The 52798-nt window shown below is 39.9% G+C and carries 53 protein-coding genes; 52 read left to right on the plus strand and 1 reads right to left on the minus strand.

Features of this window, described 5'->3' with window-relative positions:
- Positions 1-282: 282 nt before the first annotated feature.
- The 10 genes from RTR43_RS20460 to rsmI all read left to right on the plus strand — a co-directional run bounded on the left by RTR43_RS20460 (position 283) and on the right by rsmI (position 7706).
- A complete protein-coding gene (locus tag RTR43_RS20460) occupies positions 283-486 on the plus strand; it encodes a sigma factor G inhibitor Gin (protein WP_396954604.1) in 204 nt (67 codons plus the stop codon).
- Positions 487-571: 85 nt separating this feature from the next.
- Positions 572-2011, plus strand: a complete 1440-nt coding sequence (locus RTR43_RS20465; RefSeq protein ID WP_312474536.1) for an aminotransferase class I/II-fold pyridoxal phosphate-dependent enzyme — start codon at positions 572-574, stop codon at positions 2009-2011.
- A gap of 27 nt (positions 2012-2038) precedes the next feature.
- On the plus strand, positions 2039-2674 hold the full coding sequence (tmk, locus tag RTR43_RS20470; protein ID WP_312474538.1) for a dTMP kinase: 636 nt from the start codon (positions 2039-2041) through the stop codon (positions 2672-2674).
- Between the two features lie 325 nt (positions 2675-2999).
- Entirely contained in the window at positions 3000-3329 is a 330-nt protein-coding gene (locus RTR43_RS20475) for a cyclic-di-AMP receptor (RefSeq protein WP_248737345.1), read from the plus strand.
- Between the two features lie 42 nt (positions 3330-3371).
- Positions 3372-4379, plus strand: a complete 1008-nt coding sequence (gene holB, locus RTR43_RS20480; protein ID WP_312474540.1) for a DNA polymerase III subunit delta' — start codon at positions 3372-3374, stop codon at positions 4377-4379.
- Positions 4372-5199, plus strand: a complete 828-nt coding sequence (locus RTR43_RS20485) for a PSP1 domain-containing protein (RefSeq protein WP_312474542.1) — start codon at positions 4372-4374, stop codon at positions 5197-5199. The genes holB and RTR43_RS20485 overlap by 8 nt, the downstream gene beginning before the upstream one ends.
- Before the next feature lie 13 nt (positions 5200-5212).
- A complete protein-coding gene (gene yabA / locus RTR43_RS20490; RefSeq protein WP_248737348.1) occupies positions 5213-5584 on the plus strand; it encodes a DNA replication initiation control protein YabA in 372 nt (123 codons plus the stop codon).
- Between the two features lie 248 nt (positions 5585-5832).
- Positions 5833-6573 carry a tRNA1(Val) (adenine(37)-N6)-methyltransferase gene (locus RTR43_RS20495; RefSeq protein ID WP_312474545.1) on the plus strand — a complete coding sequence of 247 codons (741 nt, stop codon included), beginning with the start codon at positions 5833-5835 and terminating at the stop codon, positions 6571-6573.
- Positions 6563-6850 (plus strand): GIY-YIG nuclease family protein, encoded by a 288-nt coding sequence (locus RTR43_RS20500; RefSeq protein WP_312474547.1) that lies wholly within the window; start codon positions 6563-6565, stop codon positions 6848-6850. The genes RTR43_RS20495 and RTR43_RS20500 overlap by 11 nt, the downstream gene beginning before the upstream one ends.
- Complete coding sequence (gene rsmI, locus RTR43_RS20505) at positions 6828-7706, plus strand: 16S rRNA (cytidine(1402)-2'-O)-methyltransferase (protein ID WP_312474655.1); 879 nt, start codon at positions 6828-6830, stop codon at positions 7704-7706. The genes RTR43_RS20500 and rsmI overlap by 23 nt, the downstream gene beginning before the upstream one ends.
- Before the next feature lie 96 nt (positions 7707-7802).
- Here the strand turns inward: rsmI and RTR43_RS20510 are convergent, their stop codons facing one another.
- On the minus strand, positions 7803-8087 hold the full coding sequence (locus RTR43_RS20510) for a transition state genes transcriptional regulator AbrB (protein ID WP_312474549.1): 285 nt from the start codon (positions 8085-8087) through the stop codon (positions 7803-7805).
- A gap of 482 nt (positions 8088-8569) precedes the next feature.
- On the opposite strand from RTR43_RS20510, the gene metG reads away from it, so the two are divergent.
- The 42 genes from metG to lysS all read left to right on the plus strand — a co-directional run bounded on the left by metG (position 8570) and on the right by lysS (position 52495).
- The gene (metG, locus tag RTR43_RS20515) at positions 8570-10540 is read left to right on the plus strand and encodes a methionine--tRNA ligase (RefSeq protein ID WP_312474552.1); all 1971 of its coding nucleotides are present in this window, start codon (positions 8570-8572) and stop codon (positions 10538-10540) included.
- Between the two features lie 219 nt (positions 10541-10759).
- A complete protein-coding gene (locus tag RTR43_RS20520; RefSeq protein WP_312474555.1) occupies positions 10760-11530 on the plus strand; it encodes a TatD family hydrolase in 771 nt (256 codons plus the stop codon).
- 233 nt (positions 11531-11763) lie between these two features.
- The gene (locus RTR43_RS20525) at positions 11764-12945 is read left to right on the plus strand and encodes a ubiquitin-like domain-containing protein (protein WP_312474558.1); all 1182 of its coding nucleotides are present in this window, start codon (positions 11764-11766) and stop codon (positions 12943-12945) included.
- Positions 12946-13527: 582 nt separating this feature from the next.
- Positions 13528-14088 carry a ribonuclease M5 gene (rnmV, locus tag RTR43_RS20530; RefSeq protein WP_312474561.1) on the plus strand — a complete coding sequence of 187 codons (561 nt, stop codon included), beginning with the start codon at positions 13528-13530 and terminating at the stop codon, positions 14086-14088.
- Positions 14081-14959, plus strand: a complete 879-nt coding sequence (gene rsmA, locus RTR43_RS20535) for a 16S rRNA (adenine(1518)-N(6)/adenine(1519)-N(6))-dimethyltransferase RsmA (protein ID WP_312474563.1) — start codon at positions 14081-14083, stop codon at positions 14957-14959. Before rnmV ends, rsmA begins: the two co-directional genes overlap by 8 nt.
- A 114-nt stretch (positions 14960-15073) precedes the next feature.
- Positions 15074-15967: a sporulation peptidase YabG gene (gene yabG / locus RTR43_RS20540; protein WP_396954605.1), complete on the plus strand. Its 894-nt coding sequence runs from the start codon at positions 15074-15076 to the stop codon at positions 15965-15967.
- 205 nt (positions 15968-16172) lie between these two features.
- On the plus strand, positions 16173-16436 hold the full coding sequence (gene veg, locus RTR43_RS20545) for a biofilm formation stimulator Veg (protein WP_007084178.1): 264 nt from the start codon (positions 16173-16175) through the stop codon (positions 16434-16436).
- Positions 16437-16567: 131 nt separating this feature from the next.
- The gene (locus RTR43_RS20550) at positions 16568-16753 is read left to right on the plus strand and encodes a small, acid-soluble spore protein, alpha/beta type (protein WP_312474571.1); all 186 of its coding nucleotides are present in this window, start codon (positions 16568-16570) and stop codon (positions 16751-16753) included.
- A 251-nt stretch (positions 16754-17004) separates the two neighbouring features.
- Positions 17005-17874, plus strand: a complete 870-nt coding sequence (gene ispE / locus RTR43_RS20555; protein WP_312474573.1) for a 4-(cytidine 5'-diphospho)-2-C-methyl-D-erythritol kinase — start codon at positions 17005-17007, stop codon at positions 17872-17874.
- A 56-nt stretch (positions 17875-17930) separates the two neighbouring features.
- Positions 17931-18758: a pur operon repressor gene (gene purR, locus RTR43_RS20560; protein WP_312474576.1), complete on the plus strand. Its 828-nt coding sequence runs from the start codon at positions 17931-17933 to the stop codon at positions 18756-18758.
- Between the two features lies 1 nt (position 18759).
- On the plus strand, positions 18760-19134 hold the full coding sequence (locus RTR43_RS20565; protein WP_312474578.1) for a RidA family protein: 375 nt from the start codon (positions 18760-18762) through the stop codon (positions 19132-19134).
- A gap of 186 nt (positions 19135-19320) precedes the next feature.
- Complete coding sequence (gene spoVG / locus RTR43_RS20570; protein WP_003347151.1) at positions 19321-19611, plus strand: septation regulator SpoVG; 291 nt, start codon at positions 19321-19323, stop codon at positions 19609-19611.
- 221 nt (positions 19612-19832) lie between these two features.
- Positions 19833-21206 (plus strand): bifunctional UDP-N-acetylglucosamine diphosphorylase/glucosamine-1-phosphate N-acetyltransferase GlmU, encoded by a 1374-nt coding sequence (gene glmU, locus RTR43_RS20575; protein WP_312474582.1) that lies wholly within the window; start codon positions 19833-19835, stop codon positions 21204-21206.
- A gap of 23 nt (positions 21207-21229) precedes the next feature.
- A complete protein-coding gene (locus tag RTR43_RS20580) occupies positions 21230-22186 on the plus strand; it encodes a ribose-phosphate diphosphokinase (RefSeq protein WP_248737364.1) in 957 nt (318 codons plus the stop codon).
- 163 nt (positions 22187-22349) lie between these two features.
- A complete protein-coding gene (locus RTR43_RS20585; protein WP_312474587.1) occupies positions 22350-22985 on the plus strand; it encodes a 50S ribosomal protein L25/general stress protein Ctc in 636 nt (211 codons plus the stop codon).
- A 131-nt stretch (positions 22986-23116) separates the two neighbouring features.
- Positions 23117-23680: an aminoacyl-tRNA hydrolase gene (pth, locus tag RTR43_RS20590; protein ID WP_312474658.1), complete on the plus strand. Its 564-nt coding sequence runs from the start codon at positions 23117-23119 to the stop codon at positions 23678-23680.
- A gap of 149 nt (positions 23681-23829) precedes the next feature.
- Positions 23830-24060, plus strand: coding sequence for an anti-sigma-F factor Fin (gene fin, locus RTR43_RS20595; protein ID WP_248737366.1), 231 nt, complete (start codon positions 23830-23832; stop codon positions 24058-24060).
- Positions 24061-24337: 277 nt separating this feature from the next.
- Positions 24338-27880 carry a transcription-repair coupling factor gene (gene mfd / locus RTR43_RS20600; protein WP_312474590.1) on the plus strand — a complete coding sequence of 1181 codons (3543 nt, stop codon included), beginning with the start codon at positions 24338-24340 and terminating at the stop codon, positions 27878-27880.
- A 223-nt stretch (positions 27881-28103) separates the two neighbouring features.
- Positions 28104-28640, plus strand: coding sequence for a stage V sporulation protein T (gene spoVT, locus RTR43_RS20605; RefSeq protein WP_312474592.1), 537 nt, complete (start codon positions 28104-28106; stop codon positions 28638-28640).
- A gap of 142 nt (positions 28641-28782) precedes the next feature.
- Positions 28783-30414 carry a putative polysaccharide biosynthesis protein gene (locus RTR43_RS20610; RefSeq protein WP_312474595.1) on the plus strand — a complete coding sequence of 544 codons (1632 nt, stop codon included), beginning with the start codon at positions 28783-28785 and terminating at the stop codon, positions 30412-30414.
- A 3-nt stretch (positions 30415-30417) separates the two neighbouring features.
- On the plus strand, positions 30418-31887 hold the full coding sequence (gene yabN / locus RTR43_RS20615; RefSeq protein ID WP_312474597.1) for a bifunctional methyltransferase/pyrophosphohydrolase YabN: 1470 nt from the start codon (positions 30418-30420) through the stop codon (positions 31885-31887).
- A gap of 18 nt (positions 31888-31905) precedes the next feature.
- Positions 31906-32184 (plus strand): RNA-binding S4 domain-containing protein, encoded by a 279-nt coding sequence (locus tag RTR43_RS20620; RefSeq protein ID WP_248737369.1) that lies wholly within the window; start codon positions 31906-31908, stop codon positions 32182-32184.
- Between the two features lie 180 nt (positions 32185-32364).
- Positions 32365-32667 (plus strand): sporulation protein YabP, encoded by a 303-nt coding sequence (gene yabP, locus RTR43_RS20625; RefSeq protein ID WP_248737370.1) that lies wholly within the window; start codon positions 32365-32367, stop codon positions 32665-32667.
- The gene (gene yabQ / locus RTR43_RS20630; RefSeq protein ID WP_312474603.1) at positions 32664-33296 is read left to right on the plus strand and encodes a spore cortex biosynthesis protein YabQ; all 633 of its coding nucleotides are present in this window, start codon (positions 32664-32666) and stop codon (positions 33294-33296) included. The genes yabP and yabQ overlap by 4 nt, the downstream gene beginning before the upstream one ends.
- 15 nt (positions 33297-33311) lie before the next feature.
- Positions 33312-33695 carry an FtsB family cell division protein gene (locus RTR43_RS20635; protein WP_312474606.1) on the plus strand — a complete coding sequence of 128 codons (384 nt, stop codon included), beginning with the start codon at positions 33312-33314 and terminating at the stop codon, positions 33693-33695.
- Between the two features lie 95 nt (positions 33696-33790).
- Positions 33791-34228, plus strand: coding sequence for a S1 domain-containing RNA-binding protein (locus RTR43_RS20640; RefSeq protein WP_248737373.1), 438 nt, complete (start codon positions 33791-33793; stop codon positions 34226-34228).
- Positions 34229-34512: 284 nt separating this feature from the next.
- Entirely contained in the window at positions 34513-36987 is a 2475-nt protein-coding gene (gene spoIIE, locus RTR43_RS20645) for a stage II sporulation protein E (protein ID WP_312474609.1), read from the plus strand.
- Between the two features lie 93 nt (positions 36988-37080).
- Positions 37081-37818, plus strand: coding sequence for a vWA domain-containing protein (locus RTR43_RS20650; RefSeq protein WP_312474612.1), 738 nt, complete (start codon positions 37081-37083; stop codon positions 37816-37818).
- The gene (locus tag RTR43_RS20655) at positions 37787-38797 is read left to right on the plus strand and encodes a serine/threonine protein kinase (RefSeq protein ID WP_312474660.1); all 1011 of its coding nucleotides are present in this window, start codon (positions 37787-37789) and stop codon (positions 38795-38797) included. Before RTR43_RS20650 ends, RTR43_RS20655 begins: the two co-directional genes overlap by 32 nt.
- 232 nt (positions 38798-39029) lie before the next feature.
- Positions 39030-40415, plus strand: a complete 1386-nt coding sequence (gene tilS, locus RTR43_RS20660) for a tRNA lysidine(34) synthetase TilS (protein ID WP_312474615.1) — start codon at positions 39030-39032, stop codon at positions 40413-40415.
- A 25-nt stretch (positions 40416-40440) separates the two neighbouring features.
- Positions 40441-40986 (plus strand): hypoxanthine phosphoribosyltransferase, encoded by a 546-nt coding sequence (gene hpt, locus RTR43_RS20665; protein WP_483870157.1) that lies wholly within the window; start codon positions 40441-40443, stop codon positions 40984-40986.
- A 144-nt stretch (positions 40987-41130) separates the two neighbouring features.
- Positions 41131-43089, plus strand: a complete 1959-nt coding sequence (ftsH, locus tag RTR43_RS20670; RefSeq protein WP_312474624.1) for an ATP-dependent zinc metalloprotease FtsH — start codon at positions 41131-41133, stop codon at positions 43087-43089.
- Between the two features lie 108 nt (positions 43090-43197).
- Positions 43198-43965, plus strand: coding sequence for a type III pantothenate kinase (locus tag RTR43_RS20675; RefSeq protein ID WP_312474627.1), 768 nt, complete (start codon positions 43198-43200; stop codon positions 43963-43965).
- Between the two features lie 361 nt (positions 43966-44326).
- Entirely contained in the window at positions 44327-45205 is an 879-nt protein-coding gene (gene hslO / locus RTR43_RS20680) for an Hsp33 family molecular chaperone HslO (RefSeq protein ID WP_248737380.1), read from the plus strand.
- Positions 45206-45491: 286 nt separating this feature from the next.
- Positions 45492-46391 carry a peptidyl-prolyl cis-trans isomerase gene (locus RTR43_RS20685; RefSeq protein ID WP_312474632.1) on the plus strand — a complete coding sequence of 300 codons (900 nt, stop codon included), beginning with the start codon at positions 45492-45494 and terminating at the stop codon, positions 46389-46391.
- Between the two features lie 141 nt (positions 46392-46532).
- Positions 46533-47459 carry a cysteine synthase A gene (gene cysK, locus RTR43_RS20690; RefSeq protein WP_312474635.1) on the plus strand — a complete coding sequence of 309 codons (927 nt, stop codon included), beginning with the start codon at positions 46533-46535 and terminating at the stop codon, positions 47457-47459.
- Positions 47460-47568: 109 nt separating this feature from the next.
- The gene (gene folP / locus RTR43_RS20695; RefSeq protein ID WP_312474639.1) at positions 47569-48411 is read left to right on the plus strand and encodes a dihydropteroate synthase; all 843 of its coding nucleotides are present in this window, start codon (positions 47569-47571) and stop codon (positions 48409-48411) included.
- Complete coding sequence (gene folB / locus RTR43_RS20700) at positions 48404-48763, plus strand: dihydroneopterin aldolase (RefSeq protein ID WP_248737384.1); 360 nt, start codon at positions 48404-48406, stop codon at positions 48761-48763. The genes folP and folB overlap by 8 nt, the downstream gene beginning before the upstream one ends.
- Positions 48764-48765: 2 nt before the next feature.
- A complete protein-coding gene (gene folK, locus RTR43_RS20705; RefSeq protein WP_312474643.1) occupies positions 48766-49287 on the plus strand; it encodes a 2-amino-4-hydroxy-6-hydroxymethyldihydropteridine diphosphokinase in 522 nt (173 codons plus the stop codon).
- The gene (locus RTR43_RS20710) at positions 49239-49445 is read left to right on the plus strand and encodes a helix-turn-helix domain-containing protein (protein WP_248737386.1); all 207 of its coding nucleotides are present in this window, start codon (positions 49239-49241) and stop codon (positions 49443-49445) included. Before folK ends, RTR43_RS20710 begins: the two co-directional genes overlap by 49 nt.
- A 114-nt stretch (positions 49446-49559) precedes the next feature.
- Complete coding sequence (gene dusB / locus RTR43_RS20715; RefSeq protein ID WP_312474648.1) at positions 49560-50561, plus strand: tRNA dihydrouridine synthase DusB; 1002 nt, start codon at positions 49560-49562, stop codon at positions 50559-50561.
- Between the two features lie 449 nt (positions 50562-51010).
- Positions 51011-52495: a lysine--tRNA ligase gene (lysS, locus tag RTR43_RS20720; RefSeq protein WP_312474651.1), complete on the plus strand. Its 1485-nt coding sequence runs from the start codon at positions 51011-51013 to the stop codon at positions 52493-52495.
- The last annotated feature ends 303 nt before the right edge of the window (positions 52496-52798 follow it).

Here is a 52798-nt window from a genome sequence, read left to right on the forward strand (position 1 = left end):
AGCGCCGATGGTAGTTGGGGCAGGCGCCCCTGTGAGAGTAGGACGTTGCCAGGCATGTGTAAAGGACAATCCGAGAGGATTGTCCTTTTTTTCTTTTTTGCTGTAAGAAAATATTACAAAACAAAAAAGTACGAATTGTTTTGAAAGAATTCACTTATAGACATACACCCAATAGCTAACTGCAACATAATATATTACAGGATGGGATTGGAAAAAGAGTATTCGAAAAATTGTATACAAATTGGAGTTTGAGGGCAGAATGGGTGTATGGAGGTGGAGGAATTGAGTTCATTTTTAGCCCATAATCATTATGAAGAAACGTGCGTTATTTGTGAAAATTTAAAACCGAAAGGCATACATCTATATACTTCTTTTATTTGTACAGAATGTGAAAATGATTTAATTCAAACTGATACAAACAATCCAAAATATAAATACTTCCTGAAACAGCTGAAAAAAATTACAACCCCAGAAATTTTTTCGTAACAAAGTCCATAATGGGCTTTATTTTTTTGCTATGATAGGGGATTTCATTTAAAATTAATAAGACTCTTAGAAGGAAGTATAGAAAATGAATACTCAATTGGAAACACCCTTATATCAAGCTTTAATGGAACATGTAAATAAGAATCCAATTTCCTTTCATGTTCCTGGACATAAAAATGGCTCGATAAATCAGCCTCAAGCAAATACCTATTTCAAGCGAATTTTAAAAATTGATGCAACGGAGCTAACAGGTTTAGATGATTTGCATTCACCCGACGGAGCAATATTGAAAGCTGAAAGGCTTTTAGAACAATTATTTCAATCTAATAATAGTTTTTTTCTTGTCAATGGTTCAACTATAGGAAACCTGGCCATGATCATGGCGACCTGTGAGGAAGATAATATTGTCCTTGTTCAAAGGAATTGTCATAAATCAGTCTTAAATGCCCTTAGATTAGCTAAAGCAAAACCTGTTTTTATAGAGCCGGGATATAATCAGGATTGGAAAGTAGCCGGAGGCATCAACATTGAAACAGTCAAGGAAGCGCTTTTCCTTTATCCGGATGCAAAAGCGATTATTTTGACCTATCCTAACTACTATGGAATGGTTTATGATTTAAAAGGTATCATTAGGGAGGCTCATCTTCGTCATATCCCAGTACTAATTGATGAGGCACATGGACCGCATTTTATTGTCGGTGATCCTTTTCCAGCTTCAGCCACCCAAATGGGCGCGGATATCGTTGTTCAGTCCGCCCATAAGACACTCCCGGCGATGACAATGGGTTCTTTTTTACATGTTAACAGCGAGTTCATTAATGTAAATAGGGTAAAGGAATTTCTAGGAATGTTTCAATCAAGCAGCCCTTCTTATCCCATTATGGCGTCACTGGACATAGCAAGGAATTACTTAGCTACATATGACAGTGGGGATTTATCCTTTTTTTTGACTAAAACCAGGCGCTTTAGGGAGGAATTAAGTAAAATTCCAACTATTAAAGTGTTAGATTTTCCAAATAATCAAGGAGATCCTTTGAAAATTACTATCCAATCTAGATGTGGATTAAGTGGCTTTGATCTTCAAAATAGATTGGAAGAGGTATCTATCTATCCAGAATTGGCAGATCCATATAATGTGCTTTTGATTCTTCCCTTATTAAAAGAGGGGCAGAGTTATCCCTTTGAAGAAGCTGCTGCCAAAATAAACAAGGCTCTTCTAGGTTTCCCTATTCAGGAATGGAAGGAAGAATTTCATATTGATAATCAAAAAATATCTGAGTTAGCTATTCCCTATAAAGAAATGGATAGGTTTACCGAGAAATCAGTCCTAATTGTAGATGCATTGGACCAGGTTTGTGCGGAAACGATTATCCCCTACCCACCAGGAATTCCACTGCTTTTAAGGGGTGAAACCATAACATTAGACAAGCTCCATCAGCTAAATCAATTCATTGAATCCGGAGCAAGGTTTCAAGGTGGCTCCTCGTTAAAAAATGGCTTACTAAAGGTTTTTTGTACATCTTAAGTAGAAACAGTTGGAGGTTTTATTTCGATGAAGAACGGAACATTTATCACTTTTGAAGGGCCGGATGGTGCGGGAAAGACGACCATAATCAACATGGTGGCAGATCAGCTTACTAACGTCCTAGTCACTAGGGAGCCAGGCGGCATTGATATCGCCGAGCAAATAAGAAGAGTAATATTGGCTAAAGAGAACACGGCAATGGATCCGCGAACGGAAGCATTACTCTATGCTGCAGCACGAAGACAGCATTTGATGGAAAAAGTGAAGCCTGCGCTAGCAGAGGGGAAAGTCGTTCTCTGCGACCGATTTGTTGACAGCTCGCTTGCCTATCAGGGCTATGCACGAGGATTGGGAATAGATGAGGTATGGAAGATTAATCAATTTGCTATTGAACAAATGATGCCCGAGTTAACCATCTATTTTGATATTGAACCAGAGTTAGGATTAAAGCGGATTAACAAAAATAAAGGAAGAGAGATTAACCGGTTGGATTTAGAAAATCTTGAATTCCATCACAAGGTTAGACAAGGGTATCAGCAATTGATGGAACGTTTTCCAAATAGAATCGTTGCTATCGATGCTTCAGGTTCGGTGGATGAGGTATTTAAGAAAACCATCGAGCTTGTCGAAGCCAATTTAGCGGATAAAAAGCCTTCACTGTAAGGCTTTTTTTGAAAGATATAAAAGTATAAAATTTTGACTTCGAGAACTGTCCAGCTCCAGCGGCCAGCGGCTAGTGTACTTTGCGCTTCTCCCTACGATAAGTCAACTTCGGTTCTCCTAACGCTCACTGTGTTTCCAATACTCACTCGAAACGCTCCAGACCATACGCAGCGCAAAGGAAGCTTCCACTTTTCTTAATAGTAAGAAACGTATTATATGAAATTAATAATTCTTTCAGTCCTATTACAAATGTAAGAAGGGCGATAACCTGTTATAATATAGGAAGAGGTAACTAGAGTCGGAAAATTGGAGAGTGGGTGGTTTGATGAAACTCATCATAGCAGTTGTTCAAGATCAGGATAGTAATCGTTTATCAAAGGCGTTAGTAGAGAATAATTTTAGGGCGACAAAGTTAGCGAGTACAGGTGGGTTTTTGAAATCGGGGAACACCACCTTTATGATTGGAACTGAGGATATTCGCGTTGATCGAGCTCTTCAAATTATTAAGGATAACTGCAGGTCTAGGGACCAGCTGGTTTCACCAGTTTCTCCAATGGGGGGGAATGCAGACGCCTATGTACCATATCCTGTTGAAGTTGAGGTTGGCGGGGCAACAGTTTTCGTCCTTCCTATCGAGCAATACTTGCAATTTTAATGTACCTGTCGGTTTATTTTATAAAGTAAGCGAGTGATTAGCTTGGTAAAAACATGGGATCAGCTAGAAGAATTGCAGCCAGCCATACTCCGAATGATAAAAAACAGCATAGTGAAAAATCGAGTAGCCCATGCATACCTTTTTGAAGGCATGAGAGGGACAGGGAAAAGAGAGATAGGATTATTACTCACGAAGGCTCTTTTTTGTGAATCGATTATTGATGGCTTTAAACCTTGTGAGGATTGTCATAATTGCCGCCGCGTTAATAGCGGAAATCATCCTGATGTTCATATTGTTGAACCGGATGGGTTATCAATAAAAGTAGACCAAATAAGAAACCTACAAGCTGAGTTTTCGAAAAAGGGAGTAGAATCGTTAAAAAAAGTTTACCTGATATCCGGTGCAGATAAAATGAGTGTGAGTGCCTCCAATAGTTTGCTTAAGTTTCTTGAGGAACCGAGTGCAGAAACGGTGGCTTTTTTATTAACCGAACAGCCGCAGCAAATGTTGCCTACTATTTTATCGAGGTGCCAAATTTTAGCATTTCATCCATTATCGCCTCAAGCTATGATTAAACAGCTAGTGGAAAACGGCGTTGAATCAGTAAAGGCTCCATTACTTGCTCAGCTAACTAATAATCTCGATGAGGCACTGAAATTAAATGTCGATGAATGGTTTGCACAAGCTCAAAAAATAGTGTTAAAATTATATGAGGTGTTGGAGAAAAATTCTTTGGAGGCACTGGTAACACTTCAAAGTGAATGGTTTCAACATTTTAAAGAGAAAGAACAGATTCATCGTGGTTTAGATCTTTTACTTCTTATTTTTAAGGATTTACTATATATACATTTAGATAAGCAGGAGCAAATTGTTTTTAAAGGAGAAAGTGAACGGTTAAAACAATTCGCATTAAAAACTTCTGTACGGCGCTTATCGATTCAAATGTCAGCTATTCTTGGAGCAAAACGGAAGCTCGAGAAGAATATGAATCCTCAGCTGATGATGGAACAACTTGTGTTAAAATTGCAGGAGGGATCTTCATTTGTATGATGTTGTAGGAGTACGCTTTAAAAAAGCGGGAAAAATCTATTATTTTGACCCTGGAGACCTCTCATTTGAAAAGGATGACTTCGTGATTGTTGAAACAGTCCGCGGAGTGGAATATGGTAGGGCGGTAATTGCCCGTAAACAGGTTGAGGAGCATGATGTTGTCCTTCCATTAAAAAAAGTGGTCAGAATTGCGGACCAAAAGGACCGTATGATTGTTGAGGAAAATAAGCAGGCTGCGCAGGAAGCTTATGAGGTTTGTAATGAAAAAGTGACTGAGCATCAATTGGATATGAAACTGGTTGATGTTGAATATACATTTGATCGAAACAAGATCATATTCTACTTTACTGCAGATGGAAGAGTTGATTTCCGTGAGCTTGTGAAAGATTTAGCAGCAATTTTTCGGACACGGATTGAATTACGCCAGATAGGTGTCCGTGATGAAGCCAAGATGCTTGGCGGTATCGGCCCATGTGGCCGAATGCTGTGCTGTTCTACTTTTTTAGGTGATTTTGACCCTGTTTCCATTAAAATGGCGAAGGATCAAAATTTATCTTTAAATCCTACCAAAATATCTGGTTTATGTGGCAGACTGATGTGTTGTTTAAAATATGAAAATGATGAATATGAATCTGCGAAAGAGGCTCTGCCGGATTTAGGGGAAATCATTGAAACACCGCAGGGTACTGGGAAAGTAGTAGGATTAAATATATTAGAACGGGTACTTCAAGTGGAACTAAAGGAACAAGAACGGGTTCTGGAGTATACATTAGATGAAATCATTAAAGAAGGTGCCTTTTCTATACAATCCACAGATTAATGAGGTGGAAGACGTGGATAAAAAAGAAATATTTGAGTCGGTAAGTAATATGGAAACACAAATTGGCAGTCTATACCAGCAGCTTGGAGAATTAAAGCAGCATTTAGCCGAAATATTAGAAGAAAATCATTATTTAAAACTTGAGAATGAGCATCTAAGGCGCCGTTTAGATGTAACCACAGGAGAAGGAAAGAAAGAAACAGCTAATAAAAAGGGTACAACCCTTGCTGAGTCTCCTGGAATAAAGCCGTTTGATGTAGGGGAAGGATATGATAACCTCGCCCGTCTTTATCAAGAAGGGTTTCATATTTGCAATCTTCATTTCGGGAGCTTGCGGAAGGAAGGCGACTGTTTATTTTGTCTTTCTTTTCTTAATAAGAAATAACCTAGAGGAGGCTGAGAAAATCAGCCTCTCTTTTCTTACAAACCGCAAACAGCGTTTCCAACCGTTACTAACTTTGGAAATGCATTAATTTACAGCATTAACCTAACATAATTGGGCGGTGTGAGTAGAGCTTTAGTTTAATCTAATTCGCAGTGAAACTTGTTTATTTTTCACTTAGATTGGATAAATTGAATCATTTTTCGACGCTCCGCCCCTTTTCCATACATAAGAAGATAGGATGAATTTATGTGGTCATTTTGAAGGAAGATGAACGGTTGGATTATTTACTTGCTGAAAATTTAAGGATTATTCAGAGTCCTTCTGTTTTTGCCTTTTCTCTTGATGCTGTTCTCTTGGCAAGGTTTGTTTATGTTCCCATTCAGAAAGGGAACTTACTGGACCTTTGCAGCGGGAATGGCGTGATTCCTTTATTTTTAAGTGCAAGGACAAAGGGACACATTACTGGTGTCGAAATACAGGAGCGCCTTTATGATATGGCGGTTAGAAGCATCCAGTATAATGGTCTGCAAAATCGCCTCCAGATGATTCATGGTGATATTAAGGACATGGCGCAGCGGTTAGGCTATGGAAAGTTCGATGTCGTAACCTGCAATCCGCCCTATTTTACGACACCGTCAACGGGAGAAGTCAACCCAAATGAACATCTGGCGATTGCTCGCCATGAAATTCTTTGTACCTTGGAAGACGCTATCAAGGCTTCAAGTGACCTTGTCAGACAAGGCGGGAAGGTGGCATTTGTCCACCGCCCGGGCAGGTTTTTGGATATCATCACCTTGATGCGCCAATATAGACTTGAGCCAAAGCGGGTACAATTTGTTTACCCGAAAAAAGGCAAGGAAGCAAATACGCTATTAATTGAAGCGATAAAGGATGGCAGCCCGGATCTTAAGATTCTCCCGCCAATCATTGTGTATAATGATAACGATGAATATACAAAAGAAATAAGAGCGATTTTATATGGAGAATAGCGATCACTACTTTTATGTATTAACCTGTGCAGATGACAGTCTTTATGGCGGCTATACCAATAATCTGGAACGTCGGATTAGGATGCATAATGAGGGTAAAGGGGCAAAATACACAAGAGGGCGGGGACCGGTCAAGCTGACCTACTATAAAGGCTTTGAAAATAAAAGTGACGCCTTAAGGGCGGAATACCATTTTAAGAGTTTACCACGGAAGAAAAAGCTTGAGTTTTTATTAAGTGAAACGGGTGATGAAGATGTGGCAGCAGAAAAGCTTTGAGAACGAAGACCATAAAGGAATTCTTTACCTCGTTCCCACGCCGATTGGAAATCTAGAGGATATAAGCTTTCGGGCAATTAGAATCTTAAAAGAGGCGGACCTGATTGCCGCAGAAGATACACGGAATACGAAAAAGCTATGTAATTACTTTGAAATTGAAACCCCTATCGTCAGCTATCATGAGCACAATAAGGAATCAAGCGGGGAGAAACTTATTCATAAGGTGAAGGATGGCTTTAAGGTTGCTGTTGTTAGCGATGCAGGCATGCCAGCCATCTCTGATCCAGGCTATGAGCTTGTGGTTGCTGCAATTGAAGAAAAAGTACCCGTTGTACCACTGCCTGGGGCAAATGCGGCCCTTACCTCATTAATTGCCTCAGGCTTGGCCTGTCAGCCCTTTTATTTTTATGGGTTTTTAAATCGCAGCAAAAAGGATAAACGGGCGGAGTTAGAGGCTTTAAAGTGGCAAACGGCGACCATCATCTTTTATGAGTCTCCACATCGCCTTAAGGAAACATTGGCAGTTATGCAAGATGTTCTCGGAAATAGAAAGATTGCTTTATGCAGAGAGTTAACGAAAAAATATGAGGAATTTATTAGAGGAACCATTGAAGAAGTAATGGTCTGGGCTCATCAGGATGAAATTCGCGGTGAGTTTTGTATCATTATTGAAGGAACGAATGAGCAGCAGGAGGAAGAGCCTAGCTGGTGGAATCATTTATCACTTGAGGAGCATGTAAATCACTATATCTCTGATCAAAAGATGACTTCTAAAGAAGCCATTAAACTAACAGCAAAAGACAGAGGCCTTAATAAAAGAGAGGTATACCAGGCCTATCATGTCGAAAATGAATAATAAGAAATAATCCAGCACTTAAAAGTGCTGGATTATTTCTTACTATCAGACTTAAAATTATTGAACTTTGAAAAAGTACGCGTGCGCTTTTTTTTATTATTTAGCTAATTCAATGTTGCTTTGGATCTCTTGTATTAACAGTTCTGCACCTTCACGGCTTAAAATTAATTTGCCGCCAGCAAGAGCCATGTTATCATCAGATACTTCACCTGTTACTTGGCAAGTCATATTTGGCTTGTATTTTTTTAAGATAATGCGTTCATCATCTACGTAAATTTCAAGTGCATCCTTTTCAGCAATTCCTAGTGTACGTCTTAATTCAATCGGAATAACCACACGACCTAATTCATCAACTTTACGAACAATACCTGTAGATTTCATTCTATTCCTATCTCCTCTCACAAATGCAAAGATTATTTATCTATTTTTTATTCGTCATTATTCGACAAATTTTTCATAGCTTTATAATACAAGAAATTCCCATATCCGTCAATTATTTTATTTTAAAAAAAAACAAAATTTTTTTTGCCAGCAACCAACTACTGATTTAACAGAGATTACCAAAATATCCCTATGGTTAAAACGAAAGATTAGTAGTAACTTGTTGGAGAAAGTTTACTTTTTTAAAAAGAATATTCGACAAAATTCTACAATTATAAAATCTTCACGTCCATAGGTTTCGGAAACTACTCTTTTTTTATGGGTGTATTAGGAAATAATTTTTAAAAACTGGAATTGGATGAGTAACGGTTTCTTGCACAAAAGTTCATTTTTCGGTATATTTTGATGATAGAAGCGGGAAAAAGAGGCAATAATGGTTAAATGGGGATTTGTAAATTGCCTATTATTATGGAGGGATACAAATGGAGGAAAAATTAAAGACTTTTTATCTTACCACACCAATATACTATCCAAGCGGTAATTTACATATTGGACATGCATATACGACAGTTGCCGGTGATGCAATGGCGCGTTATAAGCGGATGCGCGGCTATGATGTGATGTATTTAACGGGTACGGATGAGCATGGGCAAAAAATTCAGCGTAAAGCGGAGGAAGCGGGGATTACACCGCAGCAATACGTTGATGAAATCGTTGATGGAATCAAAGAACTCTGGAAAAAGCTCGATATTTCCTATGATGATTTTATCCGGACAACCGAGGAAAGGCACAAACAAACAGTCGAAAAGATTTTTGCTAAACTGCTGGACCAAGGAGATATTTATCTTGATCAATATGAAGGCTGGTATTGTACACCATGTGAAGCCTTTTTTACAGACAGACAGTTAGTAGATGGAAATTGTCCAGACTGTGGTAGATCTGTTGAATTAGTAAAAGAAGAATCGTACTTTTTTAAAGTAAGCAAGTACGTAGACAGATTATTACAATACTACGAAGAGAATCCTGAATTCATTCAACCAGAGTCACGAAAAAATGAAATGATTAATAACTTTATTAAACCAGGTCTTGAGGACTTAGCGGTTTCAAGGACAACCTTTGACTGGGGCATCAAGGTTCCGAGGGATCCGAAGCATGTTATTTATGTTTGGATTGATGCATTGTCTAACTACATTACAGCCCTTGGCTATGGCACTGAAAATGATTCCAAGTATTTGAATTATTGGCCGGCAAATGTTCATCTTGTCGGGAAAGAAATAGTCCGTTTCCATACGATTTATTGGCCGATTATGTTAATGGCTCTTGATGTACCACTTCCAAAGAAAGTGTTTGCCCATGGTTGGCTGTTGATGAAGGACGGAAAAATGTCCAAATCAAAAGGAAATGTGGTCGACCCTGTTACACTAATAGACCGCTACGGCCTTGATGCACTAAGGTATTATTTATTGAGAGAAGTGCCTTTTGGTGCCGACGGTGTGTTTACACCTGAAGGATTCGTTGAAAGAATTAACTTTGACTTGGCAAATGATCTTGGAAATCTGCTTAATCGAACAGTCGCCATGATTGAAAAGTATTTTAACGGTGTCATTCCTGATTATTCTGGTTCCGTTAGCGAATTTGACGATTCATTGCTTCAGGTAAATCGTGACTTGATAACTAAATATGAGGAAGCAATGGAAAAAATGGAGTTTTCAGTTGCGTTAACTTCCATTTGGCAGTTAGTCAGCCGTACAAATAAATATATTGATGAGACACAACCATGGACGTTAGCGAAGGATGAGGGACGTAAAGAGGAGCTTGCTAGTGTAATGGTTCATTTGGCCGAATCATTACGGAGAATTGCTATTCTTCTACAGCCGTTTTTAACTCGTACACCTAATGGGATTTTCACCCAATTGGGTATTCTGGATGAAACGCTTAAGGCATGGGACAGCCTTGAAAACTTCGGCGTTATTCCAAGCAATACAAAGGTTGCAAAGGATGCACCTCTTTTCCCGAGACTGGAAATTGCCGATGAAGTAGCCTTTATTAAAACAAAAATGCAAGGCGGTGAGCCCTTGGCTACGACGCCAGCAGTAGAAGAGCAGAAAGAGGAAAAACCTGAAGCCATCGATGAAATTTCCATTGATGATTTTATGAAAATTGATTTGCGTGTCGCCGAAGTTATTCAAGCAGAGCCGATTAAGAAAGCAGATAAGCTTCTCAAGCTTCAGCTTGATCTTGGTTATGAAAAGCGTCAAGTCGTTTCCGGGATTGCCCAGTACTATAAGCCGGAAGAATTAGTGGGCCGTAAAGTCATTTGTATTACGAACTTAAAACCAGTAAAGCTTCGCGGTGAATTGTCACAAGGAATGATCTTAGCTGGTTCCAAAGACGGTGCATTATCTCTTGCAACCGTGGATCAAACTCTACCAAATGGCTCAAAGGTTAAATAAGTCTTTCTACAGTTTTAATTACAAGCTCCATCGCCCGGATCAAGGTGCTGGAGCTTTTCTTTTAAAAATTGTTTCACGTGTAACAATTTTCGCTATTTTTCTTTTATTTGCCTACTAATTGCAAGGTTTTGCTGAAAAATAGAATTTTTATTTTAAGTGAAAAATTGTTAGCGAAATTTGCGCTATCATGATGAAAAAAATGAAAAAAGGAGCTAAATTATGTTATTTGACACACATGTCCATTTAAATGATGAACAATATAACGAAGATTTGCAAGAAGTCATTTCCAGAGCTCAAAAGGAGGGCGTCACGAATATGGTCGTTGTCGGCTTTGATCGTCCGACGATTCAACGGGCAATGGAACTAGCCGAAAGCTATGACTTTATTTATGCCTGTGTGGGCTGGCATCCAGTTGATGCGATTGACATGACAGATGAGGACTTGTTATGGATTGAGGAATTATCAGCCCACCCTAAGGTAGTAGCTATAGGTGAAATGGGTTTGGATTATCACTGGGATAAGTCTCCAAAGGAAATTCAAAAGAAGGTATTTCGTAAGCAAATCCAGCTGGCCAAAAAAGTGAAGCTGCCAATCGTCATACACAATCGTGAGGCGACAGCAGATATCGTGGAAATATTAAAGGAAGAAGGGGCAGAGGAAGTAGGGGGAATTATGCATTGCTTTAGCGGTAGCCCTGAAGTGGCAAAGGAATGCGTAAATATGAACTTTTATATTTCTCTTGGCGGACCAGTAACCTTTAAAAATGCTAAAAAACCGAAAGAAGTAGCTGCTGAAATTCCATTAGATAAACTATTAATTGAAACAGATTGCCCTTATTTAGCACCACATCCATATCGTGGAAAACGGAATGAGCCAGGTTATGTAAAGCTGGTTGCAGAAGAAATTGCCGAAATAAAAGGGTTGACATTTGAAGAGGTAGCGGAAGTAACGACACGAAATGCTAAAAAAGTATTCGCCATAAAATGCTAAAAGAAATTGTCGAAGACGAGGGAAGCTTGTCTTAATTTTTTATGAAAACAAAAAGTTCTACATGTCTCCTTTTCAACATAGGATAACCGTGTCGAGAAGTTTTTCTTTGCAAATTTACCAGTAATGTGCATAATTAGAAATACCTTCACAGGAAATGCAAGGAATGACAGCAGGCAGCATGGTACTAATATTCTCTCCGAGAAAAGGAGGCGTTTTTCATCGTATTCAAAAACATGAAAAACCTGTTTTCTAAGTCTTTGAGTGGGAGGAATTTGATCATTGTTTTTGCTAGTTTCGTTGTTTTGCTAACAATTCTGGGAGTTCTTTTTTTTGAAGGCTCGAAGAATACGGTGGCAATTACACTTAATGACGAGCATATGGTCGTAAAAACGCATGCAGATACCATTAAAGAAATATTGGATGAACTGGATGTATCCCCCCGCTCACAAGACTACTTGTCTCCAAAGGCAAATACGAAGGTGAAGGACCACCTTAAAGTCGTTTGGAAGCAAGCAAACAAGGTTCACATTGTCAAAGACAACGAGAAGAAAACGATTTGGACTACAGCCGGTACTGTGGCTGAGCTCCTGACAGAGCAGAAAATTGTATTGAAGGAACAGGATCAGATTTCAGCTAGACCGCAAACGGCAATTAAAAACAAGATGAATATAGATATAAAAATTGCCTTTCCTCTTACGTTTGTGGACGGCGGTAAAGAGCAGCAAGTTTGGGCTACTTCGGCTACGGTCGCTGACTTTTTAACACAACAGGGTACAAAGTTAAATGAACTAGACCGAGTGGAACCATCATTAACAGAAACCATAGCGGAGAATGGTGTTATTAACATCATTCGAGTAGAAAAAGTCACCGATGTAGTGGAAGAACCTGTTCAATTTGCCGTGGTAACAAAAAAGGATGAAAGCTTAGAAAAAGGCAAGGAAAAAATCATTACCATGGGTAAACATGGGCGTGTATCTAAACAGTACGAAGTCCTGCTTGAAAATGGTAAAGAAATATCAAGAAAATTAATTAGTGAGCAGAATATTACCGAGAAACAGGATAAGGTTGTGGCTGTCGGAACGAAGGATTTGACCGTGCAGGTATCTCGTGGTGCTGCGGAAACGGGAACAGAATTTTACGTGACTGCAACCGCCTATACTGCATACTGCAATGGTTGTTCAGGAAGAACGGCAACAGGTCTTAACCTCAAGTCTAATCCGAACATGAAAGTAATTGCTGTTGACCCAAGGGTTATTCCTCTGGGTACAAAGGTGTATGTGGAGGGCTATGGATATGCTATAGCAGCTGACACTGGCGGAGCGATTAAAGGGAATATCATTGATTTATTCATGCCGTCCAAAACGGATGCTTATCGCTGGGGCCGTAAAAAGGTGAAAATAAAAATTTTACAGTAAGCTAGATTAATAACCCAATTTTTATTATTGAACTTTGAGAACTGCCCAGGTCCAGAGCCTAGACGACATCAGGCTTTCTCTACGATAAGTCAATATCGGAAAAGCTTGTGCTCTCCGTGTTTCCAATACACATTCGAAGCACTTTAGTCCATACGCCAAGCAAAGGAAGCTTTCGTTTTTCTTAAAAGATAAGAAAGTATAAAATTTTCGACTTTGAGAATTGTCCAGCTCCAGCGCCCTAGCGACTAGAGTGCTTCCCTCACCTCCCTACGATAAGTCAACATCGGTTCGCTAACGCTCACCGTGTTTCCTTTATCTCAGTCGGTTCAGTCCAGCCCTTACGTCGCTGACCAGGGCGCTTGCGCTTTTCTTAATGCAGAGGATTATCCTCTGCATTTTGCTTTTTCCGTAGATTTCTATATACTAACAACGGGTACATACTTCAATTTTGCTTAATTTATTTTTACTTAATTGTATGAATGCTTACGATAATATAGACGATGGACATTACAAAAATGTTTCAAATATTTTTCAAATATTTTTCATTATTTATTATTTTTATTACGGAGGATTTCACTTCATATGAAGATCAAGGAAATAATTGTCGTTGAGGGTAAAGATGATACAACAGCGATAAAAAGGTCTGTTGATGCTGATACCATTGAAACAAACGGGTCTGCTGTGAATGATGCAACCATTGAGAAAGTAAGAAAGGCTCAGGAAATACGTGGTGTGATCATTTTTACAGACCCTGATTTTCCTGGTGAAAAAATCAGAAAGACGATTGCTAATCGTGTTCCTGGGTGTAAGCATGCCTTTATACCAAAAGAAGAAGCCATTGCTAAAGGCGGCAGAGGTCTGGGTGTTGAACACGCCAGCCCTGAAGCGATTCGAGCCGCCCTAAAGGATGCTCAGCTGATGCATGAGTCAATAATAGAAGAAATCACTCAGGAAGATTTAATTACAGCTGGCCTGATCGGTGGCGAGGGTGCGAAAGAGCGAAGAATCATGCTTGGCAATCTGTTGAAAATTGGCTATACAAATGGTAAACAACTGCATAAGCGGCTAATGATGTTTCAAATAAGTAAACAAGAATTTGCAGAGGCACTTTCTGTTGTCATTCGGGAGGAACTAAATGAATAAAGATATCGCAACCCCTGTGAGAACAAGGGCTATTTTAGAGAAATACGGTTTTTCTTTTAAGAAAAGCCTTGGTCAAAATTTTTTAATTGATACCAATATTTTAAAAAAAATTGTCAGCTTTGCTAATTTGAATGAGAATTCCGGTGCCATTGAAATTGGGCCTGGGATTGGTGCCCTCACTGAACAGCTTGCCCGTACGAGTAAAAAGGTAGTTGCCTTTGAGATTGATCAGAGATTATTGCCAATTTTGAATGATACGCTTTCACCGTATTCAAACGTAACTATTATTCATAAAGACGTGTTAGAGGCGAACGTCCAAGAAGTGATGGATGAGGAACTTAAAGGGATCGAGGATGTCATGGTAGTAGCGAATTTACCCTATTACGTGACAACCCCTATCATTATGAAACTGTTGGAGGATAAGCTGCCCATTCGCGGTATCGTTTGTATGCTTCAAAAAGAGGTGGCAGATCGCATTTCTGCTAAGCCTGGTACGAAGGACTATGGCTCTCTTTCGATTGCTATTCAATATTACACAGAAGCGGAGACGGTCATGATTGTCCCGAAAACGGTGTTTGTCCCGCAGCCAAATGTCGATTCTGCTGTTATTAGATTGACAAAACGCGAGTATCCAGCTGTAACTGTAAAGGATGAGGGATTCTTCTTTCAAGTCACTAAAGCAAGTTTTGCGCAAAGAAGAAAAACACTGCTAAATAATTTAACTAGCCAACTTCCTGACGGGAAACAGAAGAAGGAAGAAATTCTCACGGCCTTAAGCCAAAGCGGGATTGACCCTTCAAGAAGAGGAGAAACGCTGTCCTTAGAAGAATTTGGCCGGTTAGCTGATGAATTATATCCCCACTTCCATTAAGGCCTTTTTGTAAAGGTCTTTTTTTCTTACCTTCTTTTCACACACAGACAAAGCCTCTCGCATAGCCTATGAGAGAACCTTTAACTGAAAGGCCTTTATGCTGGTCTTACTGGAGTGACGGCAGTGGATATAAAAGTAAACGATATTGTCGGAAGAACATCATATAACTGTGATATTCTATTTCGCGTCATCGATATTCGAATAATAAACGACCAGAAATTTGCAATTCTATATGGAGAGGATTTCCGCCTTGTCGCGGATGCACCTTATTCTGATTTGGTTGTGATCACCCAAAATGAACGAGTAAAGCTGAGGCAAGAATACAGAACACTTGAAGAACAGTCATTAAGACTTTTTACACAGGATGTTGATTTATTAAAATCCAGGCAGGAGTATGAAGCCACTGGAGGATATGTAAAACCAAGTAATTATTTCCAAATACCAGGGAAGGTCCTTCATTTAGATGGGGATCCAGCTTATTTGAAAAAATGTATGACGCTATATGAAAAAATTGGCATCCCCGTTTTGGGCATCCACTGTAATGAAAAGGAAATGCCTAATAAGATAGGAGAAATGATTGATCACTATCGGCCGGATATTCTTGTTATCACCGGACATGATGCCTATTCAAAGGCGAAAGGGAAGATGACAGATATAAACGCCTATCGCCATTCGAAACATTTCGTTCAAACCGTCAGGGAGGCAAGGAGAAAAATTCCTCATTTAGATCAACTGGTTATCTTTGCAGGAGCCTGCCAATCGCACTTTGAATCCCTCATTCATGCAGGAGCAAACTTTGCCAGTTCCCCATCACGGATTAATATTCATGCCCTCGACCCAGTCTATATTGTGGCAAAAATCAGCTTTACCCCGTTTATGGAGAGAATTAACGTTTGGGATGTGTTACGGAATACCCTAACAGGAGATAAAGGGCTAGGGGGGATTGAAACAAAAGGCGTGTTACGAACTGGCATGCCTTATCGGCCAATCCAGGAACATGAAGAATAAGCCTTTAGTAAAAAAGGGCTTATTTTTTATTTTTTGGTGGGATACATATTCCCCTTCCAATATGGTAACGATAGAAATGTTGAAATTTGGATGAAAAAGTAGAATAAAAAATATTGACAATCTTTTTGTCGGACTGATATAATTTATGTTTTTGTTTGACAAAACTATGTCAGCGTGTTATACTTTACATAGTGAGGTGGACCGAATGCCAAAAACCTTAGCCGATATTAAAAAGGCTCTCGACACAAATTTAGGGAAAAGGTTGTTGCTGAAAGCAAACGGAGGACGTAGGAAAACAATCGAACGTTCCGGTGTTTTAGCGGAAACTTACCCATCTGTTTTTGTTATTGAGTTAGATCAAGATGAAAATTCATTCGAACGTGTTTCTTACAGCTACGCAGATGTATTAACAGAAACAGTTCAAATTACATTCTATGATGATGCAGCAGGACATGTGGCTTTAAGCTAGTATATAAGCAATGACAGGCAGTAAACATAACGTTTACTGCTTTTTGCTATCTTAAAAGGATTATTTCTCTATTATGAAAATCCGTTTTTACCTCATACTAAGAATACTGTGGTAAGAAAGGGGCTGTTTAGATGGGTAGAAGAAGAGGAATCATGTCTGAAAGGTTTAAAGAGGAGCTTGCAAAAGAACTTGGCTTTTACGATGTGGTTCAAAAAGAGGGATGGGGCGGCATCAAGGCAAGGGATGCAGGGAATATGGTGAAGCGTGCTATTGAACTTGCGGAAGAGCAACTGGTCAATCAGAAGCCGAAGTCTTAAGTCCTAAAGAAGGGCACTACCAATTTAAATTTAAACAAATCTTTACCACAGTCAGGCCAGCTTGGGGATTCCTATCCCTGCTGGCCTTTTTATTTAACTCCATCTCCAAAATTTTGCTTTTTTCTAAACAAAACTAATGATAAAATATTAAATTTGTTAGGATATATAATATCTCACGTCTTACATTAATCGTTTTGTGGTAAAATAGGACAAAATGTGGAATTTGGAATTAACTAAAGTAGGTGGACGTAGTGAAGCTTTTAGTCAAGGCACCGGCCAAGATAAATTTAGCATTAGATGTTTTACATAAACGTTCCGATGGCTTCCATGAGGTGGAAATGATTATGACCACGATTGATTTGGCAGACCGGGTGGAACTAACCTTATTAAATCACGATAAAATACATATTCTCTCCCATAATCGCTACGTACCGGATGATCAGCGAAACTTAGCCTATCAAGCGGCACAGCTTTTAAAAGATCGGTTTCAAGTTAAAAAAGGCGTAATGATTGCCATTGAAAAAACGATTCCCGTTGCCGCGGGGCTTGCTGGAGGGAGCAGTGATGCTGCCGCCACCTTAAGAGGGCTAAATAAACTCTGGGACCTTGGTTTAACTTTAGATGAATTAGCAGAGCTTGGCTCGGAAATCGGATCGGATGTTTCTTTTTGCGTTTATGGAGGCACTGCATTGGCGAAGGGAAGAGGAGAAATCATCACTGAACTTCCTGCACCGCCAACATGCTGGGTTATCCTTGCAAAACCATTCATCGGAGTATCAACAGCAGAGGTTTATCGTCGACTTGATATAAAGGGAATGAACCATCCTGACATTAATGGAATGATTGGGGCTATTAACAATCACGACTATCAAAAGGTATGCGGGAAGGTCGGGAACGTCTTAGAGGATGTTACCTTAAGCCTTCATCCTGAAGTGGCGCAAATAAAGGAGCAAATGAAGCGTTTTGGAGCAGATGCAGTTTTAATGAGCGGCAGCGGCCCAACTGTTTTTGGGATCGTTCAGCATGATTCCAGAATGCACCGCATCTATAATGGACTAAGAGGATTCTGTGATCAGGTATTTGCTGTCCGGATGCTCGGAGAACGACATACACTTGATTGAAAACGAACAATAATGCTATTATTAAATAAGAATATTCGGTTTTTTGGAGGCTGGTTATGAAGTTTCGCCGCAGTGAACGTTTGATTGATATGACTAATTATTTATTGGACCATCCTCGCCAGTTAGTACCACTTACGTTTTTTGCTGAGCGTTATTCGTCTGCCAAGTCTTCTATCAGTGAAGACTTAGCTATTGTAAAGGAAACCTTTGAACAAAGAGGAATAGGCACATTGCAAACAGTACCAGGGGCTGCCGGCGGTGTTAAATTTTTTGTTAAGGTGAGTCAAGAAGAGGCAAAACCTTTTGTCGATGAATTGTGTGAATTAATTGCCAATGCGGATAGGCTGTTACCTGGAGGCTATTTATATTTAACTGATATTTTGGGCGACCCACAAGTTGTGCAAAAGGCCGGGCGCATCATTGCTTCCGCCTATGCCGACGCTAAAATTGATGTGGTGATGACCGTTGCTACTAAAGGGATACCCCTTGCCTATGCGGTCGCGAGTCAGCTGAATGTCCCTGTTGTAATTGTCCGAAGGGATAATAAAGTCACGGAGGGGCCGACAGTAAGTATCAATTATGTTTCCGGTTCAACAAAAAGAATTCAAACAATGGTTCTTTCGAAAAAGAGTATGAAACAGAATTCTCGCGTTTTGATTGTTGATGATTTTATGAAGGCTGGCGGAACGGTAATGGGAATGATCAGTATGCTGGAGGAATTTAATTCACATCTCGCGGGGATTGCCGTTTTAGTAGAGGCTGAAAAAATCCAAGAACGATTAGTGGATGAATATTTATCTCTCGTTCAATTGTCAGACGTGGACGTGAAAGAGAAGAAGATTAAGGTGGAATCGGGAAATTATCTCAACAAATGGAGGGGGTAACATGAAAGCCATTCAAACGAATCAAGCACCGGCTGCTATTGGGCCTTATTCGCAAGGAATTGTAGTTAATAACCTATTTTATAGTTCTGGACAAATTCCGTTAACAGCTGAAGGAACCATGGTTACAGGAGATATTAAAGTCCAGACCCAACAGGTGTTTCAAAATTTGCAAGCTGTGCTTAGTGAAGCGGGTGCTGCCTTTGAAACAGTCATAAAGGCAACTGTGTTTATTAAAGACATGAATGATTTTGCTGCGGTAAATGAAGTGTATGGTGAATATTTCAATGTACATAAACCAGCCCGCTCTTGTGTAGAGGTTGCCCGTTTGCCGAAAGATGCTTTGGTTGAAATTGAAGTTGTCGCACTTGTGAAGTAAACGGACGATTTTTATCTCAATATATGTGCTCAAAACTCCTGTATTGTCAGTGAATGTCCATTTTTTACAAAAGTTCACTATTTCGCCCTAATTTTTCTAAAATATTTTGAATATAAAGAAGGATTCCTGAATAAAATGTTGAATTTATTTATTTAGCATTTTATCTAACAAAAAGGGTGTGAGCACATGGAAGTAACTGACGTAAGATTACGCCGGGTTAACACGGATGGACGCATGAGAGCGATTGCATCGATCACATTGGATAATGAATTTGTCGTTCATGACATTCGTGTTATCGACGGAAACAACGGTTTATTTGTAGCTATGCCAAGTAAACGGACTCCAGATGGAGAATTTCGTGACATTGCGCATCCAATCAATTCAGGAACACGCGGTAAAATCCAAGAAGCTGTTTTGGCTGAGTACCACCGCTTAGGTGAATTGGAAGTAGAATTTGAAGAAGCCGGAGCTTCCTAAGGATTTTAACAACTAGGGCCTTTCTTCTCCAGTAAGGCTCTTTTTATTGTTTACAATTAACAGTGTCGACCTAGTCACTGCTCCTATACCCCCCCTTTCGCTGTTCTCCTCAAAAAAATTCAATATTACAAAATAAAACACTTATGTTTCATTCCTTGAAAAGAGAGCCCATTTACGTTAATATTTTTAATGGATAAAAAGGTTAAATTGGAGGACTGAACATGCATAATCGTTATGCTGTGATTTTGGCCGCAGGGCAAGGGACGCGGATGAAATCTAAGCTGTATAAAGTATTACACTCAGTTTGCGGCAAACCAATGGTTCAGCATGTTGTTGATCAAATAACATCGCTTCATATTCAGGAAATGGTTACCATTATTGGCCATGGGGCTGAAAAGGTGCAAGCCCAATTAGGTGACAGCAGTCTTTATGCTTTGCAGGATAAGCAATTGGGTACGGCCCATGCTGTCATGCAAGCAGGGAGCATTCTTGATGGCAAAGAGGGCGTAACCATTGTTGTCTGCGGTGATACCCCTTTAATAAAGGCGGAAACGATGGAGTCCCTTTTTAAACATCATGAAGAATTAAAGGCAAAAGCAACAATCCTCACAGCAAAAATAGATGACCCAACAGGGTACGGCCGGATTATTCGCAATGAAAACGGTCTCGTAGAGAAAATTGTTGAGCATAAGGATGCAACAGATGGTGAACGGAATATAAATGAAATTAATACAGGTACTTATTGCTTTGACAATCAGGCTTTATTTCATGCCTTAAGGAATGTTTCGAATGACAATGTTCAGGGCGAATACTATCTACCGGATGTTATTGAAATCCTTAAAAAACAGGGTGAAGTTGTCACAGCTTTCCAAACCACTGATTTTGCAGAAACTCTAGGTGTAAATGACCGGGTTGCCTTGGCAGAAGCAGAGCGCATCATGCGGAACCGGACGAATGAGGCCCATATGCGTAATGGGGTAACCATTATTGATCCTCTGAACACATACATTGAAACGGATGTCGAAATTGGACAGGATACTGTTATCTATCCAGGAACGATGATAAAAGGTAAAACGATTATCGGTTCTGACTGTCAAATTGGTCCAAACACAGAAATTGATTCATGTAAAATTGGCGATGACACCGTTGTTCGTCAATCGGTGGCCCATAATAGCTCGATTGGTGCTCATGTCAATATTGGACCATTTGCCCATATCAGACCGGACTCAACGATTGATGATGAAGTGAAAATTGGCAACTTCGTCGAAATCAAGAAAGCTGTTTTCGGAAAAGGAAGCAAGGCATCCCATTTAAGCTATATTGGCGATGCTGAGGTTGGCAGTGATGTAAACATTGGCTGCGGTTCAATTACAGTGAATTACGACGGCAAAAATAAATACTTAACGAAAATTGAAGATGGTGTCTTTATCGGCTGTAACTCAAATTTAGTTGCCCCTGTCACAATTGGTAAGGGCGCATACGTGGCTGCCGGTTCCACGATAACTAAAAATGTACCAAGTGAAGCTTTATCCATTGCCCGTGCACAGCAAGTCAATAAGGAAAATTACGTACAGAAGCTTAATTTAAAGAAATAAGCAAAAATAATTGGAGGGCCATCATGTCAAATCAATATTTAGATCCGAACTTAAAGGTATTCAGTTTAAACTCAAATATTCCTCTTGCTCAAGAAATTGCAAAGGTTATTGGAGTGGAACTCGGAAAATGCTCAGTCTCAAAGTTTAGTGATGGAGAAATCCAAATTAATATTGAAGAAAGTATCCGTGGCTGTGATGTCTATGTCATTCAATCGACCAGTTTACCTGTAAATGACAATATTATGGAATTGTTAATCATGATTGATGCCTTAAAAAGGGCATCTGCGAAAACCATTAATATTGTTATGCCTTACTATGGCTATGCGCGTCAGGATCGGAAAGCACGTGCCCGTGAACCAATTACCGCTAAATTAGTAGCAAACCTGCTCGAGACTGCTGGGGCAACCAGGGTGATTTGTCTTGATTTGCATGCACCACAAATTCAAGGATTCTTTGATATTCCTATTGACCACTTGATGGGCGTGCCGATTTTATCAGAGTACTTTAAAAACAAGGAATTAAATGGTGACATTGTGATTGTTTCTCCAGATCATGGTGGGGTAACAAGAGCGAGGAAAATGGCAGAGCGCTTAAAAGCACCGATTGCGATTATCGATAAACGCCGTCCAAGACCGAATGTGGCGGAAGTCATGAATATCGTCGGTAACATTGAAGGAAAAGTAGCCATTTTGATCGATGATATCATTGATACAGCAGGAACAATTACTCTTGCAGCCAACGCTTTGGTTGAAAATGGGGCTAGTGAAGTGTATGCATGCTGTACACACCCTGTCTTAAGCGGACCGGCAATTGAAAGAATACAAAACTCAAAAATAAAAGAATTAGTCGTTACCAATTCTATTCCTCTTCCAGAAGAGAAAAAGGCTGATAAAATTATTCACCTATCGGTTGCACCGTTAATCGGTGAAGCCATTATTCGTGTCCACGAAGAACAATCTGTAAGCACTTTGTTTGATTAATAGAAAAGCGGAAGCGTCCATTTTAAGAAGGACACTAGCCACTGGACGCTAGAGCTGGACAATGATCAAAGTCAAAATTACTTTCTTATCATAAAAAATGATTAGACCTTTCTATTTTAGGGCATTTTTATATAGACAATAAAATAGGAAGGTGACTAAACATATGAGTACTGTTTTACAAGCAAAGGAGCGGAAGGAATTCCGTCATTCCGCGTTAAAGAAAATTAGAGATGGTGGCAACATCCCTGCCGTTATTTATGGTGCAAAAGTTAATAGTAAACCTGTGTTTGTTAGTTCAGCCGATTTAACAAAAACGTTAAGGGCTGTAGGCAGAAATGGAGTCATCTCCCTAGATGTTGATGGCAGCAAGCAGGATGTAGTGCTAACTGATTTTCAAGAGGATTGTTTTAAAAAGGGAATCCTTCATGTTGATTTTCTAGCCGTAGATAAATCCTCGAAAATCAATGTTGATGTTAGACTTGTCCTTGTTGGCGACGCTGCTGGAGTAAAAGATGGCGGGGTTCTGCAGCAGCCAGTTCACCAGCTATCGATTACTTCTACCCCAGATAATATTCCGCAGCAAATTGAAGTGGATATAACCAATCTACTGGTGGGGGAAACCTTATCGATTGCTGATATTCTTTATCAAGGCTCTTTTACCATTAATCATGAAGAAGGGGAAGTTATTGCTTCGATTCTTCCTCCAAGGCAGGAAGTGGAGATTAACGCTGGTGAGCAGCAAGAAGAAGGCCATCCTGATAATGAAGAGGGAAGAGAAACAACTCCGATTGGAGAATAGAAAAGCGGACGTAACCTATCTAAGGTTACGTCTTTTGTCGCATTACAAGATGAATTAATTTATACTATGGGAGACATACCATGTTTAGAAAAATCTTTAAGAGGTTGGCTGAACCGAAAGAGGTGGGGAATATGAAATTAATCGTTGGTTTAGGTAACCCTGGAAAGCAGTATGAACAAACAAGACACAATATTGGCTTTGAAGTCATTGATGCCTTATCAAGCCAATTGGCGATACCGCTCACCCAGTCCAAATTTAAAGGACTTTATGGGGTTGGTTTTTTTAAAGGGGAAAAGGTTTTGTTGTTGAAGCCACTTACTTACATGAATTTATCTGGGGAATCGATTAGAGCAGTCATGGATTATTATCAAATAGATCTTGAAGACTTACTCGTTATTTATGATGACCTTGATCTACCTGTCGGGAAGATCCGGCTTCGTCAAAAAGGAAGTCCAGGCGGACATAACGGGATTAAGTCGACAGTGGCTCATCTGGGCACCCAGCAATTTAACCGAATTAGGATAGGCATTGACCGCCCCGTAGCAGGGACCATAAGCGTACCTGATTATGTTCTCGGACGTTTTCGTAAGGATGAGATGGATTTCACTCTGGAGGCTGTAAGAAAGAGCGCTGAGGCATGCACAGCCTGGTTGGAAAAGCCATTCCTACAAGTAATGAATGAATACAATCAGTAATTGTTCATGATACTAGCATTTCTTTCATACAATAAAGCAAAACTGAAAATAGTAAGATTCAAGCTTATAGATAAGTGGTTAACCTAGTTGAATAAGTTCCTCCGGTAAGGTTCATACTAATAAGGAATCTTAGATTAGGGAGGGATTGCATGGCTATCCATTATCATTGTCACCATTGTGGTATAAAACTAGGTTCCATTGATAAAGCCTCGATACACTCAGAAACCCTTGGTCTTCATAAACTAACGGAACAAGAAAGACAGGAAATGGTTGTGTATGACTCAACCGGAGATATTCACATCACGGCCATTTGTGAAGACTGTCAGGAGGCTTTAGAACGGAGTCCTGATTACCATCAATATGATTTCATTATTCATTAACAAGCTATATGGAAAAGGGCGGAGCGCCGCAATAACGAATCATTTTATTTAATCTGAGCGAAAAATTAACATTTTTACTTAGAATAAGTAAAGTTCAGCTCTGCTCACACCGCCTTTAATATGTTAGGTTCGTTCTTTCAATAAGTTGAATTTCCATAATAGATGGTGACGTGTACGCCATTTACGTTTTGGATTAAACTCCAAAGCGTTTTTCTATTTATTATTTTCTACAATAACAATGCTATTATTATGAAATTTGAGAAAGGAGGAGAAACTCTTGGACGGATTAAAGTCCTTATTCCTTCAGCAGGAAGATGTCCACTCTGTTATTTCAGGAGTGGAGGAAGGGTTGAAGGAACAGTTGATTGCAGGCTTATCTGGCTCGTCTAGAACGGTGCTAACCGCTTCCATTTACGAACAGATACAACGGCCCATCATACTGGTAACCCATAATCTATTACAAGCACAAAAACTTTATGATGATATTGTTAATCTATTAAGTGAGAAAGAAGTTTTTCTTTTCCCGGCAAATGAATTAATTGCTGCTGAGCTAAGTATTGCCAGTCCTGAACTAAAGGCTCAAAGAATAGAAGCATTAAACCACTGGAGTAAGCAAACCCTTGGTGTTTTAATTGTTCCGATTGCAGGGTTAAAGAAAATCATTCCTCCCAAGGCATTATGGAAACAATATCAGCTGTCAATAAAATTAAGGGAAGAAATAGATAGTGATAAGCTATTACCTACGTTTGTCAAAATGGGATATGTACGGGCAGAAATGGTTTCAACTCCAGGGGAATTCAGCGTCAGGGGCGGAATTATCGACATTTACCCTCTTACGGAAGCAAACCCGCTGAGAATTGAATTGTTTGACACGGAAGTTGAATCCATCCGTTATTTCTCTCTTGAAGACCAGAGATCCAAAGAAAAGGTTAACGAGATTTTGATTGGACCAGCAACAGAAATCCTGCTAGAAGAGGAGGATTATAGCCAGATTATTGGCAAGATTGAAGACGGCTTAGCTTATAGTCTTAGCAAACTTAAAAACGATAAAGATAAAATGCTGCTGACGCAAAATATCGCTCAAGAACTTGAACAGTTAAAAAACGGTCAAAAGCCTGATCAAGTATATAAATACTTATCACTAGCCTACGACCGGCCTACTAGTTTGCTAGACTACCTTCCTAAGAATGGACTCGTGTTTATTGATGAAATTAGCAGGGTACAAGAGATGAATGATTCCCTCATTAAAGAGGAGGCAGAATGGTATACCGGTTTACTTGCAGAAGGTAAGATCATCCATGATTTACACATTTCTCATGACTTGCCTGCGCTTTTGCAAAAAAAGGAATTCCCGACCCTTTATATGTCCTTGTTTTTACGGCATGTCGCCAATACAAGTCCGCAAAATATTATCAATATTTCCTGTAAACAAATGCAAAACTTCCATGGACAAATGCATGTATTAAAAGCGGAAATCGACAGGTGGAAAAAAGGTAATTATTCTATTTTATTTTTAGGAGCAGATGGAGAGCGGGTTAAAAAGCTCGAGCGCGTCCTCGAGGATTATGAGATTGATGGCAGTATTATTAAGGAAAATCAGCAGCTTTTACCAGGTAAAGTACAAATTATGAAGGGCAGTCTGCATTCGGGCTTTGAACTTTCCATCCAGAAAATAGCGGTTATCACCGAGGAAGAATTATTTAATAAACGTGTGAAAAAGTCTGCTAACCGGCAAAAGCTTTCCAATGCGGAACGAATAAAGAGTTATTCTGAGCTTAAAATTGGCGATTATGTGGTTCATGTCAATCATGGGATTGGTAAGTATTTAGGAATCGAAACGCTTGTTATTAATCGAATTCATAAAGATTATCTTCATATCCGTTATCAGGGGACAGATAAACTGTATGTGCCTGTTGAACAAATTGACCTTGTTCAGAAATATGTTGGTTCGGAAGGAAAAGAGCCAAAGGTGTATAAGCTCGGAGGCACCGATTGGAAAAAGGTAAAGAAGAAGGTTGAATCCTCGGTTCAAGATATTGCTGACGATTTAATTAAGTTATATGCAGAACGAGAAGCAGCTGTAGGCTACCCTTATTCGCCAGACGGGGATATGCAAAGGGAGTTTGAAACCTCGTTCGCCTACCAAGAGACAGTGGATCAGCTTCGTTCGATTCATGAAATTAAAAAGGATATGGAAAGACCACGTCCGATGGACCGCCTATTGTGCGGGGATGTTGGTTACGGAAAAACAGAGGTAGCAATTAGGGCTGCCTTCAAAGCGATTGCTGACGGAAAGCAGGTAGCATTCCTTGTGCCGACCACGATTTTGGCACAGCAGCATTTCGAAACATTAAGGGAACGATTCCAGGATTATCCAATTAATATTGGCCTATTAAGCCGCTTCCGTTCCAAAAAGCAACAGACAGAAACAATGAAGGGCTTAAAGGCAGGGTCAGTCGATATTGTGGTCGGCACCCATCGCCTGCTTTCAAAGGATATTGTTTACCGTGATTTAGGGCTGTTAATTATTGACGAAGAGCAAAGATTTGGTGTTACTCACAAGGAGAAAATAAAGAAGTTAAAAACCAATGTCGATGTGTTAACATTGACGGCAACACCGATTCCAAGAACACTTCATATGTCGATGCTCGGTGTTAGAGATTTATCGGTCATTGAAACGCCACCGGAAAATCGCTTTCCTGTACAGACCTATGTAATGGAGTACAATGGATCACTGGTGCGGGAGGCAATCGAACGGGAACTTGCCCGTGACGGACAAGTCTACTTTTTATATAACAGGGTAGAAGATATTGAACGGAAGGCAGAGGAAATTTCCATGCTTGTCCCTGACGCCCGTGTGACGTGCGCCCACGGGCAGATGTCGGAAAATGAATTAGAATCGGTCATGATAAGTTTCTTGGCTGGCGAATTTGATGTCCTCGTGAGTACGACCATTATTGAAACAGGGGTTGATATTCCGAATGTCAATACCTTGATTGTGTTTGATGCGGACCGAATGGGACTTTCTCAGCTTTATCAGCTCCGCGGGCGCGTTGGTAGGTCCAATCGTGTAGCCTACGCCTATTTCACGTACCGCAAGGATAAAGTGTTAACCGAAGTCGCTGAAAAACGCCTCCAGGCCATTAAAGAGTTCACGGAATTAGGATCGGGCTTTAAGATTGCAATGCGTGATTTATCGATAAGGGGTGCAGGTAACTTATTAGGAGCCCAGCAGCACGGGTTTATTGATTCCGTCGGCTTTGACCTTTATTCACAAATGCTGAAGGAAGCGATTGAAGAACGCAAAGGAAAGCTGGGAGCTGAAACTGAAATAAAAAAATCAGTTGAAATTGATCTTGAGATTGATGCTTATATTCCGGATACATACATAAAGGATGGGCATCAGAAGATTGAGATGTATAAACGGTTCAGGGGTTTATTGTCATTGGAGGATATTGAAGAGCTGCAAACGGAAATGCTTGAACGTTTTGGTGAATATCCGGATGAGGTTTCTTACTTATTCCAAATTGCTGAAATGAAGGTTTATGCCTTAAAAAATGGTGTTGATCAGATTAAACAAGTCAAGCAGGAGGTAACCATTTTAGTTGGTGACGAGGTTACAAAAACGATAGACGGAAGTAAAATCTTCCATATTGGCGGTCAATTTGGGAGAAATGTTAACCCTGGAATGGAAGGCTCTAGGCTAAAAATAGTCATTGGTATTAAGGAGTATAGGACTACACAATGGCTCCATGTGGCCCTTGAAATGATTAAAGGAATCCCTTTAGCTAAGAGAGGGCAGGAAAATCCTGTGAATTAGAAACATAAAAGCGAAAATAAGATGTTATTTTTCTACAATAATGCCGCTTCCGCTGTGAGCGTCCGCCTTTCTTTTTCTCAATATTTGTGAAAAAATATTCCGATTGTGTATAGAACTTTCCAGATGAAAGATACTAAGTTCAAAGTTGGTGATGAATTCAATAAAAGGAAGGATTATCATTACCAAGTTGAAAAATCATCAGATGAAAGTGAGGCAACATTGGATGAAAGCAACTGGAATAGTTCGTCGAATTGATGATTTGGGTCGTGTTGTCATTCCCAAAGAAATACGCAGAACACTGCGTATTCGCGAAGGGGACCCGTTAGAGATTTTTGTCGATCGTGACGGGGAAGTCATTTTAAAGAAGTATTCACCAATCAGCGAATTAGGTGATTTTGCCAAAGAATATGCAGAAGCCCTATTTGACAGCCTCGGTAATCCTGTTTTAATCTGTGATCGAGATACGTATATTGCCCTTGCCGGCAGTTCTAAAAAAGATTATTTAAATAAAAATATCAGTGATTTAGTTGAAAAGTCAATGGAGGAACGTAACTCGGTTCTTCATACCCAGCAAGGAGATATAGCTTTAGTTGATGGAAACGAGGAAGCGATATCTTCCTATACCATTGGGCCAATTATTGCAAATGGGGACCCAATTGGTGCAGTTATTATTTTCTCTAAAGAAGGAACATTAGGCGAAGTAGAACAAAAAGCTGTGGAAACAGCTGCAGGGTTCTTAGCGAGACAGATGGAGTCCTAGTACATCGAACTTATCTATCGAAAAAAGGCAGCGTATGCTGTCTTTTTTACTTTTTTATACATTAATAACTGTCTTGCTTCGTCGGTTCCGCTTTTCTATGTGCTATAATAACTGTCGAGTTTATATTTTAGTGGGTGAAGTAATGAATTCAATGAATTCCGTGAATCAATCGAAGGCACTGTTTAGAGGAGCTGCTATCCTAACCATTGCGGCGATAATTACAAAAATATTAAGTTCCTTTTACCGGATCCCTTTTCAAAACATCGTCGGGGATATTGGTTTTTATATCTATCAACAAGTATACCCGTTTTATGGGATGGCGATGATCCTGTCGACGACAGGCTTCCCGGTTGTGATTTCGAAGCTATATGCGGAGCAAAGGGAAAAAGGGGACGATGGAAAACCCCGTCTGCTTCTCCTCGTATCCTTTGTTTATTTACAGATAGTTGGCTTCCTTTGTTTTCTTATTCTTTATACCGGGTCCGATCAAATTGCACGTTGGATGAACGACCCGCATCTATCGATATTATTAAGAGTTGTCTCGATTGTGTTTTTGACTTTTCCGATTGTTTCGCTCTTAAGAGGATATTATCAAGGTATTGGCGACATGGTCCCAACTGCTTTATCACAAGTTGGAGAACAAACGATCCGTGTCTTGACGATTATCTTTTTATCTTATTTGTTCATGCAAAAAGGGTATTCCCTCTATCTGGTCGGCGGCGGGGCAATGTTTGGCTCTATTACAGGAAGTATAATCTCCGGCCTTATTTTGTTTATGTTTTTATGGATACGTAAAGAATGGAAAGTAATCGCCCCAAGGCGGGGAATGTTTCAAAATTACTCTTTGGAAGCCATTCGGATTGTTAAGCTACTCTCTTTTCAAGGGCTGATGATTTGTCTAAGCGGAATGCTGATTATATTTATGCAATTAGCGGATTCTCTAAATTTATATGCCTTATTGGTATCAAGCGGTATGGAACAAGATATTGCCAAAAGCTTAAAGGGAGTCTTTGACCGCGGTCAGCCCCTAATTCAATTGGGGACAGTCGCTGCTACCTCCATGTCGTTAACACTTGTCCCGCTCATTAGCCGCGCTCGATTAGCGGCAACACCAGAATTCTTAAATCACAAAGTTCAAGTGGCCGTTAAGGTAAGCGTGGTCATTGGACTGGGTGCGTCTGCAGGCTTGTGGGCTATTATCGGGCCTACCAATACCATGCTGTTTGAGAATGCAAATGGCTCATCGGTATTAGGAGTTCTTAGTTTTGTTATTCTATTTACTTCGATAATTTCAACCATCATCGCCATAATGCAGGGACTTGGTAGTCTGTTTTTTCCTGCATTAGCAGTGGTGGTGTCATTCCCGATTAAATATTTGTTAAATATTGTGTTCATCCCATTATTAGGAACAATGGGGGCCGCTGTTTCTACCCTGCTGGCATTGGGGCTGGTAACAATCCTCCTATGTATTAAATTTAAAAAGATGATGCCAGTTCGGCTGTTAAAGATTCGTTTTTTATGGATATTATTAACGGCGGCAATAACGATGGTTCTATTTTTAAAAGGCTATCTATTATTGACTAATTATTTTATTGACATGCTTGGGTCAGAGCGGTTAGGGGCTGCCTTGCAATCCTTAAGTGCTGCTTCACTCGGAGGTGTGCTATTTTTAGTCATCATCATTAGAGGAAACGTGTTTCTAGAGGAAGAACTAAGTTTATTCCCATTTGGAAGCAAACTAATACATTTACTACCGCGAAAGGACAGGAATTAACCAATGGTCAAAAAAATTGAAATTGTTGGGTTAGGAGCAGGCGACCTTGAGCAACTGCCGGTTGGAGTTTATAAGAAATTACTTCAAGCACGTCTGCTTTTTTTAAGGACAAAAGAACATCCAGTCATTCCTGAACTGGAAAAAGAAGGATTGAACTATATCTCCTTTGACAGTATCTATGAAAAATACGATCAGTTTGAGCAAGTATATGAGGAAATCGCTAGGACGTTATTGACAAGGGCACAAACTGAACCTGTTATTTATGCTGTTCCGGGACATCCGCTCGTTGCCGAGCGGACCGTACAGCTTCTTTTGGAATATGGTCCGAAGGAAGAAATTGAAATCATCATTGGCGGCGGTCAGAGCTTCCTGGATCCTCTTTTTGCTTCATTAAAAATCGATCCTGTGGAAGGGTTTCAACTGCTCGATGGCACAGCACTATCAGCCTCCAAGCTGCAAGTAGACCAGCATATAATTATTAGCCAGGTATACGACCAATTCGTAGCCTCGAATGTAAAGCTAACCTTAATGGAAAAACTGCCAGATGATTATCAGGTGTATATCGTCACGGCTGCGGGAAGTAAACAAGAGCACATCGAAAAATTGCCTTTGTTTGAGCTGGACCGCAATGTTTCAATCAATAACCTCACATCGGTTTATGTCCCGCCAGTGACAGAAGAACAAATTTTATTGAAAAATTTCTCTAAGCTACGCACGATTATTGCCGAATTAAGAGGTCCAAACGGCTGCCCGTGGGATAAGGAGCAAACCCACGAGTCGTTAAAAAGGTACTTAATTGAAGAAACCTATGAAGTCATTGACGCGATTGATAATGAAGATATTGATCACTTAATCGAAGAGCTTGGAGATGTCTTGCTCCAGGTCATACTTCATGCGCAAATTGGCGAGGATGAAGGGTATTTTTCCATTGATGATGTCATCGAAGGATTGTCAGCCAAAATGATTCGCAGGCATCCGCATGTATTTGGAAATGCTCATGCGGCCAATAGCGAAGAAGTCTTGATAAACTGGCAGGAAATTAAGAAACAGGAAAAGGCTGCTGAAGCATCGTCCTCTTTACTTGAGGGAGTGTCAAAATCGTTACCGAATTTGTTAAGGGCCTATGAATTACAAAAGAAAGCGGCAAAGGTTGGCTTTGACTGGCAGGAGATTACCCCTGCATTGACGAAAGTGAAGGAAGAGCTAGATGAATTTGTCGATGAATTGGATGGAACTACAGAGGGCTTCATGCGTGCTAAAAAAGAATTTGGTGATTTATTATTTGCCTTTGTCAATGTGGCGAGATTCTTGAAGATTCATCCGGAAGAAGCGCTCTATGAAACAAATGAAAAATTCACACGGCGGTTTCAATATATCGAGGATAAGGTGAAGGCAAGCGGCAGGCAGTTTGAAGACTATACGCTGGAAGAACTCGATAAGTACTGGGACGAGGCAAAATTAACAGGACTATAGAAAAGAGGGGAATTTCTTATGCGTTTAGATAAATTTCTAAAGGTTTCAAGATTAATTAAGCGGAGAACACTAGCCAAAGAAGTATCAGATCAGGGCAGGATTGAAATTAATGGAAAAGAGGCAAAGGCCAGTTCGACTGTAAAAGTGGGCGATGAATTAACAATTCGACTCGGGCAAAGAAAGGTGACCGCAAGAATTGACCGGATTCAAGAAATGTCTCGTAAAGAGGAAGCGGCAGAGATGTATACCATTTTGAAGGAAGAGAGACTTGGTTCAGTGGAAAACCCAACAGACTAAACGGAGTCTGTGTCTAGCTTCAGCGCCTGAGCACTAAGGAAAGCTCCATAGATTAATCCTTGCAGGAACAAGCTGTGCTTGTTCCGAAGGCGCTTGCGCTTTTCGCTTTTTGTTCTATTTCAGACGTCTTTCACATACATTTTACAAAAAGGTTGTACAAATGATTGTGAGGGATGAAGGATGAGCCACTACTATGAGAACAATCCACCGAAAAGCAGTGTTCCAGATCATGATGTCATCATGAGAGGAAGAAAGCTACTTGATATTACCGGGGTGAAGCAAGTAGAAAGCTTTGATAATGAGGAATTCTTATTGGAAACTTCGATGGGATTTTTGGCAATCAAAGGACAAAATCTGCAAATGAAGAATCTAGATGTTGAAAAAGGCATCGTTTCCATCAAGGGTAAGATTTTCGATTTAGTCTACTTAGATGAGCAGCATGGGGAGAAAGCTAAAGGCTTCTTTAGCAAGTTATTCCGATGACCCTATCGACGCAATTTCTTACCATGCTTTCTATGATAGGAATGGGGTCATTGTTTGGCGTCATGTTTGATACGTATCAACGTTTTTTAAATCGGCCGAAACGAAAAATGTGGATTGTCTTCCTAAATGATTTGTTATTTTGGATCATCCAAGCTTTGCTAATTTTTTACACCTTATATACGGTTAATAATGGGGAATTGAGATTTTATATCTTTATCGCGCTTATTTGCGGGTTTGCAGCCTATCAGAGCTTGTTAAAAGGGATCTATCAGAGTTTGCTTGATATGGTAATTAATACGATAATTTCCATTTCGAGATTTATGAAGAAAACCTTTCATCTCCTGGTTTATAAACCCGTACGTGGTCTTATTCATCTAGTGATAGCCATCATTCTTGTACTTGGCAGGGGACTTAAGACCCTTGTCAACTTTGCTTTAAAGGTTTTATTCTTTATACTAAAAGTATTTTTAATACCATTGCAAAAAATATTATTAATTTTATGGAAACTTTTGCCGAAAGGTCTTAAAAAAACCGTCGAGAAGTTATATAATAGAGCAGCAGGAAATTTTAAGAAAATCAGGAATTATATTAGTAAGTTAATTGATAGATGGAAAAAGAGAAAAGAGTGAGGAGGTTAACGGGAATTGGGAGCGGAACGAAAAAAAAATGTGTCAAAAATCCAGACAAGTTATGTCGAGCAGCAGGAATATGCGGAAATAGCATCAGCTAGAAAAAGGAAATTATTAATAAGGCGGCTCTCGCTATTTTTGGTATTTGCGAGCTTACTATCGTATCTGATGATTTCCAGTTATCTTTCCCAAACCACCAAACTTGATGCAAAAATTGCGCAAAAGAAGCAGCTTGCTGGAGAACTGACGGAACTAAAAAAGCAGCAGGATATTCTGAAAGAGGATATAATAAAGTTAAATGATGATGATTACATTGCCAAATTGGCCAGAAAAGAGTACTTTTTCTCAGAAAAAAATGAAATTATCTTTAATATCCCTAAAGAAAAGAAGGAAAAATGAACCAATGAGGCGTCTTATTGACACTGAATTTTTACTTTCTGTATAATATATAGTAAGATTGATTTTTTATCATTTTAAGGAGGAACATTCTTTTTATGTCAATTGAAGTAGGCAGCAAGTTACAAGGAAAGGTAACAGGGATTACAAATTTCGGAGCGTTTGTGGAGTTGCCTGATGGCTCAACAGGACTCGTACACATCAGTGAGGTTGCTGATAACTATGTAAAAGATATCAACGACCATCTTAAAGTTGGCGATCAAGTTGAGGTAAAAGTCATCAATGTTGAGAAAGATGGGAAAATAGGCCTATCGATTAAAAAGGCAAAGGATCGACCAGAGCCAGAAAGAAAACAACATTCGCACTCACACTCGCAACGACCTCGTCAAGGCAGAGCAAACGATCGTAATAATGCAAGACCAGAAAATTTTGAAACAAAAATGGCAAAATTCCTAAAAGATAGTGAGGATCGTTTATCTTCCTTAAAGCGTCATACGGAGTCCAAGCGCGGAGGAAGAGGAGCTAGACGGGGTTAACTTGCTGCTCGCTTTTAATCGGATAAGGCAGGTTTCACTTAATATCTTATAAACAAAGGCAGGTCTATATGACCTGCCTTTTTTGTTTTATATGGAAAAAGGGGCGGAGCGCCGTAAAAATGAATCACCCTATTACGACAGGAGTCAAGATAGGTAATGTTATTTGAATGATTATAGTGAAAACCGTCGAACGATTTATTTATCTTGTTCACTGATTTGACAAACTTTTAATTCTATTAATTCTATAATAGTGGGCAACGATGAAAGAATAGGGAGTGTGATTTATGGAAAAGGTAAACGCAAGTTTCATAGAACCGGTCGGAGAAGTCAGCCTTCGTTCATCAAAATGGAATTTGGAGAGTGGGCTGAGGAAGTTTTACCAAATGCTCGAATCCTTTTTTATAAAAAAGGGTTACCTCTTATTATTGGTGGGCTTTTTGCTTGGGCGAGCCTTAATTTTAGCGAAGCTTACCCCGTTTTGTCTCCCGTTTTTCGCCTCCGTTTATATTATAAAACGTGACCGGGCACCGCTTGCTCTAATCGGACTCATTGTCGGTGCTGCAACCTTGTCAATCGCAAATGCAACTTTTACTTTCATAGTCACTATCTTCTTCTTAGTTATTTTTCGAATCAGTCAAAAGTGGCTGACAAATGAATTGAGAGCCTTGCCTTTTTATGTCGGCATTATTTTGGGAATTGGAAAATTGGGCGAATCATTCATCCTATCACAGCAATTGACGATGTATGATTTAATGATGATCGGTGTACAAGCAAGTCTGGCTTTTATATTGACACTCATTTTTTTGCAAAGCATTCCATTATTAACCTTGAATAAAAGGAGGCAGTTGTTAAAAACAGAAGAAATCGTCTGCTTAATTATCATGCTTGCCTCGATTATGACAGGAACGATTGGCTGGAAGATTTATGATTTGTCGCTTGAACATATCATGTCCCGCTATCTAGTATTGGTATTTTCATTTATTGCCGGTGCAACGGTTGGTTCAACAGTAGGTGTAGTGACCGGGCTAATATTTAGTTTGGCCAGTGTTTCGAGCTTTTCTCACATGAGCTTATTAGCTTTTTCGGGTGTTCTCGGCGGTTTACTAAAGGAAGGGAAAAAAATCGGCGTTTCGATTGGACTATTCATTGCCACCCTTCTCATCGGCATGTATGGCGAAGGCGGCGGCTCCTTATTACTGACGGTGTTAGAAACAACGGCTGCAGTATTTTTATTTCTGCTTACACCACAAACGTTTACTTCCAGATTAGCAAAATATATTCCAGGTACACCGGAATACACGGCCGAGCAGCAAAAATATATGAGGAAAATGCGTGATGTAACAGCACAACGGGTGTCACAATTTTCAAATGTGTTCCATGCCCTTTCAAAAAGTTTTACCCAAATGGAAGTACTTCCGGACGAAGAGAAAGACCATCGGGAAATGGATCTCTTTATGAGCAATGTAACGGAAAAGACATGTCAAACATGCTTCAAAAATGAACAATGTTGGGCAAAGAATTTTAATACAACCTATGCCTATATGGAAGAAATTATTCATGAAATGGATCAAAATGATGGGAATGTTTCTCCAAAGCTTGCAAGAGAATGGGATAAGCTCTGTACCCGTTCTAAAAAAGTATATAAGACGATTGGCCAGGAATTAACCTTTTTTCAAGCCAATCAAAAATTAAAGAAACAGGTTCAGGAGAGCCGCAGGCTGGTTGCTGAACAATTATTAGGTGTTTCTGAAGTTATGGAAAATTTCGCAAAGGAGATTCAGCGCGAAAGGGAAAATCATCACAAGCAGGAAGAACAAATTATGGAAGCGCTTCAGGGCTTTGGGATTCATATTGAACAGGTAGAAATTTATAGTTTGGACCAAGGGAATGTGGATATCGAAATGTCCATTCCATTTTGTAATGGGTATGGAGAGTGTGAGAAATTAATTGCACCTTGTGTTTCGGATATACTGGGAGAAACAATCGTCGTTAATAAGGAGGAATGTGCTACCTATCCTAATGGGTTTTGTCATGTGACATTCAGGTCGTCAAAGGCCTTTACTGTGGAAACAGGGGTGGCACATGCTGCCAAGGATGGTGGGTTAGTATCTGGTGACAGCTTTTCAACCATAGAGCTCGGTTTAGGCAAGTATGCGATAGCGATTAGTGATGGCATGGGAAATGGTGAAAGAGCCCATTATGAGAGTAAAGAAACACTGCAGCTGCTACAAAAAATATTACAATCAGGAATTGAAGAGAAGGTGGCGATAAAATCAATTAATTCCATCCTTTCATTACGGACAACAGATGAAATTTTTTCTACCCTGGATTTAGCGATGATTGACTTGAAAAATGCCTCAGCAAAATTTTTGAAAATTGGTTCGACACCAAGTTTTATTAAAAGAGGCAAAAAAATTATTAAAATCCAGGCTAGTAATCTGCCGATGGGCATTCTCCAAGAGTTGGAAGTCGATGTCGTCAGTGAGCAATTAAAAGCTGGTGATTTGTTAGTCATGATGAGCGATGGTGTGTTTGAGGGGCCAAAGCATGTGGAAAATTCCGATTTATGGATGAAACGAAAACTGCTGGAATTAGAAACAGACGATCCACAGGCGATAGCCGATTTAATTTTAGAGGAGGTTATTCGTTCTAAGGCGGATATTATTGATGATGATATGACCGTTACGGTGGCCAAAATAAAGCATAATACACCGAAATGGGCCAGCATTCCTGTCAGCAAATTAAAACGACAGGCTTAACCACTTATTTTAGGCAGACTTCTCGATAAATATGTATAAATCACCTTTATCCCGTCGAAAATGGTATCAATACGCTAAGTGGAGGGGAAGATTATGTATACAGGGAAGATTCGCCAAATCTTATTAATAACAGATGGTTGTTCAAATCAAGGAGACGATCCAATTGCCATGGCTGCCCTTGCGAAGGAGCAGGGAATTACGGTCAATGTCATTGGCGTCATGGAACAGGATGTGATTGATGAAAAGGGAATGACTGAAATTGAAGGAATTGCCTTATCAGGTGGAGGTGTCAGTCAGATAGTCTATGCCCAGCAGCTTTCACATACTGTGCAAATGGTAACCCGTAAAGCGATGAATCAAACGATTCAAGGTGTCGTGAATAGTCAATTGCAGCAAATACTGGGACGTTCGCAAACGATGGAGGACCTGCCGCCTGAAAAACGGGGTGAGGTCATGGAGGTCGTTGATGAATTAGGAGAAACTGTCGAATTAGAAGTGTTGATTCTTGTCGATACAAGCGCAAGTATGAAACATAAGCTTCCGACAGTAAAGGAAGCCCTTCTTGACCTATCGCTTAGCCTAAATGCCCGAACCGGTGAAAATCAATTTTCTGTTTATGTATTTCCCGGGAAAAAGAATGATGTCGAAAAATTGCTGGATTGGACACCAAAGCTACAATCTTTGACAAATGTCTTTTCCCAGCTGTCTATCGGAGGGATTACACCGACCGGTCCGGCATTACGGACAGCCTTATCTTCCTTCAATCAAAAACAATCATTAAGGAGCCTGCTTTCACGTGATGATGAATCATACTTTGAAGAGTCAATGTAAAGTAGGTCCCGGGACAATCATTTCAGGGAAATGGCATGCAAATAAATATACGGTTATCAAGGAACTTGGTTTTGGAGCAAACGGGGTGGTCTACCTTGCAAAGCACAAAAATACTCAAGTGGCTTTGAAAATGAGTGATAATGGGATGTCTATCACCTCTGAGGTAAATGTTTTAAAATCCTTTGCAAAGGTCCAGGGGTCTCCCCTCGGACCTTCTTTGCTTGATGTCGACGATTGGAAAAGTAATCGGGGAACTATTTCTTTTTATGTCATGGAATATATTCAAGGACCCGATTTCCTGTCTTTTTTACAGAAAAAGGGTAGATCATGGACGACAGTCTTATTTTTACAGTTGCTGAGCGATTTAGATAAACTCCATGAAAATGGCTGGGTATTTGGTGATTTAAAACCGGAGAACTTAATTGTTACAGGCCCTCCGCCTAAAATACGATGCATTGATGTGGGCGGTACAACGATTCAAGGCAGGGCTATTAAGGAATTCACTGAATTTTATGACCGAGGCTATTGGGGCTTAGGTTCCAGGAGAGCGGAGCCGTCTTATGATTTATTTGCAGCAGCAATGATTATGATCAGCACAGCTTATCCAAAAAGATTTACCAAAACAACAGGAGGTGTCTCACAGCTTAGAGAAGCGATTCAACAAAAATCAGAACTGCTAAGATTTGAAAAAGTAATATTAAAAGCGTTGCAGGGGCATTACACGAATGCAAAGCAAATGAGAGCAGATTTACTAGATCAAATGGTTGATAAAAGGATTTCAGACCCTCCATTACCACCAACCAAAGCGACAAGTCATGCATCCAGTCAAAATTCAGTAAAAAAAGCAAAGGCAAGTCAGCCAATGACAAGGCAAACCTATCGAAAGAAGAGAAAAAAGAGGGGCTGGAAGGAATTTTTACTGATAGCTGTCGTTCTTGGTATTTTATATGCCTGGTACACATTTAATAAATTACTTTAATGTGTGTAACTATTTATTACTTAGTTCGTATATAAAAGGAGATAATAATATACATGAAAAAATTTCTAATTCGATTGTAATGCCTAAGTTTTGATAGTTAATTATCGTTAGTGGTAAGCTAAATAGAAACAGAAACGCCTGTTTAGTGAAGTTCAATAACCACTAGTCGTTAATGTTGATCATTTTCAAAGAATAAACCAGAAAAATTTTGATTTAGAAAGAGTGCAATCATATGTTGGAATCCAAGGTTGAGGCATTACTTAACCGACACTCATTCGAGCTTAATAATAAGAAAATTGTTGTTGGTGTATCAGGTGGACCGGATTCTTTAGCTCTTCTCCACTACCTTCAAGGAATAAAGGATAAGCGGAACCTTTCTATTATTGTTGCCCATGTTGATCATATGTTTCGTGGTCAGGAGTCATACGAGGATGCCATGTTCGTCAAAAGGATGTGTGAACAATACGATATTCCTTTTGAAATGACAAGAGTAAACGTTACAGAATTAATGGGCATTACAGGAAAAAGTTCGCAAATCGCCGCAAGAGAAGTCCGATATCATTTTTACGCGGAAATAATGGAGAGATATGATTGCTCTTATTTAGCTCTTGGCCATCATGGAGATGATCAAGTTGAGACCATCCTGATGCGGTTAACAAGAGGAAGCAGTGGAAAGGCTAGAGCAGGAATTCCATTCTCACGACCTTTTAATCAAGGTACCCTATTTCGCCCCTTCTTAGGTTTAACGAAGGATGAGATTCAGCAGTATTGTCAAAACCACAGTCTGACTCCCAGGATAGACCCAAGCAATGAAAAGGGAATTTATAGTAGAAATCGAATTCGTAAACAAGTTCTTCCTTTTTTAAAGACAGAAAATCATCATGTTCACGAACATTTTCAGCGGTTCAGTGAAGAAATCCAATCCGATGAGCTATTTCTACTGGAATTAACTGAAAAGGAAATAAATCCAGTAATCACCGCCAAAGAAGAGGGCAAAATTACTATTGACATTAAAAGATTTCTTCGAGTGCCTTTACCTTTACAAAGGAGAGGGATTCAACTAATATTAAACTATCTTTACAATGAAAAACCAGCTTCACTTTCTGCTATACATATCGATCAAGTTTTTTTCTTAATCCATCATCAGGAGCCTTCAGGTAAACTTGATTTTCCTAATGGATTAAAAGTAATTCGCTCCTATTATCACCTATCTTTCCAGTTACAAGTAACTAAGGCTGAAGCCTATCTTTATGAAATAAAAGAGCCGGGGGAAATAGTGCTGCCAAATGGTGGGAGTATTCGTATCGATTATTCAGATGGAGAACTTCCTAAGACAAATCAATACACAGCCTTGTTTAAAGTTGAAAGTATTCACTTACCAATTGTAGTTCGAACAAGGAAAAAGGGCGATCGAATGACACTAAAAGGGATGCGAGGGTCGAAAAAGTTAAAGGATATTTTTATTGATCAGAAGGTTCCCATTCAAGACCGAGAAACATGGCCAGTCATAACGGATAAAGAAGATTGTATTATTTGGTTACCAGGTTTAAAAAAATCTTCTTTTGAAGGTATAGATTACACGGCAAAACGATATATACTACTCACATATGATAAGTAACAATCTTCTAGGGGGCGCATTTATGATGAAACAGGATATTGAAAAGGTGTTAGTATCAGAAGAGGAAATTCAAGAGAAGATAAAAGCGTTAGCGGCAGAGTTAACGGAAGAGTATAAAGACCGATACCCGCTGGCAATTGGTGTTTTAAAAGGTGCAATGCCTTTTATGGGTGATTTATTAAAACGAATGGATTGCTATCTTGAAATGGATTTTATGGATGTTTCAAGCTATGGTAATGCAATGGTATCATCTGGAGAAGTAAAAATCCTAAAGGATTTAGATACTTCTGTGGAAGGCAGGGATATTTTAATTATCGAGGATATCATCGATAGCGGCCTGACGCTCAGTTATTTGGTTGATTTATTCCGTTACCGGAAAGCAAAGTCTATCAAGATTGTCACTTTACTTGATAAACCTACGGGAAGAAAAAGTGCGATTAAAGCAGATTATGTTGGATTTATTGTTCCAGATGAGTTTGTTGTCGGTTATGGTTTGGATTACATCGAAAAATACCGAAACCTTCCATATATTGGTGTATTAAAACCAGAAGTATATAGCAATAAGCAATAGGTAATAGGTAATAAGTAATTGCCGGGTGGAAGTTCAAATAGTTTTGGAAATCTAGACCCATTTAATTGAGAGCAATTCCTTGAATTAGTAAGATTTTCTATGATACTATTTAAGATAGTTTTTACCCGCGGGAGGAGGTAAGAGATGAATCGGATTTTCCGTAATACCATCTTTTATTTATTGATATTTTTAGTCATTATTGGCGTAGTGAGCTTCTTTAATGGAAGCAATGAACCGACCGATCATATTTCATATGATAAGTTCGTTCAGCAATTAGATAGTGGTGAAGTAAAAACATTTTCGATGCAGCCTGAACGAGGGGTTTATGAAGTTCGTGGTGAGCTTCAAGCGAAAAATAAAAAGTTTATAACCTATATTCCTAACAGCGAAAAGATTTTGGATCGTATTGATAAGTCAGATTCAAAAGTGGAAGTGATGCCGGCAAAGGAAACTAGTGGCTGGGTTACCTTTTTTACATCAATTATTCCGTTCGTGATTATCTTTATTTTATTTTTCTTCTTATTAAACCAAGCTCAAGGCGGCGGCAGCCGTGTCATGAACTTTGGTAAATCGAAAGCAAAGCTATATAACGATGATAAGAAAAAGGTTCGTTTTAAAGACGTTGCAGGTGCAGATGAGGAAAAAGCTGAATTAGTTGAGGTCGTGGAGTTCCTTAAAGACCCACGTAAATTTGCTGAACTAGGAGCACGGATTCCAAAAGGTGTCCTTCTTGTCGGACCTCCAGGGACAGGTAAAACATTACTTGCCCGTGCGGTTGCCGGTGAGGCGGGTGTTCCGTTCTTCTCCATCAGTGGTTCTGACTTCGTTGAAATGTTTGTTGGGGTCGGAGCATCCCGTGTCCGTGATTTATTTGAAAATGCAAAGAAAAACGCGCCATGTATCATTTTTATCGATGAGATTGACGCTGTAGGGCGACAGCGTGGTGCAGGTTTGGGCGGCGGTCACGATGAGCGCGAACAAACCTTGAACCAATTGCTAGTTGAAATGGATGGATTCGGTGCAAACGAAGGGATTATTATTGTTGCGGCAACCAATCGTCCGGATATTCTCGACCCTGCACTTCTTCGTCCGGGACGTTTCGACCGTCAAATTACCGTTGACCGCCCAGATGTAACTGGACGTGAGGCAGTTCTTCGAGTCCATGCCCGTAATAAGCCATTAGATGAATCTGTAAATTTAAAAAATGTGGCTATGCGTACACCGGGCTTTTCCGGTGCAGACCTAGAAAACTTATTAAATGAAGCGGCCCTAGTGGCAGCCCGTCAAAATAAGAAGAAGGTCGATATGACTGATATTGATGAAGCAACCGACCGTGTTATTGCTGGACCAGCGAAAAAGAGCCGCGTCATTTCGGAAAAAGAGCGTAATATTGTTGCCTTTCATGAAGGCGGTCATACCGTTATTGGTTTGGTGCTCGATGAAGCCGATATGGTTCACAAGGTAACGATTGTACCGCGTGGTCAAGCCGGCGGCTATGCTGTGATGCTTCCGAGAGAAGATCGTTATTTTATGACCAAGCCGGAATTGCTTGATAAAATTGTTGGATTATTGGGCGGCCGTGTAGCTGAAGAAATTGTTTTTGGTGAAGTAAGTACTGGTGCCCATAATGACTTCCAGCGTGCGACAGGAATTGCTCGTAAGATGGTGACTGAATATGGCATGAGTGATAAGCTTGGTCCACTTCAGTTTGGTCAGGGATCAGGTGGTCAGGTTTTCCTTGGTCGTGATATTCATAATGAACAAAATTATTCAGATGCAATTGCTTATGAAATTGACCTTGAAATTCAACGCATTATCAAAGATTCTTATGAAAGAGCAAGACAGATTCTCACTGAAAATCGCACTAAATTAGATCTTATTGCGAAAACCCTTCTTGAAGTGGAAACTCTTAATGCTGAGCAAATAAGATATTTAGTTGATCATGGTCATATGCCGGATCCATCTATCAGCTTAGAAGCTGTGAAGATTGAACCAAAAAAGGCAGAAGATGTGAAAGTAAACATTGGTACGAAAAAGGAAGAGGTCGTAAAAGAGGAAAAATCCTTTTTGGAAACCCCTCCTGACGAAATTGATTATAAGTAATTTGTGATTGAGTGCTTCCCCTGAAGCACTCTTTTTTTCACGCCTATACGATTTATGGTATGATGTTGGCATGTTAAAAAAGAAAAATCCGAAAAGTGAGTGATAGATTTGATTTTCGTATTTGATGTGGGTAATACAAATATTGTTCTGGGCGTTTATGATGGGGATGAACTTAAATACCATTGGCGGGTTGAAACGAATCGAAACCGCACTGAAGATGAGTTTGGAATGAATATTAAGGCTTTGTTTGATCACTCCGGCCTCAATTTCTCCGATATTGACGGGATTATTATTTCATCAGTTGTTCCTCCAATCATGTTCGCACTAGAAAGAATGTGCCAAAAATATTTCCATGTTAAGCCGCTCATTGTTGGACCAGGAATAAAAACAGGCCTGAATATTAAATATGAAAACCCTAGGGAGGTTGGTGCTGACCGAATTGTCAATGCAGTTGCTGCCATTCATGAGTATGGAAGCCCCCTAATTATAGTCGATTTCGGAACAGCAACCACTTATTGTTATGTGAATGAGGAACGTCAATATTTAGGTGGTGCGATAGCTCCTGGTGTTGGTATCTCGACAGAGGCCCTTTATTCGAGAGCGGCCAAATTACCGCGAATTGAAATTACCCGCCCTGAAGGGGTAATTGGGAAAAATACAGTGGCAGCCATGCAAGCCGGTATTGTCTATGGGTATGTTGGACAAGTAGAGGGAATTGTCAAACGGATGATGGAGCAAAGCGATAAGAACCCAACCGTGATTGCGACGGGAGGGCTAGCCCCATTAATTGCTCAAGAATCGACGATCATTGATGTAGTTGACCCATTTTTAACTTTAAAAGGATTACAGCTTATCTATAAACGAAATATAGGATAACCTAGTAAGAAAAGCGGAAGCGCCCGATTAGCGGCGTATGGACTGGAGCGCTTTGACTGAGATAAATGTAAACTTGCCGACTGGCAAGCCGTTAGGCGAAGACAGAGGCTTAGTTGAATTTATGCGTTCAGAATTTAGGGAATAAATTCTGATTAGCTAAAGGAAACACGGAGAGCGAAGCGATCCGATGTTGACTTATCGTAGGGAGAAGCGCGAAGTACACTAGCCGCTGGGCGCTCCTCGAAAAAGCTAACGCTTTTCCTTCGTGCGAGGTATCGCTTCCGAAGCTTATTCTTATGGAGCTGGACAATTCTCGAAGTCAAAATTTATATTTCTTTGCTTTTTGGAAGGGGGTTTTACAATGAAGGATTATCTTGTTAAGGCACTAGCCTTTGATGGTAATATTCGAGCATACGCTGTTCGCACAACGGAAACAGTTAGTGAGGCGCAGCGCCGTCATCAAACATGGCGGACGGCTTCAGCCGCGCTTGGCCGCGCGATGACCGCAGGGGTCATGATGGGTGCCATGCTTAAGGGTGAAGATAAACTAACGATAAAAATCAATGGCGGCGGTCCGCTTGGTCCAATTGTGGTTGACAGTAATGCGAAAGGGGACGTTCGCGGCTATGTAACAAATCCTGAGGTTGATTTTGAATCAACCGAGCATGGTAAGCTCGACGTTCGCCGCGCTGTTGGAACGGACGGTATGTTAGCTGTCGTCAAGGATATAGGACTCCGCGACTTTTTTTCCGGTCAGGTTCCACTTGTATCAGGAGAATTAGGAGAGGACTTTACTTATTATTTTGCAACGTCTGAACAGGTACCTTCATCGGTTGGTGTTGGGGTTTTGGTTAATCCGGACGATACTATTTTAGCTGCAGGAGGATTTATTTTTCAATTGATGCCTGGAACTCCAGATCCAATTATTTCGAAACTAGAGGAACGGTTAAAAACGATTGAGCCTATTTCGAAATTAATTGAACGAGGGCTAGTACCTGAGCAAATCCTAGAAGAGCTTTTTGGAAAAGAGCAAGTGAAGGTGTTAGAAACTTTGCCGGTTCAATTCCAATGTAATTGTTCAAAGGACCGCTTCGCTAATGCTATTGCGAGCTTAGGGACTGCGGAAATAAATGCGATGATTGAAGAAGACGGCCAGGCTGAGGCTCATTGCCACTTCTGTAATGAAAAATACCTCTTTTCGAAGGAAGAATTAGAGGAGCTTAAAAAGGCTACCAAATAAGCTTTTATAGAAGATTAGAAAAGTTATTGTCTAGCTTCAGTGCCTAGCGGCTCGTGTACTTCACGCTTCTCCCTAAGATAAATGAACATTGGATTGCTATCGTTCTCCATGTTTTCTTTAGCTAATCAGAGTTTATTTCCTAAATTCTGAACGCATAATTCAACTTCGCCTCTGTCAGCGCCTTACTGCTTGCCAGTCGGCGAGTTTTCATTTATCTCAGTGGAAGCACTCCAGTCCTTAGGCCGCTAAACAGGCGCTTGCGCTTTTCTTAATGGGGGAGAGAAATTTGGGGAAAAAGCAGCTTTGGATGGTTATTGCTGCCCTTATTATGCTGAATTGCCTGACTCTCGTCTTTTTCCTATCGAAGGTGAATAAAGCATCTGGAGTATTGGCCAATGAAGAGGCCATAGCAACGGTAGGGAAAGTGACGATCTCAAGACAGGATTGGCTTAATGAACTAGAAGCAAGGTATGGAAAAGATGTTTTAAAGGAAATGATAGATCAAAGGGTTATTGAAGAAATGGCAGCAAAATATAAGATAAAAATATCTGATCAAGAGGTTGAACGGGAATTCAGAATGCTGCAAACCACTAATCATTCTTTTAGCCAAAAAAGCATCAAGAATGAGAAAAAGTGGAAGGAACAAATTCGTGCTAGCCTTCTTTTAGAAGAACTTTTGACCAAAGACGTTGTCGTATCGAATAAAGAATTAAAAAGCTATTATGCAAAAAATAAAAGCCTTTTCAATGTTCCAACTTTCTATCATATATCACATATTATTGTAAAAACAAAAAAAGAGGCAGAGAAGGCATCAAAGGAACTGTCTCAAGGTTCAAGTTTTTCTGCCTTAGCAATGGAACGTTCTATTGAAGAGTTTTCAGCTAATGAAGGTGGGGATATTGGGTATATTAGTGAAGAAGATGAGCGTTACCCTAAGCCCTATATTGAAACTGCAAAGAAGCTGAAAAAGGGTACATACAGTAAACCACTTAAGGTGGAGCAAGGGTACGCACTTTTAAAACTCGAAGGGAAAATTAACGGGAAAAATTATTCTTACGATGAAGTTAAAGAAGAAATTCGCCGGCAAATTGCTCTCGAGCAAATGAAATCACCTGCTTCTGCCGCTACCTTTTGGGATGAAGCAAAGGTGGACTGGTTTTATGGCAGCAATAATAAAGCAAACTAAAAGCACAGGAGCATTTCTGTGTTTTTCTTTTATCCCGAAAAGTTCATAAATTTCTCCATTCAAAATGATTGACAAAACAAGTATAAAACTGGTAAATTCTATATAAATCCAATAAAAATACTCGGAATAGAGGTGCCCTTTATGGTTCGTGTTGCAAATTCAGTAGCCGATTTAGTCGGCCAAACACCAATTGTTAAGCTAAACAGATTAGTAGATGAAAACAGTGCAGAGGTATATTTAAAGCTTGAATATTTTAATCCTGGCAGTAGCGTTAAGGACCGAATCGCTTTAGCGATGATTGAAGCAGCTGAGGAACAGGGGTTAATTAAGCCAGGTATTGATACGATTATTGAGCCTACGAGCGGAAATACAGGTATTGGGCTAGCGATGATTGCTGCAGCAAAGGGATATAAAGCCGTTTTTGTTATGCCTGAGACAATGAGTTTAGAGCGACGAAATCTGCTTCGTGCTTATGGGGCTGAGCTGGTGTTAACACCTGGACCAGAAGGGATGAAAGGGGCAATTGCCAAGGCAGAAGCACTTGTAAAGGAACATGGGTATTTTCTGCCGCAGCAATTTAAGAACGAAGCCAATCCTGAGGTTCATCGTAAGACGACTGGTAAAGAAATTGTTGAACAAATGGATCAAGTAGACGGTTTTGTTTCAGGAATCGGAACGGGCGGAACAATCACGGGTGCTGGAGATGTGCTTCGCGAAAAGTTTCCAAATATCAAAATATATGCAGTTGAACCAGTTGATTCCCCTGTATTATCTGGCGGTAAACCAGGTCCCCATAAAATTCAAGGTATTGGGGCGGGATTTGTCCCTGATACCCTCAATACCAATATCTATGATGAAATTATTCAAGTTGGTACCGAAGAAGCATTTGCTACGGCTAGACGTGCGGCAAGAGAAGAAGGGATTCTTGGTGGAATTTCTTCAGGAGCCGCTATACACGCAGCATTAAAAGTAGCAAAGGAACTAGGAAAAGGTAAAAAGGTACTTGCTATTATCCCTGATAACGGCGAACGTTACTTAAGCACACAGCTATACCAATATGAAGTTTAATAAAAAAATTACCAGTAGCGTTGGCGATTGCCGATGCTTCTTTTTTTGTAAACCAATGATTGTTTAGGTATGATAAAATGAGTGAAAAAAAGCTTTGGGGGACTATGGAATGAAATCAGCCCAAGAACTAATCCAGTGTGGTCCATTTACCTTGGACTTTACAAAAAAAACAATTGTGATGGGAATATTAAATGCCACTCCAGATTCCTTTTCAGATGGCGGTAAATTCAATGGAGTAGAAAGTGCTGTGGAACGTGCGAAAGGAATGGTGGCAAACGGTGCAGATATCATTGATATCGGCGGTGAGTCCACACGCCCTGGCTTTGCGGCTGTTTCCGTGGAGGAAGAACTTGAGCGGGTGATTCCAATTATCAAAGCCGTTTCCGATCATGTTCAAATACCAATTTCTATTGATACTTATAAAGCAGAGGTAGCCAAACAAGCTATTGAGGCTGGGGCCCATATTATTAATGATGTATGGGGAGCAAAAGCGGATGAAAAGATGGGACGAGTTGCAGCCGAGTATGAAGTACCGATTATTTTGATGCATAATCGTCATGACCGAAATTATCAATTATTTATTAGGGATGTAATTAATGACCTGTATGAAAGCATCGCAATTGCAAAAAAAGCTGGAGTCAAGGATGAGAATATTATCTTAGATCCTGGAATTGGTTTTGCCAAGGACTATCAGGAAAACCTGCTTATGATGCAAAATTTAGATAAGCTCGTGATGCTTGGCTACCCTGTCCTTTTAGGGACATCACGTAAAACCATGATTGGACAAGCATTAAATCTTCCAGTTGAAGAAAGAATGGAAGGTACTGGTGCAACGGTCTGCTACGGGATTCAAAAGGGCTGTCAAATCATTCGTATTCACGATGTCAAGGAAATGAGCAGAATGGCCCAAATGATGGATGCCATGATGGGGAAGGGTGAATTCATTGGATAAAATATATGTAAATGGGATGGAGTTTTATGGCTACCATGGAGTTTTTCCAGAAGAAAAAGTGCTCGGGCAGCGTTTTACAGTGGATTTATCCGTTTCTGTTGATTTGAAAAGGGCCGGGGAGACCGATGAGTTGGAATATTCGGTCCATTATGGTGAGTTATATCAATTGTGTAAAGAAATCGTCGAAGGAAGTCCATATAAATTAGTCGAAGCTGTTGCGGAAAAAATTGCTGGGAGTGTCCTGAATGGATTCCCACTCATATCTGATGTCACGGTAAAAGTAATTAAACCGGATCCGCCCATTCCTGGTCATTACAAGTCTGTTGCCGTAGAAATTACAAGGGGAAGATAAAAGTGGAAAACACAGCATTTATTGCTCTTGGCTCGAATCTAGGAAACCGTTATGATAATATAACGAAGGCAATTAAACAATTGACTAGTTATGCAGACATACGGTTGGTGAATTTTTCCTCTATCTATGAAACAGATCCAGTTGGCTATGAAGATCAGGATTTATTTTTGAATATGGTGATTGAGGTTACCACTGATTTGGATGCAAATGAATTATTAGATAGATGTTTAAAAACGGAGTTAGAACTTGGGAGAAAAAGGGAAACAAGATGGGGTCCGCGAACAATTGACCTTGACATTCTTCTATATAACCAAGAAAATATTGAAACAGAGAAGCTTATTGTTCCACATCCAAGGATGTTTGAGCGGGCGTTTGTATTAATTCCACTTATTGAAGTGAAGCCTGCGTTTTTGTGGATGGAAAAGCCTCTTAACCAAATGTTAGCTGAATTACCTGATAAAGAAGGAGTCCGAATATGGAAGCAGAAAAATGGGGAAGACGTATTCGAGCCTATCGGAAGCTGAAAGGTTACACACAGGAGAGCTTTTCGAGGGAACTAGGTGTATCTGTATCGATTTTAGGGGAGATTGAAAGAGGTAACCGCCTGCCAGCAGGTGATTTACTTGAGAGAATTGCTCATTCCTTAAAAATAACAATAGATGATTTAGCACCAAAAGAATAAAGCGAAAGCGCCTGGTTAGCGAAGTTCATTCGTCGCTAAGCACGGGAGTTAGGCTGTTATCGAAGTTTAATGAGGTAAAATCTGATTTTAGAACATAGAAAAGGAGGTTATTAGATGTTGAAAATTGGCGATATTGAAATGAAGAATCCAGTCGTTTTGGCTCCAATGGCCGGTGTATGTAACTCTGCATTCCGTCTAACGGTTAAAGAATTCGGTGCCGGTTTAGTTTGTGCGGAAATGGTCAGCGACAAAGGAATCGTTTTTAAAAATGAAAAAACGATGAATATGCTCTATATCGATGAGCGTGAAAAACCGTTAAGCCTGCAAATTTTTGGTGGTGAAAGAGAAACGCTTGTTGAAGCAGCGAAATTTGTTGATCAAAACACGAATGCCGATATTATCGATATCAATATGGGTTGTCCAGTTCCGAAAATCACAAAATGTGATGCCGGAGCAAAATGGTTGCTTGACCCCAATAAGATTTATGAAATGGTTTCGGCTGTTGTCGCAGAGGTGGAAAAACCAGTTACCGTGAAAATGCGGATGGGTTGGGATGAAGAACATATTTATGCCGTTAAAAATGCCCAAGCAGTTGAACGGGCAGGCGGAAAGGCTGTTTCTCTCCATGGACGCACACGGGTACAAATGTATGAGGGAAAAGCAAATTGGGATATTATTCGTGAGGTAAAGCAGTCCGTTAACATTCCGATTATCGGAAACGGTGATGTCCAAACACCGCAAGATGCCAAGAGAATGCTCGATGAAACAGGTGTCGACGGAGTCATGATTGGTAGAGCGGCCCTTGGGGATCCTTGGATGATTTACCGGACGGTTCAATATTTAGAAACAGGTAAATTAATGGGTGAGCCATCTGTTCGTGAAAAAATGGATGTCTGCATCCTTCATTTAGATCGATTGATTGCTCTGAAAAATGAAGATATAGCGGTCCGAGAAATGCGTAAACATGCGGCTTGGTATTTAAAAGGTGTTCGCGGTAATGCTAGAGTCCGTAATGCTATTAATGAGTGCAATACAAGAGAACATTTAGTATCCTTGTTAACCGATTTGGTAATTGAGATAGAAGAAAAGGAGCAAAGTCAGGCGATTGTTGGTTGAGTTTGACTTCCTTATTCTCATTTTCTAAATGCAGTTGATTACTAACGGAGGCTGCCGGTGGAATAACTGGCAGTTTTTATTCTATTAAAAACTTTTTTGATGTCTGAATTCTCAAGTTTGTGTAAAATAATATAGTATGTAAAAAAAATCGGTGAGTATTCTTTGCGTTTTACATAAGAAAGCGCAAGGCGCCCGCCTATCGGCGTATGGACTCCTCGGAAAAGCTAACGCTTTTCCTTCGTGCGATGCCAATGCTGCCGAAGCATTCCTTATGGAGCGCTTCGACTGAGATAAAGGAAACACGGTGAGCGGAGCGAACCGATGTTGACTTATCGTAGGGAGAAGAGCGAAGTACACTAGCCGATGGCGCCTGGAGCTGGACATTTCTCGAAGTCCAATGTTATAAATTCTTATATTAAAAAAAAGAAAGTAATGGAGTTGAATTAATCATGAGTCAGGAAGAATTAAATGACCAATTAAGGGTCAGACGTGAAAAAATGAGCGCAATGCGTGAAAATGGTCTAGATCCATTTGGTAAACGTTTTGATCGTTCCCACTACGGTGCTGAAGTTCTTGAACAATATGGGGAATTAGAAAATGAAGAGCTTGCGAGTAAAAATATTACTGTTAGTATAGCCGGTCGGATCATGACAAAGCGCGGTAAAGGGAAAGCTGGCTTTGCCCACATTCAAGATTTAAAAGGACAAATTCAAATTTACGTTAGGCAAGATGCTGTTGGGGAAGAACAGTATCAAATTTTCAATTCCGCTGACTTAGGCGACATTATCGGAGCAACTGGAATTGTATTTAAAACCAAAACGGGTGAACTTTCGGTGAAAGTTCAAGACTTTACCTTTTTATCAAAAGCGCTTCGGCCATTACCGGATAAATTCCATGGTCTTAAAGATGTTGAGCAGCGGTACCGCCAACGTTATTTGGATCTAATTATGAGCCAAGAAAGTAAACAGACCTTTATTTCCCGCAGCCGGATCATTCAGTCAATGCGGCGCTATCTGGATAGCCATGGTTATCTGGAAGTTGAAACCCCGATGATGCATGCGATTGCAGGCGGCGCATCTGCACGTCCTTTCATTACTCATCATAATGCTCTTGATATGGAGTTATACATGCGAATTGCCATCGAACTTCATTTGAAGCGTTTGATTGTCGGCGGTCTCGAAAAGGTTTATGAAATTGGCCGTGTATTTAGAAATGAGGGTGTATCAACCCGTCATAACCCAGAATTTACAATGATTGAGCTTTATGAAGCATATGCAGACTATCGCGATATCATGAGCCTTACTGAAAATTTAATCGCCCATATTGCTCAAGAAGTAGTAGGAACAACAACGATTCCATATGGAGATTATGAAGTAAATCTTAAACCAGAGTGGAAAAGACTCCATATGGTAGACGCAATTAAAGAATATACAGGTGCTGATTTCTGGAAAGAAATGAGTGTTGAAGAAGCGCGTGAACTTGCTAAAGAACATGGGGTCGAAATTAACGATAATATGTTATATGGTCATATTGTGAATGAGTTCTTCGAGCAGAAAGTAGAGGAAAAGTTAATCCAACCTACTTTTATTTATGGACATCCAGTGGAGATTTCACCGTTAGCAAAGAAAAATGACGAAGATCCACGATTCACCGATCGTTTTGAATTGTTTATCGTAGCGCGTGAGCATGCAAATGCTTTTACAGAATTAAATGATCCAATTGACCAAAGAGAACGGTTTGAAGCGCAGTTAATGGAACGTGAACAAGGTAATGACGAAGCCCATTTGATGGATGAAGACTTTGTTGAGGCATTAGAATATGGTATGCCGCCAACAGGAGGATTAGGAATTGGAGTCGATCGCTTAGTTATGCTATTAACCAACTCCCCATCTATCCGTGACGTACTGTTATTCCCATTAATGCGTCATCGTTAATTGTGTTAAAGTGCCGGTACCCGCCGGCACTTTATTTCTATTCGTTACAAAGAAAGTGTTTGAATCCTTTTTCACTTTTTTAATAAAAAAAACACAAAAAACTATTGCACTGAATTAATAATGGTGGTATATTAATATCTGTTGCTGCGAGACAGTAACACGATTGAAAAAAAGAAATAAAAAAAGTTATTGACTTTCAGTTGATAACTTGGTAAGATTATAAAGTCGCTTTTGAGCGAAAGAGAAAAATTGATCTTTGAAAACTAAACAAACAAAAACGTCAACAAACAAAAAAATTATTAG

Origin of the sequence: Neobacillus sp., assembly GCF_031988165.1 — a bacterium.
In the GTDB taxonomy this organism is placed as follows: Bacteria; Bacillota; Bacilli; order Bacillales; family Cytobacillaceae; genus Neobacillus; species Neobacillus rhizosphaerae.

Bases quoted from the DNA above. Each gene is read 5' to 3' on its own strand.
- RTR43_RS20465 (WP_312474536.1), top strand. From the start codon at position 572: ATGAATACTCAATTGGAAACACCCTTATATCAAGCTTTAATGGAACAT.
- tmk (WP_312474538.1), top strand. From the start codon at position 2,039: ATGAAGAACGGAACATTTATCACTTTTGAAGGGCCGGATGGTGCGGGA.
- RTR43_RS20475 (WP_248737345.1), top strand. From the start codon at position 3,000: ATGAAACTCATCATAGCAGTTGTTCAAGATCAGGATAGTAATCGTTTA.
- RTR43_RS20500 (WP_312474547.1), top strand. From the start codon at position 6,563: ATGGAGAATAGCGATCACTACTTTTATGTATTAACCTGTGCAGATGAC.
- rsmI (WP_312474655.1), top strand. From the start codon at position 6,828: ATGTGGCAGCAGAAAAGCTTTGAGAACGAAGACCATAAAGGAATTCTT.
- RTR43_RS20510 (WP_312474549.1), bottom strand. From the start codon at position 8,087: ATGAAATCTACAGGTATTGTTCGTAAAGTTGATGAATTAGGTCGTGTG.
- metG (WP_312474552.1), top strand. From the start codon at position 8,570: ATGGAGGAAAAATTAAAGACTTTTTATCTTACCACACCAATATACTAT.
- RTR43_RS20520 (WP_312474555.1), top strand. From the start codon at position 10,760: ATGTTATTTGACACACATGTCCATTTAAATGATGAACAATATAACGAA.
- RTR43_RS20525 (WP_312474558.1), top strand. From the start codon at position 11,764: ATGAAAAACCTGTTTTCTAAGTCTTTGAGTGGGAGGAATTTGATCATT.
- rnmV (WP_312474561.1), top strand. From the start codon at position 13,528: ATGAAGATCAAGGAAATAATTGTCGTTGAGGGTAAAGATGATACAACA.
- rsmA (WP_312474563.1), top strand. From the start codon at position 14,081: ATGAATAAAGATATCGCAACCCCTGTGAGAACAAGGGCTATTTTAGAG.
- veg (WP_007084178.1), top strand. From the start codon at position 16,173: ATGCCAAAAACCTTAGCCGATATTAAAAAGGCTCTCGACACAAATTTA.
- RTR43_RS20550 (WP_312474571.1), top strand. From the start codon at position 16,568: ATGGGTAGAAGAAGAGGAATCATGTCTGAAAGGTTTAAAGAGGAGCTT.
- purR (WP_312474576.1), top strand. From the start codon at position 17,931: ATGAAGTTTCGCCGCAGTGAACGTTTGATTGATATGACTAATTATTTA.
- RTR43_RS20565 (WP_312474578.1), top strand. From the start codon at position 18,760: ATGAAAGCCATTCAAACGAATCAAGCACCGGCTGCTATTGGGCCTTAT.
- spoVG (WP_003347151.1), top strand. From the start codon at position 19,321: ATGGAAGTAACTGACGTAAGATTACGCCGGGTTAACACGGATGGACGC.
- glmU (WP_312474582.1), top strand. From the start codon at position 19,833: ATGCATAATCGTTATGCTGTGATTTTGGCCGCAGGGCAAGGGACGCGG.
- RTR43_RS20580 (WP_248737364.1), top strand. From the start codon at position 21,230: ATGTCAAATCAATATTTAGATCCGAACTTAAAGGTATTCAGTTTAAAC.
- RTR43_RS20585 (WP_312474587.1), top strand. From the start codon at position 22,350: ATGAGTACTGTTTTACAAGCAAAGGAGCGGAAGGAATTCCGTCATTCC.
- pth (WP_312474658.1), top strand. From the start codon at position 23,117: ATGAAATTAATCGTTGGTTTAGGTAACCCTGGAAAGCAGTATGAACAA.
- fin (WP_248737366.1), top strand. From the start codon at position 23,830: ATGGCTATCCATTATCATTGTCACCATTGTGGTATAAAACTAGGTTCC.
- spoVT (WP_312474592.1), top strand. From the start codon at position 28,104: ATGAAAGCAACTGGAATAGTTCGTCGAATTGATGATTTGGGTCGTGTT.
- RTR43_RS20610 (WP_312474595.1), top strand. From the start codon at position 28,783: ATGAATTCAATGAATTCCGTGAATCAATCGAAGGCACTGTTTAGAGGA.
- yabN (WP_312474597.1), top strand. From the start codon at position 30,418: ATGGTCAAAAAAATTGAAATTGTTGGGTTAGGAGCAGGCGACCTTGAG.
- RTR43_RS20620 (WP_248737369.1), top strand. From the start codon at position 31,906: ATGCGTTTAGATAAATTTCTAAAGGTTTCAAGATTAATTAAGCGGAGA.
- yabP (WP_248737370.1), top strand. From the start codon at position 32,365: ATGAGCCACTACTATGAGAACAATCCACCGAAAAGCAGTGTTCCAGAT.
- yabQ (WP_312474603.1), top strand. From the start codon at position 32,664: ATGACCCTATCGACGCAATTTCTTACCATGCTTTCTATGATAGGAATG.
- RTR43_RS20640 (WP_248737373.1), top strand. From the start codon at position 33,791: ATGTCAATTGAAGTAGGCAGCAAGTTACAAGGAAAGGTAACAGGGATT.
- spoIIE (WP_312474609.1), top strand. From the start codon at position 34,513: ATGGAAAAGGTAAACGCAAGTTTCATAGAACCGGTCGGAGAAGTCAGC.
- RTR43_RS20650 (WP_312474612.1), top strand. From the start codon at position 37,081: ATGTATACAGGGAAGATTCGCCAAATCTTATTAATAACAGATGGTTGT.
- RTR43_RS20655 (WP_312474660.1), top strand. From the start codon at position 37,787: ATGATGAATCATACTTTGAAGAGTCAATGTAAAGTAGGTCCCGGGACA.
- tilS (WP_312474615.1), top strand. From the start codon at position 39,030: ATGTTGGAATCCAAGGTTGAGGCATTACTTAACCGACACTCATTCGAG.
- hpt (WP_483870157.1), top strand. From the start codon at position 40,441: ATGAAACAGGATATTGAAAAGGTGTTAGTATCAGAAGAGGAAATTCAA.
- ftsH (WP_312474624.1), top strand. From the start codon at position 41,131: ATGAATCGGATTTTCCGTAATACCATCTTTTATTTATTGATATTTTTA.
- hslO (WP_248737380.1), top strand. From the start codon at position 44,327: ATGAAGGATTATCTTGTTAAGGCACTAGCCTTTGATGGTAATATTCGA.
- cysK (WP_312474635.1), top strand. From the start codon at position 46,533: ATGGTTCGTGTTGCAAATTCAGTAGCCGATTTAGTCGGCCAAACACCA.
- folP (WP_312474639.1), top strand. From the start codon at position 47,569: ATGAAATCAGCCCAAGAACTAATCCAGTGTGGTCCATTTACCTTGGAC.
- RTR43_RS20710 (WP_248737386.1), top strand. From the start codon at position 49,239: ATGGAAGCAGAAAAATGGGGAAGACGTATTCGAGCCTATCGGAAGCTG.
- dusB (WP_312474648.1), top strand. From the start codon at position 49,560: ATGTTGAAAATTGGCGATATTGAAATGAAGAATCCAGTCGTTTTGGCT.
- lysS (WP_312474651.1), top strand. From the start codon at position 51,011: ATGAGTCAGGAAGAATTAAATGACCAATTAAGGGTCAGACGTGAAAAA.